Genomic DNA, 57,671 nt, shown 5'->3' with positions numbered 1-57,671 from the left:
GTTGACCAAATCATCTGCAGTAGGGATTTTTTTCCGGAAAGACTGGATTTGCGCTACAGAAGAGGCGCTGATAATTTCAGGTTGTTCAATGCCGTCGTTTTCCGTTAATGCCGAAGGATGTGTTTTTTTTTGTGCCACAGGAATAAATTGTGGAGTAAAAATAAGCAAAAAGTGCCCAATGTTCAAGAAGAAATCAAGATTGTCCCGTTAGATTTTCTCCGGGTTATTTTAGAAAGCTTTTGATTGATGGCAGAAGAGAATACCCAAACATCATAATCGGCTAGCGCATTTGTAATTATCTTTTGTAATTGCTACTTTTACTACACAATTTTAAGACCATGCAAATCACTTCCGAAATACTGCAAAAACTAATAGACATTGCAGGTAAAACCTATGTTTTTACAGATGATGAAACCCGTAACCATTATGGGCATGACGAGACTGAAGATTATATTTTCCCACCGGGAGTTGTGGTAAAACCGGGCTCTGCAGAAGAAATTTCAGCGATCATGGTTTTGGCCAATGAATATAAAATTCCTGTAGTGCCTATTGCTGCCAGGACAGGCCTTAGCGGAGGCGCATTAAGCATCCATCAGGGTATCGGGCTGGCGATGGACCGTTTCAATAAAATCCTCGAAATTGACGAGCAAAACCTTCAGGTTACGACCGAACCGGCTGTAATTACGCAAATATTGCGTGAAACCGTGGCTGAAAAAGGCTTGTTTTATCCGCCGGATCCCAGCAGCCAGGGAAGTTGCTGGATAGGAGGGAATGTTGCCGAAAATGCCGGTGGCGCCCGTGCCGTAAAATATGGCGTTACTAAAGATTACGTGCTGAATTTAGAAGTGGTTTTGCCCAATGGAGATATTATTTGGACCGGAGCCAATACCTTAAAAAACTCAACCGGGTACAACCTGACACAGCTTATGGTTGGAAGCGAAGGAACGCTGGGGATCATCACTAAAATTGTCCTGAAATTGTTGCCGTGCAATTCGCATAATGTATTGATGCTGGTGCCGTTTTACCAGGCAAGTCAAGCCTGCGAAGCGGTTTCGGCGATTTTTAGGGCCGGGATCGTACCAAGTGCCCTTGAATTTATGGAAAGAGATGCTATTGATTGGGCGGTGCGATTTGTAGAAGGCATCAGTGTTACGATACAACCCGAACACCAGGCACACCTTTTGATTGAAGTGGACGGAAATTACCCGGAAGTACTGATGCTCGAAGCGGAAAAAATCATGGGTGTCGTTGAGCAATTCCAAATTGATGAAATCCTTTTTGCCGATACGGATGAACAAAAAAATGCCTTATGGAAAATGCGCCGCGGCGTTGCGGAAGCAGTTAAATCGAATTCCATATATAAAGAAGAAGATACGGTCGTGCCTAGGTATGAACTGCCTAAATTGCTGCAGGGAATAAAAGAAATCGGGAAAAAATATGGCTTTAAATCGGTTTGTTACGGCCATGCCGGCGATGGCAACCTGCATGTGAATATCATTAAATCGGATATGACTGATGCTAATTGGAAAACGGAAGTCCCTAAAGGTATCCGTGAAATCTTCGAACTGACAGTTTCACTCAAAGGGACTTTGTCTGGAGAACACGGGATTGGGTTCGTTCAAAAAAACTATATGGATATTGCTTTCAGCGAAGTCCAGTTGCAGTTAATGAGAAATATAAAAAGGGTTTTCGATCCCAACAATGTATTGAATCCGGGAAAAATATTTCCGGACAGCCTGGATTAGCCAGGTGTAATTGTAGTATAAAAAAGAACCCCGATGTATTGTATATCGGGGTTTGTTTTTAGATCACGCCAGTATCGGTAGCCATGTTCAGGTATCGTTCTTTTATGATTTTGATATGCCGAAGCTCATGCCCGGCAATGTGGTAAGCCAGCGCCCGGACTGTCCTGTTGTTGATGTTCCCGACACTCGTCCCGTCGCGCATGAATGCTTCTTCGGGAAACCCGTTAAACATGGCAATGGTCGCATTGCGGACAGCTTCGTATTCTTCAAATATATTTTCCAGGCTCCTTTGGTCCGCATCAGAATAAAAAGCATAATCATCCTGCTCGAATCCGTTGAGTTCGGTTTTGTCAAAACGAGCATACCGCAAGGCCCTGTAGGCAAAAATCCTTTCATCATCAATAATATGCACCAGGATTTCCTTGATGGACCATTTTCCTTCCGCATAACGATGGTAAAGCATTTCTTCGGGAAGCCCGTAAATGAATTTTTTGATTTTGATGAAATTGTCTTTCATGTGCTGCAATACTAAACCGTCATCTTGTAATAATTCCATATAAATCCTGGAATAGGGTGGGTATTCGCCTTTTTTTGGTTTTGGGATTGTTCTTAATGTTGTCATTTTCTAAAATTTTTCAGACCAGCCTTTGGCCAGTTTTCCTATGGGTAATAATAAGTCAAATAATTCTTTACCGAAAGGCGTAAGAGCGTATCCGTCAAGGGTTCTTTCGATAATATGGGCACTGGTGAGTTCCTTGAGCCGTACGTTTAAGGTTGTTGGGGAAACGGTCTCACATCGGTTTTGAAGTTCCCTAAAGGTACAGCTTCCTTCATTTAGGTTCCAGATGATGCCCATGGCCCAGTTTCTGCCTAATAAATCAAAAAGTGCCATAATGGGCTGGCCGGATTTCGAACCTCTTACGGGTTTTCCAGGAATGGGTAATGCCATGGTTTTATATTTTTGTCAAAGCTACATAAAATGTAGCAACACTACAAATTATGTAGCGTTTTTTATTTTTTATCTCTTTACCGAAGGAAGTAGTATCTTTGCTTAAAACCTGCAATAATGAAAATAAATCCTAAAATTGGCATTGGCCAACTCGTTTTTGGTATGAAACAAAAAGATGTCGTGGCACTTTTCGGCAATCCTGACAAACAATATAAAGACGATGACCAGAATATCATTTATGTATACAACAATCACAAAATGAGGCTGACTTTTTATGATGACGAGGATTTGCGTTTTGGCTATATCATCAGTTCCAATCCTGATCTTGAGTTGTTTTCCGAAAAAATAATAGGGAAATCAGGGAGCGATGTGGAACAGCTTTTGAACAATAAAGGCATCAAATCGATAGAGAAGGAAAGTTTCGATACCGTTGAGAACTACTTCAATGAAAGCAATTGGATGATTTTCCAGGTAGAATACGACCAAGTGATCCGTTTTGAACTGGGTGCGGTTTTTAACGATAAGGATGAATTCGACTGGAAATTCAAAGCATAAAAAAAAGCTCCCAAACGGGAGCTTTTTTATTTATTAGCAAGGCTATATTATTTTTTCGGTGCCGGGTTTGCCGGTGTTTTTGGCGCAGGCATAGCTTCAAGCAATTCCAGTTCGAAAACCAAATTGGCATTCGGAGGGATAATCCCACCAGCGCCTTGAGCTCCATATCCTAAATTGGACGGGATGAACAAGACCGCTTTATCACCCAAAGACATTTTTTCCAATCCTTCCAGGAATCCCGGAATCAATCCGTCTTTTCTTCCCGCCTGGAAAGGGAAAGGCTGGTATCCGTTTTGAGCGGCTCTGTTAGGATCAAATTTCCCATAATCCTTGTTTACATTCTCATAACTTGAGTCAAATAAGTCACCGTTTTCGAAATATCCGGCATAATGAACATAAACGGTTGTACCGGCGGCAGGTTTTTGGCCTGAACCTTTTTGTACAATATTGTATACCAAACCGGATTCTGTTTTTGTACCGGCGTTTTTAACGGTTGCAAAATAAGCAACTTTATCGATTTTGACTTTTGCTGTTTTCGCATCCTGTGCTTTTTTAGCGGCAGCTTCCACCTCAAAATGAGCTTTGAAAACTTTAGCGGCATCAAACTTTTTCGCTTTGGCACCTCTTCTGATGATGGTCACTTTTATGATCTGGTCGTCCTGTGCAATTTTATTCACAACATCCTGGCCCGTTACAACATGCCCGAAAACAGTATGGCGCCCGTTGAGGTAATTTGTTTCTTTATGGGTAATGAAGAACTGGCTTCCGTTGGTTGCAGGTCCTGAATTGGCCATTGCCAAAACACCTTCTTTGTCCATTTTAAGGTCATCCCTGAACTCATCTTTAAATTTGTAACCCGGTCCGCCTGACCCGTTTCCGTCAGGATCTCCTCCCTGAATCATGAAGTTGGCGATAACCCTGTGGAATTTCAATCCGTCATAGAACGGTTTCCCTGCAAATTTCTGGCTCACTAAAGTGTTTTTACCTTCGGCAAGGGATACGAAATTGGCCACGGTTACCGGCGTTTTTTCGTATTCTAATTGTAGTAAAATTTTTCCTTTGCTGGTTTCCATCTCGGCATATAAGCCATCAGGCAGTTTGTCATGCTCGGAATTGCAGGAAAAGAAAAGTGCAAAAAAGCTAAAAAATAAACTTATCATTCGATTCATTGTTAGTTAATAATTAATATTTATGGTTATTCAATTTTAATTTCGTTTTCAGGTTTGAAATCATTCAGGGTCACGGTACACATCAAAGGTTTGTTGGTGCCTATTTTGTTGTTGTCGCCATGGTATCCGAAAGCCATGTGGGAAGGGAAAAGGAAGGTTACTTTTTCACCTTTTTTCATTAATTTGATGCCATCGCTGAGCCCGATCATGATGTTTTGCTTGTCAACCAGGTAACGTTGTGGTTTCAATTCGTTCTGGCTGTAAATGATATTGCCGTTCAGGTCCTTGATTTCATAGTCGAAAAAAGCAACATCTCCCTTGATAGGTTTTGCCGTTTCACTGTCGTTTTTCTTGTGGTAGCAATACCAGTATCCTTTTGTAGAAGAAATATAATCGGCAGCGGTGTCTTTTTTGATGATGGCCTCGATAATGTTTTCCTCGCTTTGGTTGAGTTTTTTATTGCGCTCGACAGATTGTTTCATAAATTCCCCCGAAGCATGTGAAATAGGCCTGCGCGGCTCCTGTTTTGGAGTGCAGCAGGTGGCCAGGTTCATTCCGAGCAATAAGCAGCCCGCTATTTTCAATAATTTCATAATCGTTATTTTTTTACTTCTTTGACAATCCTTTCAAATTCGGCTACGGTTTCCTGTAACGGCCTGACCGATTTTCCTCCGGCCGCATTCACGTGCCCTCCGCCTCCGAAATAATTCCGGGAAAACTGGTTCACGTCAAAACTGCCCTGGGAACGGAAAGATATTTTTACAATGCCTTCGTCCTTATTTTCGATAAAGATAGCAGTTAAATCGATACCATCAATAGTAAGGCCATAATTTACAATTCCTTCCGTATCGCCCTTCTGGTAATTGAAATGGTCCAATTCTTCCTGTGAAAGCGTGATGTAAGATGTTTTGTATTCCGGCATGAGTTTCATGTTCTGCAAAGCACGGCCCAGCAGCTGCAGGCGGTTGTAGGAACTGGTGTCGAACAACTGGTTGTGGATGGCGCTGTTTTCAATCCCGAGATCAATCAGGTCTGCCACCACGCGATGGGTTGTACTGGTTGTTGCCGGGAAACGGAAAGAGCCCGAATCTGTTACGATACCGGTGTAGATACAGGTAGCGATTGTCTTATCGATAAGGCTTTTCAGCCCTAATTGTTGTATGAAATGATACACCATCTCGCAAGTCGAACCGTAGCTGGTATCTGAAAAAGTATATTTGGAAAAACCATCCGGGAATTGGTGATGGTCTATCATGATAAAGGTTTTGTCCAGGGCTTTCAATGTCGGTTCCATAATATCGCCAACACGGTGAAGCGCATTGAAATCGAGAGCAAAAATAAGGTCCGATTCCTGCAATCTCCGGGTACAGTTTTCGGTGTTTTTCTCAAAAACCATTACTTTTCCGGAAGACGGCAGCCAGGCCAGGAAATCAGGGAATTCATTCGGTGAAACCACCACGGCGTCATGTTGCTGCTTGAGCAGGAAATGGTACAAGGCCAGGGTAGAGCCCATTGCGTCGCCGTCCGGATTGCGGTGCGGGATAATGGTTATTTTCTTTGGGGAAGCCAATAGTGCTTTAACGGCTTCAATGTCAAGTGCATTCATCATGATGCGAAAATACAGATTTTAGTTTGAATTATTTTGGTAAAAAAACCTTAAAATGAAACGTATTTTTTTGAATCGGTTTCCCAAAAATTAAATCTTCCATATTTAAAGTATAAAAAAACTAATAAAATATTAAATTTTCGTTATCAAACATAAGAAAAGAAGGGCTGCTATTATAAAGAGTGCATCCGGCCTGAAAAAAAAATCTTCAATCTTTCAAACATTAAGGCTTTTAATTTTTACAGAAATGTCTATTTTTGCACATGCAACACAACGTCCTTATTTTAGATTTCGGGTCTCAATACACACAATTGATTGCCCGCAGAGTTCGCGAATTAAATATCTTCTGCGAAATCTTTCCTTTTGATAAAATCCCTGAAGATTTATCCAGTTACAAAGCCGTTATCCTTGGTGGAAGCCCTTTTTCAGTCCGTTCTGAAGATGCGCTGCACCCGGACCTTACCAACATACGCGGTAAAATGCCTTTATTGGCGGTTTGCTATGGTGCGCAATACCTGGCCCATTTTTCGGGTGGGGAAGTTGCGGCTTCCAACACACGCGAATACGGCCGCGCGAATTTGACTTATATTAAGGAAAACGAAACGTTTTTTGAAGGCGTAAGCCCTAATTCGCAAGTGTGGATGTCCCATAGCGACTCCATCAAAGCCTTGCCGACGAACGGGGTACGCATAGCAAGCACCTACGATGTGGAAAATGCTGCCTATAAGATAGAAGGTGAAACAACTTACGCAATCCAGTTCCATCCGGAAGTGTACCATTCGACTGATGGGAAACAAATGCTGGAGAACTTTTTGGTGAAAATCGCCGAAGTCCCGCAAAATTTCACACCGAATGCTTTTGTGGAGGAGATCGTAGCTGAGATGCAGGAGAAAATCAAAGACGAAAAAGTAGTCCTTGGCCTCTCCGGCGGTGTAGATTCTACAGTAGCGGCGGTTTTGCTCAACAAGGCCATCGGCAAGAATTTATATTGTATTTTCGTGAATAACGGATTGCTTCGTAAGAACGAATTCAACAACGTTTTGGAACAATACAAAGGTATGGGGCTGAACGTAAAAGGAGTTGATGCCTCGGATAGGTTCCTCTCTGAACTGGCTGGTGTTTCCGATCCTGAAACCAAACGCAAAATCATCGGCCGTGTTTTTATCGAAGTTTTTGACGACGAATCGCACCTTATTGAAGATGTGAAATTTTTGGCACAAGGGACGATTTATCCGGATGTTATCGAATCAATTTCGGTAAAAGGCCCTTCGGCAACGATAAAATCACACCATAATGTAGGTGGTTTGCCGGATTATATGAAACTGCAAATCGTAGAACCGCTACGTATGCTTTTTAAAGATGAAGTACGAAGAGTAGGAGCCACTTTAGGGATAGATCCTGAATTGCTGGGCCGACACCCGTTCCCGGGACCTGGTTTGTCGATCCGTATCCTGGGCGATATTACCCCTGAAAAAGTACAGATATTACAAGATGTAGACGCTGTTTTTATCGAAGGGTTGAAATCGCACGGTTTGTATGATAAAGTTTGGCAGGCAGGAGCGATCCTGCTTCCGGTAAACAGTGTAGGGGTTATGGGGGATGAGCGTACCTATGAAAAAGTCGTGGCGCTCCGTGCCGTAGAATCTACAGACGGAATGACTGCTGACTGGGTGCATTTGCCTTATGAATTCCTGATGAAAATTTCCAATGATATCATCAATAAAGTAAAAGGAGTGAACAGGGTTGTGTACGATATCAGCTCAAAACCACCGGCAACAATAGAGTGGGAATAATAGTATACTAAAATGTTAAAAAAGCCGTTACTTATGTTTATATTGTAACGGCTTATTTTTTTTAAGGGAAATAAGCGGGCCGAAAAACAAATCAACCATTGAAACAAAATTACTAACCAACCCCATGAAAAAAATAGTACTCCTACTTTTGGGCGTGTCTAATATTGCGTTTGCCCAGCAAGAAAAATCGTTTAAACATACCGTGCTTCCGGGCGAAACGGTCGCCCAGATTTCCAAAAAATACAATGTTCCCGAGAAAGAAGTCCTGCAATGGAATCCCGGAGCCGAAAAAGGGCTGCAGGAAAATACCGTATTGGTCATTCCGAACCAGCAATCGATTTCTTACCTGCTCAAAAAAGCCGATGTGGATGCGGTAGTGTACACACAGCACCAGGTAACGGCAAAAGAGACTTTGTTTGGGATTGCCAAGCAGCATAATATTTCTGTGGAAGCATTGGAGAAAGCCAATTCGGAAATTCTCCTGAACGGTTTGAAAGAAGGCCAGACGCTTCAGATTCCGGGGCATAATACGGCACAGGCACCTTCTTCCGGCGTGACCGGGAACCTGCATGAAGTACAGCCCAAAGAAACGTTGTTTAGTATTGCCAGGATGTATAATGTTTCGGTTAAGGACCTGGATGAACTCAATGCCGAAAATTTGAAGGAAGGATTGAAGATAGGACAGAAAATCGTTATCCCGAATAAGAAAAAAACCATCAGCGGCGCGGCGCGGATTATCAATTCGGAAACCGTTTTCCATACCGTTTTGCCGAAGGAGACCAAATATTCGATTTCCAAAAAGTATGGCATCAGCATCGAACAGCTGGAAAGGCAAAACCCTGAAATCATTAACGGGCTGATAGAAGGCAATCAATTGGCCATCAATACTTCTGCCGTCAAGGCTAAAAATGAAAATGAAGAGTTGATGATTGCTTTGGCCGAAAAACAGGCCGCCGCCGAGAAAGCCAAAGGGCAGGCTGCCAAAATCGAGGACCTGGAAGACCGCCTCACCGTGCAGAAAGAGCTGAACAAAAAAATGGTTACACTCAATAAGTTGAATATCAACCTGAATGCGATTGATGAAACCAAAACAGGTTCTGTAGAAAAATTACGATTGGTATTGGACGCGAACAAAAAGATACAGGATGTCCTGATCGGCAAGCTGGATTCGTTGGCAACAACCATGGAAAATGACTTGGCAGACCTTAAAAACAAAGAAGTGGAAACGTTGGAGGAATCCAAAAAACTGGAAAAAGAATCCTATCAGAACATTGGTAAAACGAACGAACTGATCCTTCAGCTGAAAAAAGACCTGGCCGAAAACCGTAAGATTTACACCGGAATCATGTCTAAAGTACAACGCATCACTGTCCAGGAAAACCATGAATACAAGAAAAAAGTAAAAGAAAACCTCTCCAGCAATGACCTGGCTTCACTTTCGGCCATTGATAAATTAAGCGAAGGACAACTCGAAAGCGAGAAAAAAAATGAGCAATTGCTGGCTAAAATCGATTTAATCGGGTCGGAAAAAAATAACGAGCTGAAACGTAAAATTTCAAAAGCCACGTTTTATAGTTCTGAAGCCCGGGAATACGATGACAAACTGGCGTTGGTCAAGTTACAGCGTTACCAAAAAAATGCTGCGGCAAATGACAAGGATGTTGCTTCTGTGACGGGAGAAGCTCCAAATGCAGCCGATATCAGGAAAAACCTCAGTGCTAAAACCCTTGACCAGAACAAACTGACTAAAATAGAAGTCCTGCGCAACCTGAACGAGCCTGAAAACGGTTATTATTTGGTGGCCGGCGTTTTCCAGGAAGCAAAAGACCGTGATGCGTTCGCTATACAGCTGACAGACAGTGGCGAAACTAAAACCAGCTTCTTTTACAACGTGAACAATTTGTCGTATTACGTATACACTCAAATAGTGGGTACGGCCGATGAAGCTATTTTTGAATACAACCGGAAAGCAAATAAAGAATTATTTGGGAACCTATTTATTGTACAAGTCCAAAAGGAACAATAACTTTACGCGGTAAAAAATTAAAGGAGAATAAAATGAAATATCTGTTGATAGGATTGGTTTTTTTGGGTCTTAATACTGTCTTTGGCCAAAACCTGATTAAGCATAAAGTGGCTAAAGGGGAAACCATTAACCAAATCTCGAAGAAATATAATGTAAGCCTTCCGGATATCTATAAAATGAACCCTGACGCGCAAAAAGGGATTCAGGAAAATACTCTTTTGCTCATCCCGAACAAACCTGCGGCAACGGTAGCCAAAAAGGAAACGAAAGAAGCGAAAGAAACAAAAACACCCGCTTATGTAAGCCATGAAGTAGCTCCAAAGGAGACATTGTTTGGAATAGCCAAACAGTATAATGTCCCGATGGCTGATATTGAAAAAAATAATGCAGACCTCTTAAAAGACGGTTTGAAGACAGGAATGATCCTAACTATTAAAGGCAAACCTCCGGTGAAGAAAACAGAAGCGGTTGCCGTAAAACCTGTTGTCCAGAATAGTTCCAAAACTCCTGTTTACCACGAAGTGCTGCCTAAAGAAACCAAATACGGGATCGCAAAACAATACGGAATTACGGTAGAACAACTCGAAAAGCAAAACCCTGGAATTACCGGCGAATTGCCTATCGGGCAGAAATTGCTCATCACTGGAAAACAGGCTGTGGCGCAAGTACCAGTTCAGGAAACGGTAAAAAAACCGGAAGAAAATAACACGTATATAGTAAAACCAAAGGAAACATTATACAGCCTTTCCGCTCAATTTGGGATTACGCAGGAAGAACTTATCGCCTTGAACCCGGAACTGAAAAACGGCGTACAGGAAGGCATGACCTTAAAAGTCCCGGCTAAAACTATCGTTTCCCTCCCGAAAAGAGACTACAAGGACTTGACGAAGACCTTTGTAAAACAAGGCAACCGGAAATTGGCGTTATTGCTGCCGTTCAATTTGACAAAGCTGGACCAGGACACTTTAAATTCGACTAAAGCCCGCCTGAAAAAAGACAAATTCCTGAACATGACCCTTGATTTTTATGCCGGTGCTTTAATGGCTATAGATTCGGTTAATAAAATGGGTGTCAATGTAGATGTGACGATCCTGGATTCGGAAGAAACCAAATCTACCTCCAATATCTACAACCTGATCCAGAACAATAACCTGAAAAGCATGGATGCCGTTATCGGGCCATTTTACCAGAACAACGCTGAAAAAACCGCCGAATTGCTAAGCCAATCCAATGTGCCGGTGATTTCACCATTGTCCAAGGATTATGACAAAAAATACCCGAACCTGATCCAGGCGACACCTTCTTCGGACGACATCAAAAATGCCATGTTTGACTTTATGCATGCCGCCGGAGGGAATATCGTGGCTGTGGTCGATCCTAAAAAAATGTCCATCAGGCAGTATATTTCCGAGAACCATAAAGATGTCCAGTTTGCTAATTTCAATGAAAACAGCGCTCTTGATGTCGCCCAGTTGAAGTCACTCCTGGTTAAAGACAAGGTCAATTTCGTTATCATGGAAACCGAACGCACCAACCTGATTTTAAGTACGACCACCGCTTTGCAGAATGCGCTGGGCGAGTACCAGGTCCGTTTGGTGATTTTAGGGGAGAATGAAGCCCTTGATTACGAAGAGATTCAAATGAGCCGCCTGACCAAACTGAAAATGCACTATCCTTCGGTGACCCGGGTCAATGATTCGGAACAGGCTACTGCTTTTGAAACTAGTTTTAAAAAGAAAAACAGGGTTTATCCAAACCAGTTCGCTACACGCGGTTTTGACGTGACTTTCGATGTTTTGATGCGATTGGCACAAGAAAAACCATTGCTGGAAACCTTAAACGATGCCGCAACCGAGCAAGTGGAGAGCAAATTCTATTTTGTCCCTGATGCCAGCGGCGGTTATGCCAACAAAGGTGTTTACATTCTGTATTATGACACTGATTTAACTATAAAAGAAGCAAAATAATGACCTCTAAAGTAACCTATCTTGGCGATTTGAGAACATCGTCTGTCCACATTCAGTCAGGAACCGAAATCCTTTCGGACGCACCAACGGACAATAACGGGAAAGGGGAAGCATTTTCTCCTACCGATGCTGTGGCCAATGCCCTCGGGACCTGTATGATGACCATTATGGCCATTAAGGCAAGGGATTTGAATGTAGATTTAGTCGGTTCTACCATAGAAGTTACTAAAATCATGCAGGCAGAGCCGAGAAAAATAGCCAAAATCCAATTGGTGCTCCATATGGCAACAGCAGCCGATGAGAAAACAAAAACCATCCTGGAAAGGACAGGGATGAATTGCCCTGTTTTATTGAGCTTAAATCCGGATATCGATAAAGAAATTGCTTTTAATTGGAAATAAATATGGAATTCCTGACTTTTCAACGATTTGATAAGAAAGACGATATTCTTTCTTTTAGCGACATCCTGACACAAAATGGTATTGAATCATTTATTGAAGATACCGGAAATTCATTGGATTCCAATTTAGGGAACAGTCAATTTGCCATTGAATATCATTTAAAAATAAAGAAATCTGATTTTGAGAAAGCCAAAACGCTGGCGCAGGAAATTTCCGAAAAACAATTGGAAGAAGTAGACCATGATTATTTTTTATTTGGCTTTTCTAATGAAGAACTGAACGATGTTATCCTTAAAAAGGACGAATGGGGTGATTTTAATTTCGCCTTGGCCTTGAAGATACTCGAAGACAGAGGACAGAGAATTACTCAGGAACAAATAAATGACCTGGAAAAAGAAAGACTGACAGAACTTGCCAAACCTACAGGAATCCAGAAGGAATGGGTGTTGTTTGGTTATGCTTTTGCTTTTTTGGGCGGTGTTTTGGGGGTGTTGACCGGCTGGTATCTCATGACCCTGAAAAAAACACTCCCAAATGGGGAAGTTGTTTACAGTTATTTGCCTTCTGACCGCAAACATGGGAAAAAGATATTTGTCATTGGTGTTGTTTTTTCAATCATCTGGGCTGTCATTTGGATTGTAAAAAAAATAAAATAATTCAATAAACGACAGATAAATTTAGTGCTAAACCTGAATATAGGCAGTTAATTGTTTTTAATTGGAAGTAGTTTCGTTTATTTGCGGAAAATAAAATACTATGTTTAAAAATCCTTTCTCTTTTAAGGGAAGAATCAGGCGTTTAGAGTACGGCCTGAGTTATATCCTATGTTCTGTCATTCAGGTAGGTATTGAAGAAGTTTCCAAATTGGACGAAGGTTATGAATTGTTCAATTTCCTGCTTTTGCCTTTGTTCTGGTTTATTTTTGCCCAAGGAGCCAAACGATGCCATGACCGTGGAAATAATGGCTGGTACCAAATCATCCCCTTTTATATTTTGTATATGATTTTTGCCGAAGGCGAGGAAGGGGAAAACGAATACGGCCTCAATCCAAAAGGCATCGGGAACCGTTCTGAAATCGATGACATCGGAAAACCGGAATACGAATAATTTACCTTCGCACAGTGAATCACCACCAACAGCTTATCAAGCTTGCCCATACCAAAATGCCCTTCGGAAAATACGAAGGGTATTCTCTTATTGACCTGCCCGAATATTACGTGGTCTGGTACCACAACAAAGGTTTTCCGAAAGGACAATTGGGCGAACAACTGCAGCTGGTCTACGAACTCAAGCTCAACGGGCTAGAGGAACTGGTACGCAACATCCGCCGGAATTTCCCAAAGCCGTAAAACGCGGCTACCAGCTTTTATGCAATAGCTAAACTCTCTGCAAAGGCTTATTTCACTTCTGTGAATGTTTATTTTCCTTCTCACGCAGCTCATTTCCTTTCTCACATAGTATATTTCCCTCCTCAGATGGCTTGTTGCACTTTTGGAATTATCGGTTTCCACCTTAAATCAAGTAATCAAATTTAAAGTTTGTTTTGTATCTTCGGGGTGATTTTGGATTTGTAAATAAATGTAAAAGAGAGGGTTAAATCCGATACGTTAATTATTCGTTATTTTCCGAAAATCTCATAATCCAACAATCCAATAATCGAATTATAATTGTATTTTTGCGCGTTTTTAAACAACAACACAACAATAAACACAATACAATGAATCAAACGAAGTATATTTTTGTTACAGGAGGTGTGACTTCTTCTTTAGGAAAAGGGATTATTGCAGCTTCTTTAGCAAAATTATTGCAGGCAAGAGGTTACCGAACGACAATTCAGAAATTCGACCCTTACATCAATGTAGACCCGGGAACGTTAAACCCATACGAACACGGCGAATGTTATGTAACAGATGATGGTGCGGAAACAGATTTGGACCTAGGTCACTATGAGAGATTTTTAAATGTGCCTACCTCACAGGCAAACAACGTAACCACCGGAAGGGTATATCTTTCCGTTATCGAAAAAGAGCGCCGTGGCGAATTTTTAGGGAAAACAGTCCAGGTTGTCCCACACATCACCAACGAAATCAAGGAACGCATGCAGCTGCTTGGCAAAAGTGGCGACTATGATATTGTCATCACCGAAATTGGAGGGACAGTAGGGGATATCGAATCCCTTCCTTATATCGAATCTGTGCGCCAGTTGGTTTGGGAATTGGGAGAAAACAACGGGATTGTCATCCACCTGACTTTAGTGCCTTTCCTGGCTGCTGCAGGCGAATTGAAGACAAAGCCGACACAACACTCGGTAAAAGCACTGATGGAAAGCGGTATCAAAGCCGATATCCTGGTGTGCAGGACCGAATATGAGCTTTCAGAAGATTTGCGTCAAAAATTAGCGCTGTTCTGCAACGTAAAAAGAGAAGCCGTAATACAATCCATCGATGCTTCTACCATTTATGATGTCCCTAACCTGATGCTGGAAGAAGGACTCGATAAAGTGGCCCTGAAAAAACTGGATTTACCGGAAAAGACTTCTCCGGATTTGTCGCAATGGAACGAGTTTTTGCACAAACTTAAAAACCCTAAACACGAAGTGAATATCGGTTTGGTTGGAAAGTATGTAGAATTGCAGGATTCCTATAAATCTATTTTGGAAGCCTTCATCCACGCCGGAGCTGCAAATGAGACAAAAGTGAACGTCATCAGCATCCATTCGGAATATTTGGATGCCAAAACGGCAGAAAGCCAGCTTAAAAACCTTGATGGCATACTAGTTGCTCCAGGATTTGGAGAGCGCGGCATCGAAGGAAAAATAGAAACCGTACGCTATGCAAGGGAAAACAAAGTACCGTTTTTCGGGATTTGTTTGGGGATGCAGATGGCGGTAATCGAATATTCAAGAAATGTTTTGGGCCATTCGGATGCGAATTCTACGGAGATGAACGACAGTACTTCAAATCCTGTAATCAGCATCATGGAAGAGCAGAAAACAATTACAGATAAAGGCGGAACAATGCGTTTGGGTGCCTGGAAATGTGCCTTGAAGGAAAATACCCTGGCTTACAGCATTTACGGCAAAGCCAATATCCTGGAGCGCCACCGCCACCGCTATGAATTTAACGGTGATTACCTGGAAGCCCTTGAAAATGCAGGATTGAAAGCAACAGGAGTAAACCCTGACACTAATTTGGTAGAAATAGTGGAGCTGGAGGACCATCCGTTTTTTATCGGAGTCCAGTACCATCCGGAATACAAAAGTACGGTGGCCAACCCGCATCCTATTTTTGTAAAGTTCGTGGAAGCGGCCGTGCAACATAAGAAATAAAGGCATGATCATGCCATGATATAGGAGTTGAATGTTTTTTGGTAACAAACCAAACATTTTACAGACTAACAGAATGCTTACGCTTAAAGCCTAATGCTTAAAGCAAAATTAAATTTAAATGGAAAAGAAGAAATTAGATCTTAATTCAATTATTGGTTTTACCCTTATTTTCGGTATCATGATGTGGATCATGTATCAAAACCAGCCTACACAAGCTGAAATTGATGCTGAAAAAGCCAAAAAAGAACAAGTTGAAAATGCCAAAAAAGCAGAAACAGCTACTACTCCTGCAGTTGCTGCTGTCGCCACAGATTCGGCGCAATTGGCCAAAATGAAAACAACATTAGGGAATTTTGCCTATTCTGCCACATTGCCATCTGCGAAAGAGGGCTTTACAACCTTGGAGAACGAGGTGTTGACACTGAAAATTGCCAATAAAGGTGGTTATATTGCCGGTGTTACCCTTAAAAACTTCAAAAGGTTCTCTAAAGATTCAGGAAAATTAGTCGAATTGATTAAAGACAATAATTCAAGCTTGAATATCCAGCTTCAAACGCAGGACAACAGGATCTTAAGTACTAAAGATATGTTTTTTGAACCGACTTTATCAAAAGTGGGCAATGACCAGGTACTTTCAATGAAACTCAAAGCAGGAGCCAATGAATTCCTGGAATACAGGTATGTCCTGAAACCGAACGATTACATGCTCGATTTCGATGTGCAGTCACAAGGCTTGAGTAAAACCCTGAACAGTTCCAAACCATTGGATTTGGAGTGGGATTTGAAATCATACCGCAACGAAAAGAGCATTTCTTACGAAAACAGGTATGCTGATATCCGTTACGAATACGAAGACGGTAAAGTCAATAATGTAGGCGCCGGGAAAGACAGCGAGGAAACTCCTGAAAAAGTAAGCTATATTGCTTTTAAGCAGCATTTCTTTTCTTCTATTTTAGTGACAGACAAGCCGTTTGCAACCTCAAAACTGCATTCAAGCAATTTAGTGAGCGACGAAAAAATAGATACCGTTTTTACCAAACAATTCAAGGCAAATGTCCCGTTGGCATTCAGTAACGGCGAGATAAACTACAAAATGAATTGGTACTTCGGGCCTACGGATTATACTACTTTAAAGAAATACGAGAAAAACCTGGATAAGATCATTCCATTAGGTTGGGGTATTTTCGGATGGATCAACAAATACATCTTCAGTCCGTTGTTCAACTTCCTGACTTCTTATATCTCATACGGTATCGCCATTATAATCTTTACGGTTATTATAAAACTGGCCATGTCACCTATTACCTATAAATCGTTCCTGTCCCAGGCGAAAATGAAAGTATTGCGTCCTGAAATTACAGAATTGAATGAGAAATTCTCTAAGGATCCGATGAAAAAACAACAGGAAACGATGAAATTGTACAACAAGGCAGGGGTTAACCCGATGGCGGGCTGTATTCCGGCTTTGATACAAATCCCGTTCATGTATGCTTCGTTCCAGTTTTTCCCTTCTGCTTTCGAATTAAGGCAGAAAAGTTTCCTTTGGGCTGATGATTTGTCTTCTTTTGACCAGATATTCAAATTGCCTTTCAGGATTCCATTGTATGGAGACCACGTGAGTTTGTTCCCGATCCTAGCTGCCATAGCCATCTTTTTCTATATGAGGATGACCACCGGAGACCAGCAAATGGCCGCTCCGCAACAAGACGGTATGCCGGATATGGGCAAAATCATGAAAATGATGATTTATATCTCGCCGATCATGATGTTGATTTTCTTTAACAGTTACGGTTCCGGATTGAGTTTGTATAACTTTATTTCAAACCTGATCACCATCGGGATTATGTTTGTCATTAAAAATTATATTGTAGACAGCAATAAGATACATGCCCAAATTCAGGAAAACAAACTGAAAGAGCCTAAAAAACCAGGAAAGTTCCAGCAAAAACTGCAACAGGCAATGGAACAGGCAGAAGCGCAAAAAGCACAGCAAAAGAAAAAATAAAACAAAAAATCATCCGCAAAAAACGGATGATTTTTTTTAAGAAGATATACCAGAAAATAGCTCAATGTTCTCTTTTGCCTTTTGAAATAAAGCAGCATTTGAAATAAAAAGACTATTTTAGAGTTAATACATTATTCAACCTTATCAATCATAGACATGGCCATTATCAGAATCAAAACCCTATTTTTTTACATTGCACTCTTATCTTTTTCATTAGGATTTTCGCAAACCGAACCCAAAAACGAGGCCGTAAAAACACAGCCGGCCCCTAATGCCTTAGATAGCAAAGGAGAGCGCCACGGGTTGTGGAATGGTTTTTATGAAGATTCCAAATTGCTCCGTTACGAAGGGAAGTTCAATCATGGCAAGGAAGTAGGGCTGTTTACGTACTATGCAAACAGTGACAAGAAAATTGTCATGGCGACTCGGGAATTCGACGGGAAAGGTGGCGCGTACACTGTTTTTTTCGACGAAAAGAAGAATAAGGTAAGTGAAGGGAATATTATCAATAAACTACGCCAGGGTGCCTGGAAATACTACCATAAAGGAACCAAAGCCATTATGTCTGTTGAGAATTATGTAGATGATAAAATCGAAGGGATACGAAAAGTATTTTACACAAACGGCAAATTGGGGGAAGAAATACCTTATAAAAATAATCTTAAAGAAGGCGTAGCCAAAAAATACAACCAGGAAGGAAAGCTTATAGAGGAATCCACATTTGTCAAAGGATTGATGGAAGGGCCTTATAAAGTGTACGATGAAGCTGGGAATATTGTCATTACAGGTGCCTTCAAAAATGACAAGAAAAAAGGAATTTGGCAGTATTTTGAGAAAGGAAAATTGGTTAGGAAAATGAATGCGGATACCATAAATGGTTACGGAAAACCCAGCTTAAAAGTTAAAAAATAGTATATTTATCATTATTTTTAAGAAAATTTTAAAATCATAGTATTTCTTTTACTAAATTAGTAAGAAAAAATCTATGAAAAAATCAATTACTTTTTCCAAAAGTGTCTACTTTGCATTTTTGATGACGACGTTGATGTTTTTTTCCGGATGGTCACAGTCTGATTGCTCAAACGCTGTGATTGTCTGCGGGAATACGCAATCGTTTAATCCAAGCGGCGTTGGTTCAAAACTAGAACAACTGGCTTGCGGTGGAATTGAGCACAATAGTATCTGGGTGGCTTTTCAAGCGAAAGCCAACGGTAAGCTCAACTTTGTGATTCGGCCATTTACTTTAGATGGTTTACCCAGCAATTCGGATTTCGACTGGAGTTTATTTGCTTTAGCAGGTGCTCCGGGAGTGGCAAATTGTGATGCGAAAACACAATTGAGCTGTAATTTTGCGGGAACGGGAACTACTTTCGGAATCCCTGGCGGAACCGGAATGGCAAGCCCAAACTATGCCTCAACACAATTCAACCCGGGAGTGGATGTAGTCAGCGGGAACTGGTATGTAATTATCGTTGACCAGTTTAGTAACACGACACCATTACTGTTCAGTATCCAGTTTACGGATAACCCGGAAAGCCCTAATTTGAATTCCACGCCTGGAATTTTTGATAACAAACCAAACTTTACCATTACTAATTCGTCTGCATGTGCAGGTGCTTTTACTTTTACGAACAGTTCGGTTTCTACTTTTTTACCTAATACTTATTTGTGGAATTTTGGAGACGGATCGACTTCAACAGCAGTAAGCCCAAATCATACATATGTTACTCAAGGTACTTATTATACTACTCTGACCACAACAGACATGAACGGCTGTAAATCGGATATCAGGAAAAAAGTAGTCTTCAATGATTCTCCTCCTTCTGTAAATACGGCGGGAATCCTATTGACGCCATCTTGTTCCGATAGCAACGGAGGGACAATTACTGTTACGGATATCGGTGCCACGACACCCGGTGTAACCGGAGGAACGCCTCCTTATATGTATGAGTTGGTTTCTCCTTCCCCTATGATAAGGGCTTCTCAGTCTTCTAATGTTTTTACGGGGCTACAGCCAGGCGGTTATACGATTAAAGTTACCGATGCCTGTGGCAAGGCAGCTACCAATACAGTAACGGTGACACAGGTTGCTACCAATTCTACCATAGGATTGACTATCCAGAATCTCCAGTCTTCCTGTTCAGGATCTGCTACGGGAACCGGGACTTTTATGATTAACGGTACGGCACCGCCTTATACATTGGCTTTGGTGGCCAGTTCACCTGTTGTTGTGGGGCCTCAGCCTACGGTTTTGAGAGATCCGGCTACGGCAAATTACTATTATACGTTTACCAATTTATTACCGGGGGTATATACGCTCGAAGGAACGGATGCCTGTGGTAAGAAAAGAAGGGCTACTTTTACATTGACCCCAAGTACGGCGCCAACCGCGACAGCAATAGCGAGTGCCTCTTGTGCAGGAACTGCCACCGGAACATTGAATGTGACAGCTACGGCTGCGACCGGTTTGAGTGGTAACGGATCGCCAGGCGTTTTTCAATATGCTTTGATTTCGCCTTCTCCGGTATCCCGTCCATTTCAAAACAGTTCTGTTTTTGAAAACCTGTTCCCGGGAACCTATACAGTAGCTGTAAAAGATGCTTGTGGCAATGTAGGTACATCAACCGTTAGTATTGGGGTTGCGGCCGCTCCGACATTCGGAACCGCTTTTACAACCTTATCATGCCCTAATGGTGCTACGGGATCAATCGAGGCTCAAATCTCTGCAGCAGGTGGAGGTTCTCCTTATACTTTTGAATTGATAGCGCCATCTCCAGTGTTGAGACCGGCACAAACAAGCAATTTATTTGAAAACTTGCCTCCGGGAGCTTATACTGTGCGTCTTACGGATGCCTGTGGTACCCAGGTTACAAGTGCTGTTACGGTAAACGCTGCAACCGCTCCTTCTTTTACAACGACAACAGTTGCCAGTTGTGGAGCTTCAGCCAAAGGAAGTATTACAGTGGCACCGAGTGCTACCAGTATCGGGCCATTCACATTTGAACTGATTAGTCCTGGTGGAGCGATACGGCCTGTGCAAGGAAGTAATGTGGCGAACTCTACCAGTACTGTATTTACAGGATTAAACCAAGGATCTTATACCGTAAGGATGATTGATGCCTGCGGAGTGCCGGTAACGGGAGTTGTTGCGGTAGGCGCACCGGTTGCATTGGCTTTCCCGGCAGGTTCAACAATTGTGGCTTCGTGTTCAGCGGGTTCTACCGGACAAATTACGGTAGCGCAGCCTACTACAGGTTTGGCTCCTTTCATGTATGAAATAACGGCTCCTTCGCCAGTTACGGTAGCACCGCAATCAAGCCGGATTTTCAATAATTTGCCAACAGGCAGTTATACCATAGTCATTACTGATGCCTGTGGGACTCAGGTAACTATCGGTGCTCCTTTGACGTTGCCGTCAACAACTGCTCCGACTTTAACAGTTACCAATACATCCAGTTGTGCTGTAAGCAGTGGTACGATTACCGCTTTGGCTGCAACAGGAAACCAGGGAGGTGTGTATCAATTTTCATTAATAGCGCCTTCTCCGACAATAAGACCTAACCAGCTATCTCCAATTTTTACAGGATTACAAGCTGGAGCCTATACGGTTCAGATCGTAGACCAATGCGGAGCAACAGGTACAGCCACTACTACTATTACGGCTGCAGGAGCTTTTACTCCGGCTGCAGGAGGATCGGTAGTGTCATGTAGTGGTGCTAACTATAATGCACAGATTATTGTAACAAGCCCGCAGAATTTTACACCTGGAGGACCAATACCGGCAGGTAGTGGAGGAGGACCTTATACTTATGCGTTGTACGATGCTGCCAATACGGTACAAATTGTAGCTCCGCAATCAAGCAATGTGTTTTCCATAGTGACTCCTGTGGCAGGAACGCCATCGCATACTGTAAGGGTTACCGATGTTTGTGGAAACGTATCAACAGTTACAGTTACCATCAATAACCCAACAGCTCTTACCAACGCAGTAATAAGTGCTACAACTGCCTCTTGCGCGAGCAGCAATACGGGAGTTATTAAAGTGACTACTGCGGCTACCGGCGGATTGGCACCTTATTCGTATACTTTAATCGATGCTGTTTCGGCAGCAGTTGTAGCAGGCCCGCAAACAGCAACAACCTTCAACGGGGTAGCGGCAAGCGCAACAGGTTATTTTGTACGTGTTACGGATGCTTGCGGCAATACGACAACTTCAGGCGTTGCATTGTTATTCCCTTCTTCAGCAGTGCCTACGGTTACTACGGCAGTTATTGCGTCTTGTGCGGCAGGTTCGACAGGAAAAGTAACGGCCACACCTGGAACAGGGGCAACTTTAGCAGGAGGAACATTTACCTATGCTTTATATAACGCAGCAAATACAGTACTGGTAGCAGGCCCTCAGGCAAGCCCGGTATTCAATAATGTGGCAGCAGCTACTTATACTGTCCGAATCATTGACAAATGCGGTGCTATTGGTACGGCTACGGCTACGGTTACTTCTACTGTGACAGCCCTTACAGCAGCAGGAACAGCTACAGGTTCTTGTACCAGCGGAAGCAATGGTGTTGTGGTAGGATCTTCAACCGGAGGATCATTGCCAATCACTTATACATTGGTAAACCAACCGACTATGACGGTAATTACTGGCCCTCAGGCGAGCACTATTTTTACAGGGCTGGCTGCAGGCACTTATATTGTAAGAGCCATTGATGCTTGTGGTACAAGTGTCGATTCGGCAAATATTACCTTAGGAACTTTAGGAACAGCGCCAACCATAACGACAAGTACTGCATTGGATTGCTCCGGATCAGCTGTTATTGCCGGATTTGGTGGTGGTGGAAACGGCGGGCCATATACCTACGCATTGTGTAACGGTGCCGGTTGTACTACGTTTGGAACGTATTCGGCTTCGAGTACCTTTACAATCAATGCCACTGGTGTGTATAGAATCAGTGTTCAGGACCGATGCGGTAATGCGACAGCTTCTGGGGATCTTACAGTAACTATTCCAATCAAAGGAGTGATTACTGCCGTTACTCCAAACATATTATGTGGTCCAACGACAGTTACCCCGGTATTGTCTAACGTGCCGAATACGCCTTACTACAGTATCGACGGATCAAATTTCGGGCCTACTATTGGTGTGCTGAACCAGGGAACACATACTTTGATCGTGTCAGATTACAACGCAGGTACTTTCGGATGTGCCAGTGATCCTTTTGTATTTACCATCAATTCGATAGCACCAACAGGAGTATCGCCACAATCATTGGCTTCTAACCAAACGGTTGCAGACATTGTAGTGGTTGGTACGGGAATTACCTGGTATGCTTCCGCTTCGGATGCTGCTTCGGCCATAAACCCTCTGCCTAATGGAACAGTCGTTACCAATAACACGACGTATTATGCCACGCAAACTATTGCAGGCTGCCAAAGTACCGCAAGTGTAGCTATTACCGTGCAGACTTTCTTGGGTAATGAAGAATTTGATTTAAATTCCTTAACGTATTATCCAAACCCTGTTGTTGAAAATATCCTGAAAATATCCTACTCAGACAGATTGACAAATGTTGTCATCTATAATATTGTAGGGAAACAAATTTTTACGAAAAAATTAAATTCCAATAAGGAAGAAATCGATATGTCAGGATTGGCTGACGGCGTTTACTTCTTAAAAGTATCTTCAGGAGACGTTTCTAAAATGATAAAAGTCATCAAAGAGTAATCGTTTTATTTAAACTTTTGTTAAAAGCCACCATATTCTGGTGGCTTTTGTTTTTGATTTGAAATTGTAAGAATAAATATTTCTACCTTTGCACCCTTAAACTCAATTTATTATGAAACGTGTTGTTGTGGGTCTTTCAGGAGGTGTTGATTCTAGTGTTGCTGCTTACTTATTAAAGGAACAGGGCTATGAAGTCATTGGCCTTTTTATGAAAAACTGGCACGACGACTCGGTTACGATTTCTAATGAATGCCCTTGGCTGGAAGACAGTAACGATGCCTTATTGGTAGCCCAAAAATTGGGGATTCCGTTTCAAACAGTCGATTTAAGCGAGCAATACAAAGAGAAAATCGTTGACTATATGTTCAGCGAATATGAAAAAGGGCGCACCCCAAACCCGGATGTTTTGTGCAATCGCGAAATCAAGTTCGATGTTTTTATGAAAATAGCGCTTTCGCTTGGCGCGGATTATGTGGCCACCGGGCATTATTGCCGTAAAGGTGAAATAGAAGTAGATGGGAAACCTATGTATCAATTGCTTTCAGGGGTAGATGATAACAAGGACCAATCGTATTTTCTATGCCAGCTCTCACAGGACCAATTGGCGAAATCATTGTTCCCCATCGGAGCATTGACAAAACCGGAAGTACGCGAAATTGCTGCAAAAATGGAATTGATCACTGCCGAGAAAAAAGATTCCCAGGGATTATGTTTCATTGGGAAAGTGCGTTTGCCGGAATTCCTGCAACAACAGCTGCAGCCTAAAGACGGTTTGATTTTTGAGGTAGATGCCGATAATGCTATTTATGATCAAAAAACGGTCAATTTTGATTCAATCGAAGAAAAACTAGCTTTTGAAGCAGCGAACATCCAATATACTCCCGAAGTGGCCAAAGTTGTCGGGAAACACCAGGGTGCCCATTATTTTACCATCGGTCAGCGCAAAGGATTGAATGTTGGCGGTACGAAAGAAGCCTTGTTCATTATTGCCACCGATGTAGCAACCAACACCATTTACACGGGACAGGGACATAGCCATCCGGGATTATTCAAAAAAGCATTGTTTGTCGCTAATGATGAGATCCATTGGATCCGGCCAGACCTGGCGTTGTCCAACGGGCAAAAAATGGAGGTAATGGCACGTATCCGCTACCGTCAGGAATTGCAAAAAGCCACATTGCATCAATTTGAAAACGGAATGTATGTAGCGTTTGATGCTGCCCAGTCTGCCATCACACAAGGACAATTCGTATCCTGGCATATTGGGGATGAGCTTATTGGTTCCGGCGTAATCTCATAAATTTTTCAGTTTTTAATCCGCTTTACGTATCTTTGGAGTATTCCAAATGTACAGGCAATGAAAAGAATACTACTGTTTGTTTTCGGTTTGATTTCGATATCCTCATTTTCCCAGGAAGATGCCTGGATTTTCTTTAATGCAAAACCAAATGCTCAATATTATTACGATAATCCGCTGCAAATGCTTTCACAAAAGGCATTGGACAGAAGGACTGCCCAAAATATCGCATTGGACATCCGCGATGTGCCTTTGCACCAGCCTTATATAGACCAGATTACCGCATCGGCCGGGATTACGGTCCTGGCCAAGTCGAAATGGCTCAATGCTTTGCATATTAAAGGCACACAGGCCAATATAAACGCTTTGACAGTGCTGTCTTTTGTAGATCATGTGCAGTATGCCAATCATTCGTTAAATCCTGGAGGACGGAAATCTGTAACAACAGGAAAAACAAAACCTTCCAATAAATTTTTAGACATCCAGGCCAATTACGATTACGGGACTTCCGCCAATCAGGTTCAAATGCTCAACGCACATATCCTGCACCAGCAAAATTATACCGGCGCAGGGAAAATCATTGCCATTATGGATGCCGGTTTTCCGGGAGTGAATACCACAACACCTTTTCAGCGGCTTCGGGATAACGGGCTGATATTGGGAGGCTATGATTTTGTACACGATTCGCCCGATCCTTATACAGGTTACCAGCACGGGACACAGGTTTTGTCCGATATGGGCGGATATGTCAGCGGGCAATTGGTGGGAACGGCGCCCGATGCCCATTATTATCTATTCATTACCGAAGACGTAAGCAGCGAAAGCCCGTTGGAAGAAAGCAATTGGGTTGAAGCTGCGGAAATGGCCGATAGTTTGGGTGTGGATGTCATTAACACCTCATTGGGCTATTTCACTTATGATAATCCTAATTACAGTTATACATACGATGATATGAACGGGACCACATCATTTGTTTCCCGGGCTGCAGATATTGCTTTCACAAGAGGGATGATCTGCGTTACTTCCGCAGGGAATTCAGGGAGTACGGTTAATCCGCATATTGCTGTTCCTGGAGATGCTGCTTTAAACCTGACGGTAGGCGCTGTAAATGCCGCCGAGGTAAAAGGCGGGTTCAGTTCCATAGGGCCTTCATTTGACGGGCGGATCAAACCCGACCTAATGGCAATGGGCGTTGCAGCTGTTGTGGCAACCCAAACCGGAAGTATAGGGACAAACAACGGCACTTCCTTTGCCAGCCCTATTTTGGCAGGAGCCATCACTTCTTTCTGGTCTGCTTTCCCTACTAAAACCAATGCGGAAATCGTGCGGATCATAAAAGAATCGGCAGATAGGTTTACTGCACCCAATAACAATTACGGCTATGGCATCCCTGATTTCCAGCTAGCCTTGAACAGGGCTTTGTCGGCTCCCAGCTTTACACAGGAAAAATTCAATGTATATCCCAATCCGGCTTCAGATTTTGTAACGGTTACCTGCCCGGGCGAAAGTCTCGGGTCGGAAATTGTCGTGTACAATAGCATTGGGCAAATTATCTTCAGGCAAAATTTAAACGCTTTTATCCAGTACATTCCGGTAAAGAATTGGAGCAGCGGTATTTATCATTATGCTATTGCTTCGGCTGGAAAAAAACAAAACGGAAAAATCATCAAAAACTAATTTAAAACCCGGTCGAAGGGCTATCGGATATCTTTCAATGAATAAAATAACATCTCTTTTCAATATAAAATACCCAATCGTTCAAGGTGGAATGATTTGGAATAGTGGTTACAAGTTAGCAAGTGCGGTAAGCAATGCAGGCGGTTTAGGTTTAATTGGGGCAGGATCGATGTATCCTGATGTGCTGCGTACCCATATTCAGAAATGCAAAAAAGCAACAGACAAACCTTTTGGGGTAAATGTACCGATGTTGTATCCGAACATAGAGGAAATCATGCAGATTATTGTTGAAGAAGGCGTAAAAATCGTATTCACTTCGGCCGGAAACCCCAAAACATGGACTTCGTTCCTAAAAGAAAAAGGCATTACAGTCGTACACGTAGTGAGCAGTTCCAAATTCGCGTTAAAAGCACAGGAAGCAGGTGTTGATGCGGTCGTAGCCGAAGGTTTTGAAGCCGGAGGCCATAACGGAAGGGAAGAAACCACAACCCTGACGCTTATCCCGATGGTAAGGGAGCAAATTTCCATTCCGCTAATCGCTGCCGGAGGTATTGCAACGGGAAGAGGGATGCTGGCCGCGATGGTTTTGGGTGCCGATGGGGTACAGGTGGGTTCAAGATTTGCCGCTTCTACAGAAAGTTCGTCCCATAGCAATTTCAAACAGACTATCGTAGCGCTGGAAGAAGGAGGTACACACTTGACATTGAAGGAACTGGCTCCGGTTCGGCTCATCAAGAATAAATTTTACCATGATGTCCAGGAATTGTATGCCACATGCCCTACAACTGATGAGTTAAAGGCGCTTTTAGGGCGGGCGAGGGCCAAAAGAGGAATGTTTGAAGGGGATTTGGAAGAAGGAGAACTCGAAATAGGCCAAATTGCCGGACTGATCCATGACATCAAACCGGTGGAAAATATTGTCAAGGATATGATTGCCGAATTTGAAGCAGCAACAAATGAAGTGGCTTCCTTGTTGTAAGGAAAGTGTGTCATGACTAAAATAAAAGTCCTTTACAGCCAAGGACTTTTTTTATTACAATTGCAAATGTGTATTTTTGCCTAAATTAAAATAAATGATGAGAAAAATAATTATTCTGCTGGGCGTGATGGTCTCTTTCGCGGGGATTGCACAGGAAAAACGCCCAAAATTAGTAGTGGGTATTGTCGTGGATCAAATGAAAATGGAATACCTGTATCGTTTTTCGGATGATTTTTCCGCCAATGGCTTCAAAAGGTTGATGAACAACGGCTACACATTCCATAACATGCATTACAATTACATGCCTACTTATACCGCTCCGGGCCATGCTTCCGTGTATACGGGAACAACACCAGCCACCCATGGGATTGTTGGTAACGAGTGGTTTAACCGTAGTTTGGGCAAAGAAATGTACTGTACAGACGACGTTTCTGTCACCACAATCGGCGACGGAACGGAAGCAGAGGGGAAAATGTCTCCTAAAAACCTGCTGTCCACAACCATTACCGACGAACTAAGACTGGCTACGAATTTCAAAGGGAAAGTTATCGGGATGAGCCTTAAAGACCGCGGGGCTATTTTGCCTGCGGGGCATTTTGCGAATTGGGCGTTTTGGTACAGCAAGACCGGATCATTCGTTTCCAGTACGTTTTACGGAGCGAAATTACCGGATTGGGTTACGCAATATAACAATGAAAAACATTATATGCCTTATATCGAGAAAGGATGGGATTTGCTCAAACCGATTGCCACCTATAACGAAAGCCTTCCTGATGATAACGTTTATGAAAGCAAAGTCAATGGCGTGAAAGCTGTTTTTCCGTATAATCTAAAAGAAATGCTCGCTAAAGCCGATGCGGGGATTATCCGTTCGTTGCCTTATGGAAATGACCTGTTGGAAGATTTTGCCAAAAAAGCGATCGAAAAAGAAAGTTTAGGAAAGGATGAAATTACTGATTTCCTGACGGTTAGTTTTTCTTCTACCGATTATGTAGGCCACGGTCAAGGGCCACGCTCCATGGAGTTGCAGGACACTTACCTGCGCCTGGACCTTACCATCGCTGATTTTTTAACCTACCTGGATACCAATGTTGGCGCCGGGAATTATTTACTGTTCCTAACCGCAGACCATGCCGGTGCCGAAAATGTGACTTTCCTGAAAGACAACAAGTATAACGTCAAAAATGTTTTGCCTGCCGATATCGTAAAAGGCCTGAAGAAATTCTCTACCGATACTTTCGGAGTAGATTTGGTACTGGATTATGGGAATTACAATTTGTTTTTCAACAAAGAAATCATGAAGGCCAGCGGTTTGGAACTGGCCAAAGTGAAACAAAGTTTTAAAGAATACCTGATGACTCAGGAGCACGTAAAAAGAGTATATACCGAAGAAGAAATCCTGGCCAACACCGGAAATGACTATTATTTGAATTGCATTGCCAAAGGCTATGATGTTACGCAAAACGGGGATATCATCATCCTGGACAAACCGGCTTACATAGAATATGGGCCAACCGGGACTTCGCACGGGACACCTTATAGTTATGACACACATGTGCCTTGCCTTTTTTACGGATGGGAAGTCAAAAAAGGGGAATCCCATGAGAAGAAGGAAATCACGCAAATCGCACCGACCATCGCCCAAAAAATAAAAGTTACTTTCCCTAACGGAACCGAAGGTAAGGTTTTGGAAGAGATTCTAAAATAACATACAATTCAAAAAGCTGCCTTAGTGCAGCTTTTTTTAGGTACATCAGTTAGGGCTCTCATAAGCTTCTCAATATTGGATATGGTGTTGATTTTTTGAATAAATAGTCAGCCGGAAAAAAACGTGTGGCAAAATAATTTCAATTTATTTTTTTGCCACAGAACTTGTGGCAAAACTATTCCGAATATTTTTTTTGCCACAAAACTTGTGGCAAAATTGTTCCGAGTATTTTTTTTGCCACAACTTCTGTTGCAAAATAATTAAAAAAAATAATTTGAAACACAAAGTAACAGGATGAGCAGCAAAATTTTCCAATAAAAAAAGAGCCACAATTTGTGGCTCTTTTGGTTTATTTCCTAACTGTTTAGCGATTAACGCTGGTAAATCAGTTTGAGGGTTTTTACGAAAGTATTGGTCTTCAGTTGTACCAGGTACAATCCGTTGCCTGCGCCCTGCGGCATATCGAACGGAATGCCCGTAGTTCCCGCAACATAGTTTACATCCTGGCTCGCAACCTGCCTGCCGTTGCTGTCATAAATGTTTAGGGTCACTTGAGTCCCGTTCCATTTGGCTGGAACCGCAATGGTCCCTGTAGCTACAGTTAAAGGATTTGGTGTCAGGCGTAAAGTGTTTAACAGCAAATCCGGGTCGTTTGTAGAAAGCGGTGCGCGGTTTACTTCAATAACTTTATTGAATACTTCGGTATCGTCAAGGTTCAGCAAACGCAATCGGTAGTAAATTACATTTTCGGACGTAGGATCGTCATAGTGGTAATTTGTCGGATTGTAAGTCGTGCCTTGGCCAGGCTGCTCATTGATAGGGCTGAATGTCACGTTGTCCAAACTACTTTCCAAAATGAATTTTTTGGATCGGTACTCATGGTGTGTTGCCCAGTTTAGGGTAACCGGACCGGTCGTATTATAAGTAGCATAAAAATCCGTGACTAAAGTTTCCCGCAATGTCGGGTCTTCCTCAACCGTGTATTCGGTTTGGGCCGTTAAAGTTGCGATGGTTGCTTTTAAAAAGCATTGTCCCGGTGTTTCGCCTTTTACGATTTCAAAATCCGGCCTTGTCACGTGATTGTTTTCCAAAGTATACACAATGCCGGCATAATCGTTGATCATTCTTTCGACACCGTCGCTAAACGTCCCTAAAAGCCTGTAATTATGATCTCCTCTTTCGGGTATGGTTACCTTGTTTTCTGCAAATTTCATACTTTGCAGGGTAATCCCGGTTGGCAAAGAAACATTGGCTTCAACCGTATGCTCGCAAGTAAGCCTGCCGTCTTTGAAACCATAAGCGGTTACTGTTGCTTGTCCATACAAATCGGCAGGAACGGTAAAGGCAAAGGTGTTGTTAAATTGAAGGCCTGTAGATTTTCGGATCATGTAATCGCTTTCAGCATCATTTTTATAACTGATCAGGATTAAAATGCGGTCTACGTTTTCCTGGTACACATTAAAAGTAACGTCCGCGCCCGAAGTTAAGGCAGGCGTAAACGAATTAGGATTGATGACAATTTTACTGTTTACAGGATCCAATCGGGTGGTGGACAGTGCAATGCCTTGTAAAAATTTGTATTCTAATTTAGGCGGATTGACTCCCTGCGTTGAAAAAGTACTGGAAGGATTGTTGAATTTTTCCTTGAATTTTTCAAAAATGGAAGCTTGTATTTCAGGGCTTTGTGTTACCCCAACGGAGTTTCCGATATTCCCGGTGTCTACGTGGCACACATTCAAATTACTGAAAGCACTTACGTATTGGCTGGATAATCCGGCTTTCATACTGGCATCCGGTACAATGGCATCACTAGGGCCGTTATAGACATAATTTAAGAAATTCTGGATCCCCGGAGCTGCAACATCTTCAGCAAAATATCGTGTAGCTTCCATTAATAGGTAATATTTACCGAAAATTGGTGGGATTTTGATCACGTCTATGTTGGCATTGCATAAACCGGGATGCATCAGGCAGATGTTAAAATTACCCGCTACAGCATGGATAGGCACTTTTGAATTCTGGAATTTGGCCAGTCCGGCTGCTCCGTTCAATTGAGGGATAAACCAGGTGGAAGCATCCAGGCCTTCAGAATTAGTCAGGTCTTTTTCCACAATAAGGTTTTTAGCTCCGTATTTGTTTTCTTTGTCATGCTTTGAAGCCAGGGCAAAGATATCGCCGATGCGGATAGGCTGGCCATCATTGAAAGCAATATCGGCTAAATCCGATATGCCTGATAAAACAGTACTCGATTCGATAATCGGTTTCAAAACACCTGAATTGAGGATTCTTTTGTCCAATGTCCCGTTGGCTGCCTGAGATCCGGCATGAGGAGTGTCCAGGGTAACTAAAGCATTGATGTTGTTTTTGAATGGGATACCTGCTTTTATTTCTTCAATATAGGCCCTGGTATACAAACCGCCCCTGCTATGTACTACCACATTGACTTTTCCGGCAGATACTTTATTGCCTAAAGCTTTATTAAGCAGGTTGTCAATGTAGGTTGGGATGATGTGTGCGTCTGTGTAAAAATGGTTTTCAGGAGCTTTCGGATTCGTACGCCAGGCTTTTGACGTTTCATAATCGCTATATCCTTTGCTTTTGAAATAGGTTTCGAAATCTGCAATGGAGTTGATATCGGACCAAACCCCATGACCGAATAGAACAGGAGGAAGGCATAACTTTATAGGATGCCTGAAAATAAGCTCATCTGTTTGCTGCGGCGTCTTTTTGAAAACAAAAATATCGTATTCGGTATAATGTTTGTTCGTTACAAAATCTTCCGGTTTGATATATATTGGGTGTTTGTATACAAAATCTACATATTTCAGGTCCTGCAATTGTACGTTGTTGCCATAATCGCTAACCGGTTTTAGTGTAAATTGACCATATTGCTCGATATATTCCGTACTGTTCCTGTCTCCAGGCAATGCATCGGAAGTATATTTCCTAAGTTCTATACGATACAAGCTGTTTGGTGCATAATAACCTCCCGGGTCATTTGTTTTTAACCTGATGACACTTGAGGTGGTTCCGTCAACCGCAAAAGAAGGAATGTCTTCCTGTAAAGGGACATAGGATAAGCTGGTTTTCTTAAGGCTCGCGAAAATTTCGTAATTGTCTTTCCCGTTAAGGGTTTCTTTGTTAGGCTGGTCTTTGTCTTTCACATGGAAGGCAATCGCATCGCCATACGGCAAATAAGCACGCATGATCCCGGAAGTAGTGGCAATCCAGGAATAATATTGTTTTAGCGGGCTTTCAATTGTTCCTGCAACGATGTCATTGGAAACCATATCCGGGTCATGGACACTTCTTCCCAATGGCGATGTATAAGGGTCTTTGGTGTATAATGTATAAGAATAAGGACTGTCCACATAACCTGAACCGTCGTATACAATCAGGCCTTTGTTGGTCCCCATGTATACTCTCCCGAAAGAATCTCCCCATATCGCAGCCCTGTTGAAACGGGTCCCCGGAGGAATAATGGAAGGGTCGGTAATGTTATACCAAATGCCGTTTTTGAATACCGAAAATCCATTTCCTGCAATGGAAGTGGCGGCCCAAACCCCTTTATTGTTGTTGGCATACACCGCATGGAAAACACCTCCCAAATTAAACCTTGCATTTTGCATCGTATGGGTAGACAATAATTGGCCGGTATTGCTGTACTGCAATAACCTTGACGGAAAGTAATTTTCCACATTGTACTGTTTATAAGCCATTACGCTTACCCAAACATTCCCTCTGTCGGCAGAAATCGCATTACAAGTCCTTGACTGCGCCGATTGTGAAGGAGTAGGGTTGTACGTGTAATCAGGATAAGGCAACCCAACGTCCTGTTGACCGTTAAGGTAATCCTCCCAGGTGCTTACGGCGTTAAATTTACCGGTATAATCATCTGCAACCCTTGAAGAGAAAGTTCCCGGAGTCAGGATATAAGAAGAAGGAGTCCCGGTTACCGTTAAATCATGGTAACGATGGGCAATCCATACTTTGTTGTTAGGATCGACAACAACCTGCTGTGCGTTCAGGGTCCCGATACCATCTCTTAGCAAAAAGGTAAATCCCCTGGCGTCCCTGTCCGGTGAAAGATGCTGGACAGCATTGGTAGCAACCTCAATTCGTTCCACACCTCCTTGGGTGTTTGAAGTATTGGTACCTCCATGGCCCACCCATATGTTCCCGGATTTATCAGCGGCCAATGACTGGATCCTCAAGGTGTTTATGGCCGGGGCCGTACCAAGTGCAGTAAGCTGGAATGTGCTGGCAATAGTATCATTTTGATCGAGTTTGAATAAACCTGTTCTGTCGGTTCCTCCCCAAACGGATTTATTCTGATCCACGGCTATCGAAGTGAAATTGGTACCGCTCTGGTACGTTTTAAATCGGGGCGGTGGAGTCTCCTGCCCATGGGAAATCCCATATCCGAGTAGGGTAATCAACAGAAACAGGTACTGTTTCAGTTTAATTTGAGTTGTTCTCATTTGATTGTGGGTTAAATTAGTAAATGTTCATATAATTAATTGTGGTATTTGCTGTTATCTTTTCATGGCAAAATGCGATTTGAATTCTTTCTGTTCCCCATTTTCGATATAAGTGACGGTAAACCAATAATCATCAGCCGGCATTTTGGCTCCGTTAAAAGTACCATCCCATCCTTGTCCTCTTGGGTCTAATTGTTTTAGAAGTTTCGCATACCGGTCAAAAATGTAAATTTTAGCCTCGGGCTGGTCATATACGCCTTCAATCTGCCAATAATCATTATAGCCGTCTCCGTTCGGAGTAAAGAATTTGTCATAATTCAGTACGATCACTTCCAAAACAGTATCATTACAGCCGTTTAAGTCCAAAACACTGATGGTATGGGTTCCTGGAGCTACATCTTCAAATAGAGGGCTTTGCTGGGCCGGGTTGTTATCCAGCTGGTAATTGTAATTCCCTATTCCCGTAGCGGTTACAATGACATTTACTACATCATTAAAGGAATATTCCACTCTTGCGCTGGCCAAGGCTGGCTCGGATTTGATAACGGTCGCTTTGGCCGGTTCCGATTGGCAGCCGGTTGCTATGGCTGTAGCAATGACAAAATAATCACCTGCCGTAACCACTTCAAGCGTGGAACCGGCTTGGCCTGCAATCGGATTTACACCACTAAACCATTCAAAAGTATGCGTAGTGCTGCTTAAATGGCTATCAATGATATACGGACTGATGAGATTGCCGGTTACCTGGTCATAACAAACAGTTCCGCCGTTTGGTGTAGGCTCAGGCAATAGATTCACTTTCAAATCAAAGGAGATTGTAGCGGCGCATTTGTTTACCGTGCCATTATTGGTTACAGTAGCATAAATGGTTTGCGGGTTTTGGGTGGTATCAAAATGATCCGGATTGGCAATTGGAAAATGATTGGTAAAGTCACTCACCGAAGCATAGTACTGGATTGTATAATTTGGCCCAGCCTGGTTTGGCCCTAAAATCCCCGCTGTTAAAGTAGACAGGTTGCATTGCGTCAAGCCATCATTTTCATCATCGGTATCGCAAAATGTCGTATCCGTTACTGGAGGTTGTGTGGCAGTTGTAGCAGGCTCTGCCAGTAGTTTTAAAGGCGATGTGGCCCTGCATCCCGTTGTATTGTTTTTAATGGATGCCCAAATGGTTTTGGTACCGCTGGTGTATGTTTGCGGCAAAGGGTTTGTCCCGTTTTTGGCGTCTGGTTCGGTTTCATGGTAGCTGACCGAAAATTGCACCGGATCTTGTCCTGAAAGCGCCTCATTGTTTTTAGTATCCAGGTAAAATGTTGCCGAAACGGTATTTGGGTTGCTACAGCTGTAATAATCCGAAATGATGCCCGCAACAGGTAACGGATTTACAATAAGCTTTTGCTCTATGACTATGGCACAGGATATTAAATTACTCACTGGGCTGGTTACGACTCTTATCCAAATGCTTCCGGTCATGCTTTCATAATGCGTAGGGGTAGCAATAGGTGCTATCGCATTTTGCGCGTCTGATAAAGAAAGATGGTAGGTAATTACATATGAAGGATTGCCGTTTCGGATATAATTTTCATGGGTTGTCAAATTGAAGAATTCCTTCAGGTCTCCCGAATTGGTATCATCGCACAACACTATTGGCAATGGGTTCATTTTTGGAGTTGGCAACGGAACCACTTCCAGTTTTTGTTCGACCACAATGGCACAATCGGTCAATGTGGTAGCCGTATTTGTAGTAACCCTTACCCAAACGGAATTGGTAGTACTCAAATAATGCGACGGATTGGCAATAGGGTTTGTTCCGTTTTGTGCATTGGCCTGTGAGGTAAAATAAGACAATACATAGTTCGGGTTTCCATTGGAAATAAAGCTCGCGTTCTGGTTCAAATCAAAATATTCCATAAGATCGCCGGTAATGTTGATATCACATTTCTGCAATACCACAGGATTCATATTCGGGACCGGCAACGGTATGACTTTCAACGGCTGTTCAACAACCACCGCACAGTTTGTGATGCTGCTGGCCGGGTTTGTGGTAACCCTGATCCAAATACTTCCGGTTGTACTTGGATAAGCGGTTGGATTTCCAATAGGATTGGTTCCGTTTTGGGCATCGGTCAAAGTGCTATGGTAGGTAACAAGGTCTGTGCTACCATTCAAAATATAACCCTGATGTTGCGTCAGGTTGAATGTTTCGGTCAGATTCCCGGGAGCATTCGTATCGCAAAGCTCTATGGCCGGCGGGTTACTATTAGGGTTCGGGAACGGGATGATATGAAGGGTCAGGGTTGTCACCGAATAACATCCGTTGCTGTCCTGGAAACGGATCCAAAATGTTTTCTGAGGCTGGTTTACAACATAACCGGCACTTGAGACCTGGTCTGAAACCAAAGCCTGGTTTGCCCCGGCTTCCGAATGGTATCCTGTAACGGTATAGGCATTTGGAGCGGCTGACAGTAAATGGAAATAGTCCGGCAAGTGTACCTGTTCGCTATTATTCCTGTCAAAATCACACAGGTTGGCAACAGCCGGAGTAAGTACTATAGGCTGAGGTGTTATAAAATGCAATTGTTTCATAATAGGGCAACCGGTAGCAATATGGGTTATTTTGACGAATATCGGAGTGCTGAAATTCGTAAAAGTAAAAGCATGCGAATTGCCTATGCTGTTATTTCCGGAAGAAGCGTCTGCCGCCGAATGGAAAAACTGCAAACTGATGTCCGAAGGGGCAATTGCCGTCAGTAAATCCAATACGATTTGGTCCAGGTCTACTTCTTCTGTTCCATCGGCATTATTGTCACACAAGGTAATTTGGGCCGGAAGGGCATATTCCTGGTAAAAAGGACGCAAAGTAATCGTAGCCCACGAATCACAGTTGCTGGCAGGCGAAGATAACCGGACATATACAATACTCGGGTTCGGTGCAAGATTCTGGTAAGCTGCAGGGTTTGCGATGCTATTGCCGTTTGCCTGCAAATTCGGGATAGAAGTAAAATAAGAGAACATGACACCTGGTTGAGAAGTCAGCAGGGCTTGGGCTTCGGTCAGGTTGAATATTTCGACACCGTTATTGTCCGGATCACATTCGGTAAGTTCCACAGCATTGCTTATTAGCGGTACTTCCGGTTTGTGTTCCAAAACAACGCTTTTCACTTTGCTGCAATTGTTGCTGTTCGTCCCTTTTACATATACCGTTTTAGGGAATTCATTCAAATTAATAATGAAATTTGCATAATTGGCAATAGGGTTGTTATTGGCATACGCATCTGTATCCGATAAGAAATACTGAAAAACATACGGCGTCGGATCTTCCACCACAGTGCCGTTAAGCGCAGCTAAATTTAAGGTGTAGGCACCATCCAGGTTGTCATCGCAAACATCATAAGTGCTGTTTACAAATTTGGGAAGGTTGTAAATTTGCAATTCGATTCTTTTTACGGTATAACATCCGGTTATATGATCCACAAAACGAACGTACACATACGAGGTCTGGTTGGCATACACATTGTAATTTGCAGGCGTGCCTATTGGGTTTGTCCCTGCATTGGCATCTGCCGGGCTGGTATGGTAGCTGATGGCATAACCGGACGGATTGGCAATCATTCCTTCAGTACCGATCCTTGGGATAAGAGTGGTTAAATTGAATACACCTTGCAATTCGTTGGTCAGTGAAATATCGCACGAAAAAGAAATAGCATCGTACGCTTCAATAACAACATGGCGTTTAAAGGTAATGGTGGCAATGGAAACACATCCGGTCGTATTGCTGATAACCCTTACATATACCGGCGAAGATTCATTGGCTGCGTCAAAAGAAGCAATGGTATAATTTAGTACATTGAAATTATTGAAGGCATTCAAATCCTGTAAGGCATTGTTCAGGATATCATAATATTTGAAAGTATAGTCCGAAGGCGTCCCGACAATCTGGCCCTGGTAAAAATTCAAATTGACGGTTTCGGTCCCGTTTCCTAAATTGTCACAGATAACAGGAGTAATATTGGTTACGACAGGCGCCGGTTTGAAATCGATTTCAACGGGGATTATTTTTGCACAATCGGCATTATTCCCGCTGGTAATCCTCACATATACAACATCTCCGTCATGCAGCGTGTAATTGGCAGGAAGGACAGGGGTTCCTGCATTGGCATCTGCCGAATTCTGGAAATAAGCATAACTGTACAACAGGTAATTGGCCGTGATCTGCGGATTGAAAAAACTCATGTCCGCGATTATTTCGGTATTGTCATTGTCAAAATCACAAACCGTTACTGTAGGATTCGTGTTTAAAGGAAAGGACCTCATTTGCAGCTGAATCGGAACGATGCGCTCGCAACCTGTAACTGTATTCTGCAGGTATAAATAAATAGTTCCGTTAACACCCAAAACATTCGAATCGTACACAAAAAGATCCCAATCGGGTAAAATTTCATACACAGGATCATTGGTTTGGGCTGCGGCCAAATTGTAATACAGTTTTTTAATGATGGGTTCCGTCGGGATTTCATTCACGATAGAAGCAACAATGGCGTTTAAGTTGCCTAAAACAACATGCTGGTCGTTATCGGTGTCGCAAACTTCAATGGTGCCAATGGTATTAACCGAAACGGAATTGAAGAAATCAAAACGTATTTCCTGGATTGTCGGGCAGGTTTTCGGTAAAATTGTAGGGTCTTCCTTGATTGTTGCCCAAACAGTCGTGGTGGCATTGACCGGGTAATTCGTTGTATTGTTCGGAATGCTGTTGGTTCCGTCATAAGCACCGTTTAAAGTGGAATGATAACTCAGCGTAGGATTGGTAAAACCGGTAACGAGGCTAGGGATCAAAGCCGCCAGGTTATAAGGCTCCGTATTGTCCGAATTGATATCGCAGATGCTTTCCTGTATAGGGGTTTTCAACGTAAAAGGCGTCAGGATAAAATTCAGGTCGTAATTGGAATTGCATCCGTAAGAACTTACTTTAACATATACGATGGTACTTGGCGCTATTACATTAATGGAAAGTATAGGGTTGGTCCCTGCCAAATAATCGGCCTGTGTTGCATAGCAGGTAACCGTTTCCCCGGGGTTTTCCTGTTGTATTTCGAGGATGTGGGGAGCCAAAGAAACTGTTTCGGTGCCATCATCATACACATCGCAAATTTCGATGTCCTTGTTTTCATGCTTTACGAATTTTACCGGGACGAATATCCGTTTGATCCCCGGAATGCCATTCGCATCAATATACCGAACCCAAACAGCAGAAAAAGGCGCTACTGGTGTAAAATTTGCTATTTCTGCCGGGGTCAGTTGCACAGCTGCATCTTGTGTCTGAGCACCTAAAAGCGTACTGTAAAACCCTAATGGGGCGGGCACAGGTGTAATCGGGCTCATTGCAGCAGTATATACTAAATTCAAATCATAGGAAGGTATCGGGTCTCCGGCTTCCAGGCAAGCACCAAAGCCACCGTTTCCGCCACCGCCTCCTCCGCCACCGCCTCCTCCGCCACCGCCACCATCGTCATTGCCATCAGCTTCACAAAAGGAAATGACAACAGGTATGATTGTCTGGCAGTAACCGGTATAATTGGCTGTTATATAAATAGTGGTATCTACTGACGGTGATGGTATGGAAATAGTATGGCTGCCCGGATTCCCGATAGGATTGCTGCCGTTTTGCGCATTGGCAAGGCTGGTAAAATACCCTAAGGTCAAATCATTGCTGCTTGCCGGCCCGGTCACTACAGATAACGGAATGGTAGTCAGGTCGTATATTTCGTTTAGGTTGAAGTCGGGATCGTTAATGCAAAATGGAGTTACGGGAGCCAGTTCCAGTTTGGGGCTTATCCGTATTGTGATCAAAGCCACAGACCAGCAGTCGGGGTTGCCCGGATTGGAAACCCTAACGTACACATCATAAAACCCAGGTGTGCTCAAAACCGTAACCACATAGAACGGATTTGTGCCCGCGATGGCATTGGCCTGGTTTTGGTAATAATTGACGGCCATCCAGCTCTGATACCCGGAAATCTGGGATGTCAGGGTTGAAAGTGTTACCGTTTCGGTTCCGTCGTTATTGTTGTCGCATACATAAAGGACCTGGCTGCCGACTTGCGGGGTTTGGTACAGATTTACAGTAAGAGTACCAGTTGCATAGCAATCCCCAATCGTTTCCCTGTAAATGAAGGTTTGGGTAGTGGCAGTCATCAGATAAGCATTCATTCCCGTTAAGGCATTCACATTGGCATCGGCTTCAGCCTGCGTATTGTAAATGGTTTTTACAATGCCGGGTTCCGGGACCAAAAGGCTTTCGACATCTATAATTTCGCTTGGAAACGGATTCGACGCATCACAGAAATTCCCTACTACATTGGGCGCTACAGGATAATCCAGGTCATATTCAACAAGGATCGAACTCTGCAATTGTTGCGGGACACAAGTGGCGTAATTTACTTTTACGGAATATAATGTATTGCCTGTAGGTATTACTTCTATCGGATTGGAAGTGCCTATCAGCGTTCCTGCGGCGTTAAACCACTGTACGGTTGTGGCACTGGTGCCATTGGGTGTAAATGCATACGATTCATCGGTGGCAGACCACACACCTGTATTCCTGTTTGGAGGGGAAAGCCCCATTGTCCCGTCAGAATTGTTTATCCCTATGAGCGAGTTGGCATTGCCATTGGCACTAATATTCCCATTACAGGTAACAGGCTTTGACTTGACATTGATTTCAATAACATTGGTAGTTTCGTGCAGCACGATCTGGAATGTTGATTTCCGGCCGTTAAATCCGGTGCAGTTGAAATGGTTCACTTCATTGTAATTTACCGTAAAAACCCTAAAAGGAGCCGTCCCGGTCGTAAGATAGGTTACCGTTCCGCAGTTTTCTCCGGGAGCACAGCCAAAACCGGCCGGGATGTTCAGCATATCCTGAAATCCTCCGAAAATGGCATTTTTAACCAATGACGGGCTGGGCGTAGTGTTGGTAATCGAAGAAAAAGAACCTTCAGGCAAGCTGCTGTTGTAGCCAAAACGGACGATTCCATTATCTCCCACATTTACGGAATTGTAATTATTATTGTAGAAGCAAAAGGAAAATCCTATGGGAACAGTCGTACTCCAGGTATCATCCCCGGTAAAAACAATTGGTGTCCCATCGGTATAATTGCCATTTTGATGGTATGGCGTTTGTGAAACACTATAATCGGTAGTGGTTTTAAGGTCGGGATAGCTGGCAGTCAGTTCGATTTTTTTGATGGGCCTGAACTGGTAATTGCAGTCAATCGGGATAGTTCCCGTATTATTGTTGTGGTCTGTAATGACAACACTTGGATTGTTTTGTGGGTATAAAGTAAAAGGAAGGGCAAATAAGAAAAATAAGCAAAAGGTTAACTTTATCTTCATAATGTGGTAATGTAAGTATTTTATTCCAAAAAGCAAAAGTACAAATTTACTTTGGTAAAAAAAATCTCACAGAATAATCATAAGGATAAAATAATTGATTCTTAATGGTTTGGTAATTCTTTAAGCTGTTTTTTTTTGAAATACAGCTATAAAAAAGTCAGCAGTGTGGATGTTACAGGAAATAAAAAAACCTACCGCTGTAATAGTACAGGCAGTAGGCTGGTTTAGTGGTTGGTAAGATTTATAATTCGATTTCAACCTGGTTTTTCAGCAGGTCTTCAAAAGTTTCCCTTTCCCTGATAAGATGGGCTTTGCCGTCTTTCCAAAGCACTTCCGCAGGTTTATACCTCGAATTGTAATTGGAAGCCATTGAAAAACAGTAAGCGCCCGCATTCCGGAAAGAAAGCACATCGCCTTCCTTTATTTCTGAAATCCTGCGGTTGGTACCAAAAGTATCCGTTTCGCAGATATAACCCACAACGGTATAAAACCGCTCTTTTCCTTTCGGGTGCGAAATATTTTCTATAAAATGCTCGGAACCATATAACATAGGACGGATCAAATGGTTGAAACCGCTGTCTATCCCTGCAAACACAGTTGAGGTAGTTTGTTTGACGACATTTACCTTGGCCAGGAAATAACCGGCTTCGCTCACCAGGAACTTCCCAGGTTCGAAAGCCAGGGTGAGTTCACGTCCGTATTCTTTTTCAAAAGCCAAGAACCTTTTAGTAAGTTTCCTTCCGAATTCTTCCACATTGGTTTCAATATCCCCTTTTTTGTAAGGTACTTTAAAACCGCTTCCGAAGTCAATGAAATCAAGTGTTTTGAAATGTTTGGCGGTGTCGAACAGGATTTCTGCAGCATACAGGAAAACTTCAATATCAAGGATATCGGAGCCGGTATGCATATGAATACCGTTAATATGCATTTTCGTATTTTCTACAATACGCAGCAAATGAGGTAACTGATGGATCGAAATCCCGAATTTACTGTCAATATGCCCTACAGAGATGTTCGAATTCCCTCCGGCCATCACATGCGGGTTGATACGGATGCAAACCGGAATTTGCGGATGTTTCGTGCCAAATTGCTCTAGTATCGATAAATTATCAATATTGATCTGAACGCCTAAACGCGCTACCGCTTCAATTTCATCCATCGAAACGCCATTAGGGGTGTAAATGATCTTGTCCGGGGTAAAACCGGCATGCAATCCCAACTGTACTTCCTGTATCGAGACAGTATCCAGTCCGGAGCCCATTTGCTTGAGAAGCTTCAAAACCGAAATATTCGACAAGGCTTTTACTGCATAATTAATACGCAGCTTTTCCACCTTGGCAAAAGCATTAGTTAACCGATTGTATTGCGTTTCGATTTTTTCGGCGTCATAAACATACAAAGGACTGCCAAACTCTGATTCAATTGAAAGTAATTGTTGAGATTCCATGGGTATTATTTTATTATGGTGCAAAACTATAGCTAGATTTTGGTTTATGCAAAAAATAAACAAATTATAACAAATTATAACAAAATGTTATATTTATAAAAAATTAAGCGAAATATTTCTGATGGAATATACTACATTTTTACCTTTTACATATTAAAAATCAGTAAATTAGTTGAGATTATCATTAGCAATCAAAACCATAATGGAAACACAGGTATTAATAGTAGGGGCAGGCCCGACTGGCCTTATGGCAGCGAATCAGTTGCAGCGTTTCGGGATAGATTTCATCCTGATAGATTACAAATCAGGACCTACGAAAGAATCAAGGGCTATTGCCGTCACTGCCAGAAGCCTTGAAATATACCAGCAAATGGGTCTTTCCGATACTGTTGTTGCCGATGGGATCATGATGAATTCTTTTAACCTTTTTTCAGATGGAAAAGCCAAAGCCGAAGTCAAAATCGGCGAAATAGGCAAAGGAATGACTGATTTTCCGTATTTATTGGCGTATGAGCAAAGCCAGAATGAAATGTTATTGTATCGGAATTTAAAGGAAAAAGGTGCAGAAGTGCATTGGGAAACTACCTTGGTTACCTTAAAAGAATATCAAAAAAGTATTGTAGCCACTGTTGAAAAAAATAACGAAACCTTCGAAATCAAGGCAGAATACCTCATAGGTTGTGACGGTGCCAAAAGCCCAATCCGGCACCAGTTGGGTTTTAATTTCCATGGCGGGACGTATGAGAACCGGTTTTTTGTTGCCGATGTTATTATGGATTGGCAATTGCCTCATAATAACTTGATTATAGCACCTTCCAATACTAATTTTGTTGGTTTTTTTCCTTTAAAGGGAGAACGTTATTTCCGAGTGTTGGGAAGTTTGCCAAGAGCTTATTTCCATAAGGAAGACATCCGTTTTGAGGATATTGAAAAAGAAGTTATCCAAACGGCCGGCATTCCGATTGTTTTTGAAAAGACAAATTGGTTTTCGGTATACAACCTGCATCACCGGTGTGTCGATAATTTCAATAAGGGAAGGGTTTTTCTGGCCGGAGACAGTGCCCATATCCATAGCCCGGCAGGAGGACAGGGTATGAATACAGGGCTCCAGGATGCCTATAACATTGCCTGGAAACTGGCTTTTGTCCTCAAAAAAACCGCCAAGCCCGATTTGCTGGCTACGTATAATGAAGAACGCCTTCCTTTTGCGAAATGGCTCATGACCTTTACAGATAGGATGTTCAAGCTCATGACGAGCGACAATTGGCTTGTGGCCTGGTTCCGGAAACATATTGCACTTAACCTGATCGCTAAAATCTTTACCTTCGGGAAAATCCGGCCGGTTATTTTCAGGAGGGTGTCCCAAATTTGGTATAGTTATAACGGAAAATCGCTTTCGTATTCAAACAGCCGCCAGGAATTGCTTTTCAAGGCCGGCGACCGCTTGCCGTATATCACTGATTCTCATCAGGAAATTCCTTTTTATGAATTGTTCAAAGAACCTGTTTTCCATCTGCTGTACCTTTCTAATGAGGCATTGGAAGAAGGAATACACCTTGCCGCAGAGGAAACATTTCCGTTTCCGGTAAAAATACTCCGCTATCCGATAACGCCTGCCTGGATCGGGTTAGGTGTCGAAAAACCATTGTTTGTGCTGGTGCGGCCTGATAATTACATCGCTTTTTTGTCGGATTCTTTTTCAGTGACGGAAATGGAAAATTACCTGGCGCCTTTTTTTATCTCCCTAAAAAGTAAGAAATAAAACAGGTTGACAGTACGCTAAATAAAAAATAAAATCAGTTAGAATATTCGTTTGGAATTTATTATTTTTGTGCCACTTTAAAAAGTCAAAAACTTCATTATGGATATACACGAATACCAAGGAAAGGAAATATTAGCCAGTTATGGTGTAAAAGTGCAACGTGGTTATGTTGCAAACAACCCACAGGAAGCGGTTGCTGTAGCAAAACAATTAACAGCGGAAACCGGTACGGGATGGCATGTTATCAAAGCACAGGTTCACGCTGGTGGTCGTGGAAAAGGCGGAGGAGTTAAGCTTGCCAAAAACTTACAGCAAGTGGAGGAATTAGCCGAGCAAATCATTGGAATGCAATTGATCACGCCTCAGACTTCTGCCGAAGGTAAAAAAGTACACAAAGTTTTGGTTGCCGAGGATGTTTACTATCCTGGTGAGAGTGAAACTTCAGAGTTTTATATGTCGGTTTTATTGAATAGAGGTAAAGGACGCAACATGATCATGTATTCTACCGAAGGTGGAATGGATATTGAAGAAGTGGCGGAACACACTCCTCATTTGATCTTTACCGAAGAAATTGACCCATCTGTAGGATTGCAGGGTTTCCAGGCGCGCAGGATCGCTTTCAATTTAGGATTGTCAGGGAATGCGTTCAAGGAAATGGTGCAGTTCGTAGATGCTTTATACAAAGCGTACATCGGTTCTGATGCTTCGATGTTTGAAATCAACCCGGTTTTGAAAACTTCGGACAACAAAATTATCGCTGTGGATGCCAAAGTGAATTTGGACGACAACGCGTTATACAGACACCCGACTTTGGCTGAAATGCGTGATATCCGTGAGGAGAACGCAATTGAGGTAGAAGCAAAAGCGGCAGGATTGAACTACGTGGACCTTGACGGTACGGTAGGTTGTATGGTAAACGGGGCAGGTCTTGCGATGGCTACCATGGATTTGATCAAATATGCAGGTTACGAGCCGGCTAACTTCCTAGACGTAGGTGGTACTGCTGATGCAAAACGTGTGGAGCTGGCTTTCAGGATTATCTTGAAAGATCCAAACGTGAAGGCAATCCTTATCAATATTTTTGGAGGTATCGTTCGTTGCGACCGTGTAGCTCAGGGAGTTGTGGATGCTTATAAAAACATGGGCGATGCCATTAAGGTGCCGATCATTGTTCGTTTGCAGGGAACCAATGCGGAAATTGCCAAAGAATTAATCGATAATTCAGGAATGCCGATTTTATCTGCAGTGCAGTTCCAGGAAGCAGCGGACCAGGTTAAAGCAGCTTTGTCTTAATACGATTTCAATATAATAGGAATAAAAAAATCCCGGGTGAGAGCCCGGGATTTTTTATAGGATATGGTTACGCTTTTTTATTCTTTCCGTTATTGAACTTTACTTTTTCGACTACCTGTACTTTCGGGGCCGGTTTTTTGCTGCCGGGTTTCGGTTTTGAGGCGGGTTTCTTTTTGAAGGCTGCTTTAGGGGCGAGTTCTGTTTTAGGCTTTTCGGAAGGGGCTTTCACGGGGATTTCAGCTTTATTCTTCGCTAAAACTTCGTTCGGTTTCTTAGGGTTTTCCTTCGTTCCCCTTAAATGGATGACCAAGCCGTTGAGGAAATTACGCAACACCTGGTCGCCGCATTCCATAAAATTCTCGTGGTTTTCGTTCCTGAAAAAATTCCCGATTTCGCCTTTGGACATACGGAAGTCTACCAATTCTAAAATTTCAACTATCTGGTCGTCACGAAGCATGAGCGCTACGCGTAGTTTTTTGAATATGTCGTTGTTATTCATGCTTGTTATTATTTTAAGCAAAGATACATAAAATCGGCCGGAGCTTTTTTGATTCCGATTTTAATTTTATTTTAGCCGAAAATATACAACGATGGATTCTTACGAAGAAAAAATAGGCCTGCTTTCTGAAATGATTGCTTTTGCGGTAATTGACGGCGAATTGCATGATAGGGAATACGATTTCCTGTTGCTGGTTTCACAGGAGCTTAATGTGGAGAAAGATACCTTTATGGATTTGTTCAGCAGGCGTAATGAGTTTGTAGTTGTGAAGGATGAGTTCCACAGGATACTTCATTTTTACAGATTGGCGCTATTGATGCATTGCGATGGTGTTTTGCATGAGAGGGAACGTATAGCGATTAATGAAATAGGGATAAACATGGGGCTCAACCCTAGTGCGATGAAACGTATCCTGGCCTTGATGGAATCTTCCCCCAACAAAATGATTGACCCTAAGGTCGTGGTGGGTGCGTTTCAGGAGCAGCATAATTAAAATCCTATACAGAAGGACCGGATAGCGCAACGGCAGTAAGGAAAACTGAAGTTGCAGGCGCTCGTTCAAACAATGCAGGCGCTAGTTCAAACGTTGCAGGTTCTAGTTTGTAAGTTGCAGGTGCTTCATCAAACGTTGCAGGTGCTTGTTCAAACGTTGCAGGTGCTTGTTCAAACGTTGTAGTTGCTTGTTCAAACATTGCGGGTGCTACATATAACGTTGCAGGTCCTCGTTCAAACACTGCAGGTGCTTGTTCAAACGTTGCAGATGCTTGTTCAAACATTGCGGGTGCTACATATAATGTTGCAGTTACTTCATCAAACATTGTAGTTGCTTCAACTTATAAAAAAAGCAGCGGAAAATTTAAATGAATTTGTTTTTTATCGGTTGATTTTGAATGGAATGTGTGCCTTGCTTCAAAATCAGGGCTTCTGTGCGATTATAAGTAAATCTACGGTTTTGGTCCCGTCGGTAGCGGGATAGTCCTGGCGGTGGAAATAGAGGATGTTAAACCCGTTTTTTTCCAGTGACCGGATCAGGTGATCAGCCTTGTGGTAGTAAACATACGCTCTGTATTGGCCATCACTGGAATTTTTGAACCCGGATTTGTTGTCTTGTGTTTCCTCCATGGTACTGATGTATAGGGTACCATTAGGATGTAAGGCTTCAAAAGCATCGGCAAATAATTTCCCGGCAGCTGTTTTGGATAGGTAAGGCAACGCGAAACCACAGATGATACCATCGTATTTTTTGTGTAATGACAGGATGTCCCTGCAATCCATCAATTGGAATCCGGCCGAAGGATTATTGGTTTTGGCCAATTCGATCATATTGGGAGCCAAATCGGTTCCTAGGATTTTAAAACCAGGGCGTTCCTGCAAAACATATTGGGTGATATTGCCCGGCCCGCAAGCGAGTTCGAGGATTTCCGCATTTTGTTTGGCGATAGTGTTGCAGAAAATGTCCAAAGCGTTATGGTATAAATCCACTTCCATAAACCTGTCCTGGTATTCCCGGGCACATGTATTAAAGATATTTACGGCGATTTCGGTTTTGTCCATTGGTTTTGAAAATGAATAGGTTACATCTTATCCTGGTACATCTTGATTTCATCCCTGAATTTAGCGGCTTGCATGAAATCCAGGTCTTTTGCGGCTTTTTCCATGGCTTTGCGAAGATCCCTGATTTTTTTCTCGATTTCCGGTTTGGATAAGTACAGGCTTTCCGGCTCGGAAGCTTTCAGGGCCTGGTTTTCAAAATATTGGGAAGAAACCGAATTTTTGTTCAGGGCATTGCCAAGGCTTTTGTTCAGGGCTTTTGGCTCCAATCCATGTTTTGTGTTGTAATTCATTTGTTTTTCCCTGCGGTAATTGGTTTCATCGATGGTTTTCTGCATGCTTGCCGTTATCTTGTCACCATACATGATGGCTTTCCCGTTTACGTTACGGGCAGCACGGCCCACGGTTTGGGTAAGCGAGCGGTGGCTTCTGAGGAAACCTTCCTTGTCTGCATCTAAAATGGCGACCAAAGATACTTCGGGCAAATCCAGCCCTTCCCTTAAAAGGTTCACACCGATAAGGACATCGAACAGGCCTTTACGAAGGTCCTGCATGATTTCCACACGTTCCAAAGTATCCACATCACTATGGATATAACGGCAACGGATGGAAACCTTGGTTAGATATTTAGTGAGTTCTTCGGCCATACGCTTGGTTAGGGTTGTGACCAAAACACGTTCGTCGGCTTCACAGCGCAATTGGATTTCTTCGATTAGATCGTCAATCTGGTTCAGGCTGGGGCGCACTTCGATAATAGGATCCAGCAAACCTGTAGGACGGATGACCTGTTCTACATAAATACCTTCAGACTTTTGTAATTCATAATCTGCGGGTGTGGCCGAAACATAGACCACCTGGTTTTGCATGCCTTCAAATTCTTCAAACTTCAACGGGCGGTTGTCCATGGCAGCGGGAAGGCGGAAGCCATATTCGACCAGGTTTTCCTTACGGCTCCTGTCGCCGCCATACATGGCATGGACCTGAGAGATGGTTACGTGGCTTTCATCAACAACCATGAGGTAATCGTCCGGGAAATAATCGATCAGGCAGAAAGGCCTTGTCCCCGGCTGGCGGCCGTCAAGGTAACGGGAATAATTTTCGATCCCGGAACAGTAGCCTAATTCGCGGATCATTTCCAAATCGAAATTGGTACGCTCTTCCAAACGTTTGGCTTCGAGGTGTTTTCCTATTTCTTTAAAATAATCGACCTGTTTGACCAAATCCTGCTGGATTTCCCAAATGGCATTTTGCAATACATCTGGAGATGTCACGAACATATTGGCGGGATAGATGGTCAGTTTTTCATATTTTTCCAAAACTTGCGATGTTTTTGCATCGAAAGCTTCGATTTCTTCAATTTCATCCCCAAAAAAATGAATACGGAAGGGTTCGTCACCATAACTTGGGAAAATATCAACGGTATCGCCTTTGATGCGGAAAGTGCCGGGAGTAAATTCGGCTTCTGTACGCGAATACAAACTCTGTACCAGGCGATGCAATAATTTAGTGCGTGAGATGGTCTGGTTTTTTTCAATGGAGACCACATTTTTCTGGAATTCCACAGGGTTTCCAATACCATAGAGACAGGAAACGGAAGCCACAACCAATACATCCCTGCGTCCGGAAAGCAGGGCGGAAGTAGTGCTTAAACGAAGTTTTTCCAGTTCGTCGTTGATGGATAGGTCTTTTTCGATGAAAACACCTGTGACCGGTATGAAAGCTTCCGGCTGGTAATAATCGTAGTAGGAAACGAAATACTGGACAGAGTTGTTGGGGAAAAATTGCTTGAATTCCGAATACAATTGCGCGGCGAGGGTTTTGTTGTGTGCCAAAACCAATGTAGGGCGTTGTATTTCTGCCACGACATTCGCTACGGTAAAGGTTTTCCCTGAACCGGTAACGCCAAGCAGGGTCTGGTATTTTTCGCCATTGAGGATTCCTTGGGCTAATTTTTCAATAGCCTGCGGCTGATCGCCCATAGGCTTATAATCGGAAACGACTTGGAATTTCATTATTGGAAGTTGCTAAAGTTGTGAGCGACTAAGTTACAAAGTAAAATCTGAAATAAAAGTGGCCTTTTTGATTATTTAAGAAAATCAACGATGGTTTTATTGACGGCTTCCGATTGGTCGATACTTAAAAAATGGCCGGCATCTTTGAGGGTTTTGGTTTTGCAATCCGGGAGGTATTTTTGGGCCCGGGTCAGGCTTTCTTCAGCATTGATCACGTCGTGGTCGCCAATAAGCACCAGGACCGGAATGGTTATTTTTTGTAAATCTTCGTCTGAAAAAGGCTGCATCTGTAAAAAACTTGAGCTGGATTTAGCCTGTTTGTTGGCCAGGAAGAACTGGGTTTTGTATACCGGGCTTATTTTTTCGGGATAAAAGGAAAAGGTCTCCAATGTTTTGTCCAGTTTTTTTTTGGATGGGAAAATTTTCAACAGCAAGGCAGAAGAGGCTTTCCCGGCTTTGTCAACTCCTTTAAAGGTCTGTGCGGGGCTCAACAATACGAGTCTGCTGATTTTGCTGTTGGGTTGTATGGCCAGCAATGTCGCCATCCAACCGCCTCTGGAAGCACCAACAATGTCCAGTTTCCGTAACTTGTAATGATCGAAGATTTCGTTGTACCATTGTACGGTTTCTTCTTTTGAAAGTGATTTTTCCCTGGATTGCGATTTTCCTGCTTCGTTCAGGTAATCAATAGCATAGGTCCGATGGTTTTTTGACAACGCCCGGATGTTGGGAAACCACATAGTGGAGGTGGCATCCATCCCGTGGAGCAATACCAGCGGCGGGCCGTCTTTTGGGCCAGCTGTAATGACATGCGCTTTTCCAAAACTTGTCTGGATATCTTCTTCCTGATATGGGACATCCCAAAGCTGCAATGATTTGTTATAGGAATTAATGTAGGCCTTTTTATGTTTCCGGCTTTTGAAAACATAATCCTTTTCCTTAGTGGCAGCACAGCTTACCAGTAAGAAAAGCATGAGGGCTTTTAAGAATAGGTTTTGCATAAATCAGATGCTTGAATTTCAGTTGAAAATTAAAATAAACAAAAGAAATACAGTATCATTATTTCATTCAAATATATCAAAATTCCAATGTTGCGGAACTTAAAACTGCCAGTTTTTGTGCTGTGTTTCCGTTAAGAATGTCCAAGCGACCATACGGCTTGTTTTTTGCCCTTGCGCCATTTCGAACGTCCTGATAGTGACTGCCCCGACTTTATGCAAAGTCCTGTAAATGGCCGCCAAATTTTCTTTTTTGGATACCAAAGTGGTGAACCAAAGCACCTGCTCAGGGTATTTTGCGCTTTCGTAGATCATTTGGGTAAGAAAGCCTATTTCTCCTCTGGGGCACCATAATTCGGCGTTTTGACCGCCAAAATTCAAAACAGGCTTGTCCGTCCGGGTTTGTTTTAGATTGTGGACTTTCCGGGTGGCAGCCTTGTTTGCTTCTGCTGCGGAAGCATGGAAAGGAGGATTGCAAATGGTAAAAGCAAACCGGTCCTGTGGCGTGATGATATTTTTGAAAATAAACCGAGGTTCGGTTTGTCGTTGTAAACTGATGGCAGGGATCAGTTGCGGGTTGCTTTGAATGATTTTTTTACAATTCTGGATTGCTTTTTCATCGATATCAGTACCTACAAAATGCCAGCCATATACGGAGTTTCCTATGATCGGGTAAATGCAATTCGCGCCTGTGCCGATGTCCAGGCCTTCTACACCAGCTCCCTGGGGAATGATTCCGTTGTTGGAATCGGCCAATACATCTGCAAGATAATGGATGTAATCGGCCCGGCCCGGAATAGGAGGGCAAAGAAAATGTTCAGGAATATCCCAGTCCCTGATGTTGTAATGGGAACTTAGCAAGGCCTTATTGAGTGCTTTTACAGCTTCAGGATTACTGAAATTGATGGTCTGGCCGGGATTTCCGTCCGGATACGTATGGGATAGGATGTGATTTTTTAATGCTGGGGAATGGATGGCCAACTGTTCAAAATCGTACCGGGACCGATGCGGGTTCCTGGGATGCAAATTTTGTTTTTCTGTATTTTTTATAGGTTTCATTTCTTCTAATCAAAGCATTCCATCAATAATAAATCACCTTCTTCATGTTCGATAACCACAAGGCCGTCATGGGCAACGTGATTGCTGCTTCCTGTTTTATAGCCAATGGTCAAACCGTCGTTTTGTAACGGGTAAAACAAATTCCGGGTCGTAATCCCGGAAACGTTCCCTATGGGAATCAGAGAGATAGGGGTTTTTGCCGTGTACCATTTTTCAAACCGTTTGGGGAGCAGGAATACTTTGGAATGGTCGTCTAAAATTACGATTTTAAGTTTTTCGCGGTATTGTACAATGCTCGTAATGTTTGTGATGGTGTGGTCTGCACGTTTCCCGGTAGCCCAAACGACATTGGCGGCCTGGTGTCCTTTCTGGATCAGGTAATCAAAGGCTTTTTCCAGATCTGTTTTTTCCTGGTCTGGCGTATGGACGATTTCCATCGGATATTGTTTGGCGGCATAATAAGCGGCATCAAAACCACGGTCGAAATCCCCTAACAGGACATCCACTTTTATACCGAGTTCCAAAACCCTTTCGATGGCTGAATCCAAGACAATGACCAAAGGTGACCATTCTAGCAATTGCCCTAATAATTCTTCGCTGCAGGACGCGCCGTTGGCAATTATTAATGCAGGTTCCTGATCGTCGCGGACTATATGGTGTGAAGACATGTAGGCTGTTGTTGGAATTTTAAAGTTAGTATCTTAAAAAAAAACTGTGGTAAAGATACGCAAACAGGCAGGCATTTGAAAACGATCAAAAAGAATCTTTCCGGCGGGCCGGTGGTGCTTTTGGTAAAGTATCACAAAAAAAATAGGATCAGTTAAATATTCAAAGCTTTGTTGTTTTGTTAAATTATTGATTATTTGTATTTAAAATAATTTATTTTTTGATTATAATATCGTTATTGTTCTTTTAAAGATGTGATTTTAGCAATATGATGATGTTTGTGATAATGGCATGGTATTTCAAAATGACCTTTGGCTTTATTCGAATAATCGGTACATTTGTAGTCTGGATCTTTACCTTTAAATGTATTGTAAAACAAAGACAAAAGTCAAATGAAACACAACGGAATTCGGTTTTATTTTCTAATCCTACTCTTTTTTACAATAGTATTTGCTAATTCTATTGTGGCTCAAACGCCATCGAAACAACAGTCCTTATTTCATGAATTTGAAGAGTTGATCCACTCCAAACCTGACGAAGCCTTAAAAATCGGGATGCATTTGCTGAAAAACAGTTCTTCAGACGAGGAAAAATCAGAAATAAACATGCTGATTGCCGAGATTTACAAAGTTAAGGGAGATTACAGCAACGCCTTGAATTACTTGTACGTGGCAGACAAAGATACTCCGGATTTGTCGGATATGAATGCGGTTAAAATCCTGATTGCCAAATCTGCGATCTTAAGGTCCCTGTACCTTGAAGAAAAATCGGAACGTTATTTTGAAGAGGCAAGGCAAAAAGCGGTATCTATCAAAGAAAAGGACGATCAACGCCTGGCTACTATTTTTTTAACACTTGAGAAAGCAGCGATGTACATCAGTCACCAAAAGTACGAGGCTGCCTTAAAAACGATAGAAAATAAAAGCAAGGAATTCGAGGTTGCCAAAAAAGATTCGCCGGACCTGGACTTGTGGCTCGCCATCAATATGGGGAAAATATACAGCGGGCTGGGCGATTTTGAAAAAAGCAACGGTTATTTCAGTAAAGCCAGGCTTCTTTTGGATAAAGGAAACAAGGAAAATCAATTCGCTGAAATTTTTGTATTGAACGGGCTGGCCGGCGTCAACTTCCACAAGAAAGACCATCAGAAGGCCATTGTGTTGCTTTCCGAATCTTTGAAAATAGCACAAAACCTGGATAATTTATACCTGACTGAAACCATCAGCAAGCAGCTCGCCATTAATTACCTGGCTTTAAACGATAAGGCAAATTACAAATGGTACAATGCCAACTTGTTGAAAATAAGCACTCAGATTGAAAATGCCGAACAGGAATCTGTGAATACGGCTTACAATCTTATCGCCAAAGAGACCGAAAATAATTACCTGGCCAAAAAACAGAATTACCGCATTCAGTTTTACGTTGCCTTGGTGCTGTTTTTCCTGGTCCTGATTGGCTGTACCATGTTCTGGCTTAAATTCCACTGGAAGAAAAAAAGGCTCAAAGAAATTATCAATTACCTTGAAGTAACCCGGAACAACCTGGTCAGCCGTTATACGGAAAAGAAAGAAGCCAGCAAAAAAGTCTTTATTCCGCAGGAAACCGAACAGGCGTTGCTGAACAAACTCAAACGTTTTGAAAATACGACACGTTTTACCAACAATGACATATCGCTTGCGGTACTTTCGGGGCAATTTGAAACCAATACCAAATACCTGTCGGAAATCATAAACAAGCATTACAACGTTAATTTCAATACCTATATCAACAAGCTGCGTATTAATTATATTGTTGAAAAACTGAAATCCGACCCTAATTTTATCAACTATAAGATCAGTTACCTGGCCGAAACCTGCGGATTTTCATCGCACAGCAGTTTTGCCACCGTATTTAAATCGATAACAGGAATAGCGCCTATTACTTTTATTGAACTCCTGAAGAATGAAAAAGAGATTGGTAACCCGGTAAACAATAATCATCATGAGGTTGTACATTAAAATAGTTTTTACCGCTTTGCTAAGCTTTTTGGTGTTTGCCAATGAGGCGTATGGGCAAAATCCCAAAAAACTGGACAGCATCCTCAAGGCCAGTGCTTCGGTCATGTATGAAAATCCGGATAGGGCAATTGCTATCGGAAAAGAAATAGTGGGCAAGGCGGGAAGCAATACCGATGTAAAAATACGGGCGTATAAGCTCATATCTGATGGTTATTCTTCTAAACGGGACTATGAAAAATCACTCGAGTATGTCATCAAGGCCAACCAGCTTTTGCCGCAAACCAGCGATGAATTATTAAAAATCGGGATCATAACCAAAACGGGCATCCAGTACCATCAGCTCAAGATATACGACAAGGCTATCCAGTCCCTTGACCAGGCGGAGGAATTGTGCCTGGAATACCCTGTGCGGGATTCTGTTGCCGTTAATTTAGGGATTACGTATCTTGTAAGAGGGTTTATTTATAAGGAGAAATTAAACTGTGAGATTGCCATTACTTTTTTCGACAAGGGAATAAATGAAATCTTAAAAACCAAAGATCTCCTTGCCAATGCCAGTAAATTAAGCATTGCCAAATACAACAAAGGCAATTGTTACATACTGATGTCCGATACCAAAGCGGCCATTGAAAGTTTCCAGGAATCTGTCGACTATGCTAAAATGGTCAAAGCCAACAGCCTTCAGGCCTTTGCCCAGAAAGGATTGGCACAAGTATATACCCTGGAAGGAAAATACAAGCAAGCCATTGATTTGCTGCAGGAAGCACTTGCCATTTCGAGCAATGTAAACGATTTGGTACTCAACCAGGAAATATACAAAGGGTTATCTGAAAATTCCCTGGCACTCAATCATTGGGACAATTACCAGGAGTACAGGCTGAAATACCTCGAAAACCAATCAAAACTCAAAAACCGGGAAAGGAAATCGGTCAGCGATTCTTTAAAAGAGAAGGAAAATGAGGAAAAATCGAAGCTCGAGGGTGCTGTTTCCAGGTATCTATCCGGCATTGTCATTATCTTTTTTGTGCTGCTGCTGATTGTTGTCTTTTCGGCCCTGTCCATAAGAAGATCGAAGGCTTCTATTGAAAAACTACAGGGTGTAGTTAAAAGCCTACAAAACGAGAATCAGTAAGCAGTCGTTCTTTAAAGCATTGTTTTTAGATGTTAATGTGTTAATTGTTAGTTTATTAAGTTTTTTGAAAGCTTTTTAAAATTCGGCTATTTGTAAAGATATTCTTAAGGATGTAATTGTAAACAGAATTATATTTATCTTTATGTAAGAAACCACGAACAAAACTGACAACTAAAAACAACTTAACATGAAAAGAAAACTACTCCTTATGTTTGTCCTTATCTCATGCTTTGCAAAAGCCCAGGTTGGGATAGGTACTGCCAATCCTCAGGCGACCTTAGATGTTCGGGTTGCCAATCCCGCTTCTCCAACCATCGATGCCGGTATCGCAATTCCACAGGTAAGCGTTTTGCCTTCTTCCGGGAACAGGGCAGGGCAATTGGTTTATCTTACCAGTACCAATCTATATTATTGTTACAATGGAAGTTCCTGGTATGGTTTGGCAACACAGGTATATAATTTTGGTGATGTAAAATACGGATTCCAGGGAGTTGACCATAATGGCTGGATTTTACTGGATGGACGTCTCAAAAGCTCTCTGACTGCCACGCAACAGGCAGCTGCAACCGCTCTCGGCATTGGTGCTAACCTGCCTAATCTTTCCGATAGAGGCATTGTAGGGGCCAGCGGTACGAAAACTTTAAATACAACCGGAGGGAACGCTTCGGTAACAATCAATCAGAACCAGTTGCCAAATGTGACCTTGACCACCAGTACAGATGGGGCTCATACCCACCTGTCCGGTAATCCAACGGCGGTTTTGTTAAATATCCTGGGGCAGTCTTTCTTGGCTTCCGGTTCCAATACAAACAGCACGACAAGTGCGGGTGCACATAGCCATACCACATCTTCGATCAATGGCGGGGTTACCCAGCAAAATTTGTCGGTACAGGATCCTTATCTTGCGTTAAACGGCTTTATTTATTTAGGGCAATAAGCTCACAGCATTGTATCAAACTTTTAAATTTTAAGATATAAAAAGCCGGTTTTATCAAAAGCCGGCTTTTTTTTGGATCAGGAAAAATAAAAACAAAAAGTTATAAATATCACTTTTTGTACAGTATGATTAAAAAGATACTGATTTCAATTTTCCCTGTTATTTTTAGAGTTATTACTACCTGGAAATTCTTTTCCGAAACCACCTGCAATGTGTAAAAAGAAGCGAAATACCTACAAAATTGCTTGATTCGCCTAATTGTGCGTTATTTGGATGTTTTTCAATACAATATATTGATAATCAATTAATTACACTTATTTTTTTGCTTTTAAAATTCAGTAAACTTAAAAGATATGCTTCTTTATACTATAGTATATATACTTATTTTCAACCTCATAAAACACTATTGGGCCACTGCGGACCATCACAAGAAAAGCAGGTAAAAAGAATCGATAGTGTAAGCCGGTTAAGGCTAAATAATAAAATTGGTTACGTTGTTTATTTGTTTTTTTTAATTGTGAAATCCTTCGTGCTGTTACCTGCACGAAGGATTTAAATTACATTTTAAAACCGGTTCCCTTCTGTGAATTGGTGCATGCCCTAAAACCTGATTAAATGAAAAAGAGTTTAGTATTATTTTTAGCATTACTTTTTATCAATTCAATAACGGCACAAAACGAGCCTAACGATTGTGTGAACGCAATTGTGGTATGCGGTAATGGAAATTTCAGTTCAAATGCCAGTGGTATTGGAAATAGCCAGGAAGTTGCCGGATGCGGCGGATTTGAACACAATTCTATTTGGCTTAAGATAAATATAGTACAATCAGGGACTTTAGGTTTCGATTTGATCCCGAATGATACCCACATTTGGGTAGATTATGATTTTTGGGTTTTTGGAGCCAACCAGGGATGTTCCAGTTTGGGAAGTCCTATCCGATGCGCCACGTCAAACCCACAACAACTCAATGCACCCAACAATCATACAGGAATGAGTTTGACCGGTACGGTATCATCAGTTGGCCCCGGGGTTGCTAATCCTGGAAATGGCGACAGCTACGTAAGGTATATCAATGTAACGGCAGGCCAGTTTTACTACATTGTCATAGATAGGCCGGTGGGTGACGGAGGTTTTGAAATTCAATGGACAGGAACTGCCACGGCAAATGGAGGGGCTTTCCCAACACCGCCGACAGCGAATCAGATTCCGGATTTGAAAACCTGCAGCAATACTCCAAATGTGGGGATTTTTGACCTTAATCCGGTGAGAAGCCAGATCAATTCGAATTTGGTAGCCAATACGATTTCCTTTTATACTACTTTCGCCAATGCTATCGACGGAATATCACCGCTACCTAATATTATCTCCAATACTGGAGGGAATCCGCAAAAAATATATGCCAAAGTCGTAAACAATATATCGGGCTGTTATACTATTATAGATTTCAACCTGAGGGTTTATCCTGTACCGAATGCCACTGTTTCTATTTCAGATACACAAGTATGCTCTGGG

Annotated in this window: 40 protein-coding genes (2 of these 40 only partly in view); 24 read left to right on the top strand and 16 right to left on the bottom strand. The window is 42.5% G+C overall.

Going from position 1 to position 57,671, the window contains the following annotated elements:
• Positions 1–138 carry the 5' end (the start) of a methylmalonyl Co-A mutase-associated GTPase MeaB gene (gene meaB / locus E4635_RS04410; protein WP_169630198.1) on the bottom strand. 960 nt of this gene lie to the left of the window's left edge, so the window shows 138 of its 1,098 coding nt (coding positions 1–138); its start codon is at positions 136–138; its stop codon lies off the left edge, out of view.
• Between the two features lie 200 nt (positions 139–338).
• On the opposite strand from meaB, the gene E4635_RS04405 reads away from it, so the two are divergent.
• Complete coding sequence (locus E4635_RS04405) at positions 339–1,745, top strand: FAD-binding oxidoreductase (protein WP_135525409.1); 1,407 nt, start codon at positions 339–341, stop codon at positions 1,743–1,745.
• Between the two features lie 58 nt (positions 1,746–1,803).
• On the opposite strand, the gene E4635_RS04400 is transcribed toward E4635_RS04405, so the two are convergent.
• Together E4635_RS04400 and E4635_RS04395 are read right to left on the bottom strand one after the other, a co-directional pair.
• On the bottom strand, positions 1,804–2,367 hold the full coding sequence (locus E4635_RS04400) for a DinB family protein (protein ID WP_135525408.1): 564 nt from the start codon (positions 2,365–2,367) through the stop codon (positions 1,804–1,806).
• Positions 2,368–2,370: 3 nt separating this feature from the next.
• Positions 2,371–2,694, bottom strand: coding sequence for a winged helix-turn-helix transcriptional regulator (locus E4635_RS04395; protein WP_135525407.1), 324 nt, complete (start codon positions 2,692–2,694; stop codon positions 2,371–2,373).
• 117 nt (positions 2,695–2,811) lie between these two features.
• Between E4635_RS04395 and E4635_RS04390 the strand changes: the two genes are divergently transcribed.
• Positions 2,812–3,249, top strand: coding sequence for a hypothetical protein (locus E4635_RS04390; RefSeq protein ID WP_135525406.1), 438 nt, complete (start codon positions 2,812–2,814; stop codon positions 3,247–3,249).
• Between the two features lie 47 nt (positions 3,250–3,296).
• Here the strand turns inward: E4635_RS04390 and E4635_RS04385 are convergent, their stop codons facing one another.
• The 3 genes from E4635_RS04385 to E4635_RS04375 are packed head-to-tail and all read right to left on the bottom strand — an operon-like array spanning position 3,297 to position 6,027.
• Positions 3,297–4,418, bottom strand: a complete 1,122-nt coding sequence (locus E4635_RS04385; protein ID WP_135525405.1) for a peptidylprolyl isomerase — start codon at positions 4,416–4,418, stop codon at positions 3,297–3,299.
• Between the two features lie 26 nt (positions 4,419–4,444).
• Positions 4,445–5,011 carry a gliding motility-associated peptidyl-prolyl isomerase GldI gene (gene gldI / locus E4635_RS04380; RefSeq protein ID WP_135525404.1) on the bottom strand — a complete coding sequence of 189 codons (567 nt, stop codon included), beginning with the start codon at positions 5,009–5,011 and terminating at the stop codon, positions 4,445–4,447.
• 5 nt (positions 5,012–5,016) lie between these two features.
• Positions 5,017–6,027, bottom strand: a complete 1,011-nt coding sequence (locus E4635_RS04375; RefSeq protein ID WP_169630197.1) for a DHH family phosphoesterase — start codon at positions 6,025–6,027, stop codon at positions 5,017–5,019.
• A gap of 260 nt (positions 6,028–6,287) precedes the next feature.
• Here E4635_RS04375 and guaA point away from each other — a divergent pair, with 260 nt between their 5' ends.
• The 15 genes from guaA (at position 6,288) to pafA (ending at position 28,930) form a co-directional block, all read left to right on the top strand.
• Positions 6,288–7,817 (top strand): glutamine-hydrolyzing GMP synthase, encoded by a 1,530-nt coding sequence (gene guaA, locus E4635_RS04370; RefSeq protein WP_135525403.1) that lies wholly within the window; start codon positions 6,288–6,290, stop codon positions 7,815–7,817.
• Positions 7,818–7,941: 124 nt separating this feature from the next.
• Complete coding sequence (locus E4635_RS04365) at positions 7,942–9,843, top strand: lytic transglycosylase (protein ID WP_135525402.1); 1,902 nt, start codon at positions 7,942–7,944, stop codon at positions 9,841–9,843.
• Between the two features lie 32 nt (positions 9,844–9,875).
• Positions 9,876–11,810 carry a LysM peptidoglycan-binding domain-containing protein gene (locus tag E4635_RS04360; RefSeq protein WP_135525401.1) on the top strand — a complete coding sequence of 645 codons (1,935 nt, stop codon included), beginning with the start codon at positions 9,876–9,878 and terminating at the stop codon, positions 11,808–11,810.
• A complete protein-coding gene (locus E4635_RS04355) occupies positions 11,810–12,211 on the top strand; it encodes an OsmC family protein (protein WP_135525400.1) in 402 nt (133 codons plus the stop codon). The genes E4635_RS04360 and E4635_RS04355 overlap by 1 nt, the downstream gene beginning before the upstream one ends.
• A 2-nt stretch (positions 12,212–12,213) precedes the next feature.
• Positions 12,214–12,867, top strand: a complete 654-nt coding sequence (locus E4635_RS04350) for a hypothetical protein (RefSeq protein ID WP_135525399.1) — start codon at positions 12,214–12,216, stop codon at positions 12,865–12,867.
• A 100-nt stretch (positions 12,868–12,967) separates the two neighbouring features.
• On the top strand, positions 12,968–13,318 hold the full coding sequence (locus tag E4635_RS04345; protein ID WP_135525398.1) for a DUF805 domain-containing protein: 351 nt from the start codon (positions 12,968–12,970) through the stop codon (positions 13,316–13,318).
• A gap of 14 nt (positions 13,319–13,332) precedes the next feature.
• Positions 13,333–13,560, top strand: coding sequence for a DUF3820 family protein (locus tag E4635_RS04340; RefSeq protein WP_262710628.1), 228 nt, complete (start codon positions 13,333–13,335; stop codon positions 13,558–13,560).
• A 368-nt stretch (positions 13,561–13,928) separates the two neighbouring features.
• Positions 13,929–15,539: a CTP synthase gene (locus E4635_RS04335; protein WP_135525397.1), complete on the top strand. Its 1,611-nt coding sequence runs from the start codon at positions 13,929–13,931 to the stop codon at positions 15,537–15,539.
• A gap of 118 nt (positions 15,540–15,657) precedes the next feature.
• A complete protein-coding gene (yidC, locus tag E4635_RS04330; RefSeq protein WP_135525396.1) occupies positions 15,658–17,544 on the top strand; it encodes a membrane protein insertase YidC in 1,887 nt (628 codons plus the stop codon).
• 156 nt (positions 17,545–17,700) lie between these two features.
• Positions 17,701–18,456: a toxin-antitoxin system YwqK family antitoxin gene (locus tag E4635_RS04325; protein ID WP_135525395.1), complete on the top strand. Its 756-nt coding sequence runs from the start codon at positions 17,701–17,703 to the stop codon at positions 18,454–18,456.
• A 73-nt stretch (positions 18,457–18,529) separates the two neighbouring features.
• Entirely contained in the window at positions 18,530–23,269 is a 4,740-nt protein-coding gene (locus tag E4635_RS04320; protein ID WP_135525394.1) for a PKD domain-containing protein, read from the top strand.
• 112 nt (positions 23,270–23,381) lie between these two features.
• Positions 23,382–24,569 (top strand): tRNA 2-thiouridine(34) synthase MnmA, encoded by a 1,188-nt coding sequence (gene mnmA / locus E4635_RS04315; protein WP_135525393.1) that lies wholly within the window; start codon positions 23,382–23,384, stop codon positions 24,567–24,569.
• Positions 24,570–24,626: 57 nt separating this feature from the next.
• Entirely contained in the window at positions 24,627–26,243 is a 1,617-nt protein-coding gene (locus tag E4635_RS04310; protein ID WP_135525392.1) for a S8 family serine peptidase, read from the top strand.
• A gap of 37 nt (positions 26,244–26,280) precedes the next feature.
• Entirely contained in the window at positions 26,281–27,222 is a 942-nt protein-coding gene (locus E4635_RS04305) for an NAD(P)H-dependent flavin oxidoreductase (RefSeq protein ID WP_135525391.1), read from the top strand.
• Positions 27,223–27,319: 97 nt separating this feature from the next.
• Positions 27,320–28,930, top strand: a complete 1,611-nt coding sequence (gene pafA, locus E4635_RS04300; RefSeq protein ID WP_135525596.1) for an alkaline phosphatase PafA — start codon at positions 27,320–27,322, stop codon at positions 28,928–28,930.
• A gap of 371 nt (positions 28,931–29,301) precedes the next feature.
• Here pafA and E4635_RS04295 read toward each other — a convergent pair whose 3' ends face one another.
• The 3 genes from E4635_RS04295 to lysA all read right to left on the bottom strand — a co-directional run bounded on the left by E4635_RS04295 (position 29,302) and on the right by lysA (position 42,253).
• Complete coding sequence (locus E4635_RS04295; protein WP_135525390.1) at positions 29,302–33,411, bottom strand: T9SS type A sorting domain-containing protein; 4,110 nt, start codon at positions 33,409–33,411, stop codon at positions 29,302–29,304.
• A gap of 54 nt (positions 33,412–33,465) precedes the next feature.
• The gene (locus tag E4635_RS04290; protein WP_135525389.1) at positions 33,466–40,806 is read right to left on the bottom strand and encodes a T9SS type B sorting domain-containing protein; all 7,341 of its coding nucleotides are present in this window, start codon (positions 40,804–40,806) and stop codon (positions 33,466–33,468) included.
• Between the two features lie 241 nt (positions 40,807–41,047).
• Entirely contained in the window at positions 41,048–42,253 is a 1,206-nt protein-coding gene (gene lysA / locus E4635_RS04285; protein WP_135525388.1) for a diaminopimelate decarboxylase, read from the bottom strand.
• A gap of 202 nt (positions 42,254–42,455) precedes the next feature.
• Between lysA and E4635_RS04280 the strand changes: the two genes are divergently transcribed.
• Positions 42,456–44,015, top strand: coding sequence for an FAD-dependent monooxygenase (locus tag E4635_RS04280; RefSeq protein ID WP_135525387.1), 1,560 nt, complete (start codon positions 42,456–42,458; stop codon positions 44,013–44,015).
• Between the two features lie 99 nt (positions 44,016–44,114).
• Positions 44,115–45,308: an ADP-forming succinate--CoA ligase subunit beta gene (sucC, locus tag E4635_RS04275; protein WP_135525386.1), complete on the top strand. Its 1,194-nt coding sequence runs from the start codon at positions 44,115–44,117 to the stop codon at positions 45,306–45,308.
• 67 nt (positions 45,309–45,375) lie between these two features.
• Here sucC and E4635_RS04270 read toward each other — a convergent pair whose 3' ends face one another.
• The gene (locus E4635_RS04270) at positions 45,376–45,807 is read right to left on the bottom strand and encodes a DUF1456 family protein (protein ID WP_135525385.1); all 432 of its coding nucleotides are present in this window, start codon (positions 45,805–45,807) and stop codon (positions 45,376–45,378) included.
• A gap of 91 nt (positions 45,808–45,898) precedes the next feature.
• Here E4635_RS04270 and E4635_RS04265 point away from each other — a divergent pair, with 91 nt between their 5' ends.
• Positions 45,899–46,300 carry an excinuclease ABC subunit B gene (locus E4635_RS04265; RefSeq protein WP_135525384.1) on the top strand — a complete coding sequence of 134 codons (402 nt, stop codon included), beginning with the start codon at positions 45,899–45,901 and terminating at the stop codon, positions 46,298–46,300.
• Positions 46,301–46,304: 4 nt separating this feature from the next.
• On the opposite strand, the gene E4635_RS04260 is transcribed toward E4635_RS04265, so the two are convergent.
• The 6 genes from E4635_RS04260 to E4635_RS04235 form a co-directional block, all read right to left on the bottom strand.
• Complete coding sequence (locus tag E4635_RS04260; RefSeq protein ID WP_135525383.1) at positions 46,305–46,625, bottom strand: hypothetical protein; 321 nt, start codon at positions 46,623–46,625, stop codon at positions 46,305–46,307.
• Positions 46,626–46,722: 97 nt separating this feature from the next.
• Positions 46,723–47,361, bottom strand: coding sequence for a class I SAM-dependent DNA methyltransferase (locus tag E4635_RS04255; protein ID WP_135525382.1), 639 nt, complete (start codon positions 47,359–47,361; stop codon positions 46,723–46,725).
• Between the two features lie 20 nt (positions 47,362–47,381).
• Complete coding sequence (gene uvrB / locus E4635_RS04250) at positions 47,382–49,370, bottom strand: excinuclease ABC subunit UvrB (protein ID WP_135525381.1); 1,989 nt, start codon at positions 49,368–49,370, stop codon at positions 47,382–47,384.
• Positions 49,371–49,441: 71 nt separating this feature from the next.
• Entirely contained in the window at positions 49,442–50,371 is a 930-nt protein-coding gene (locus E4635_RS04245) for an alpha/beta fold hydrolase (protein ID WP_135525380.1), read from the bottom strand.
• Between the two features lie 99 nt (positions 50,372–50,470).
• The gene (gene rlmF / locus E4635_RS04240; RefSeq protein WP_135525379.1) at positions 50,471–51,427 is read right to left on the bottom strand and encodes a 23S rRNA (adenine(1618)-N(6))-methyltransferase RlmF; all 957 of its coding nucleotides are present in this window, start codon (positions 51,425–51,427) and stop codon (positions 50,471–50,473) included.
• A gap of 5 nt (positions 51,428–51,432) precedes the next feature.
• Positions 51,433–52,095, bottom strand: a complete 663-nt coding sequence (locus E4635_RS04235; protein ID WP_135525378.1) for a thiamine diphosphokinase — start codon at positions 52,093–52,095, stop codon at positions 51,433–51,435.
• Between the two features lie 390 nt (positions 52,096–52,485).
• Here E4635_RS04235 and E4635_RS04230 point away from each other — a divergent pair, with 390 nt between their 5' ends.
• The 4 genes from E4635_RS04230 to E4635_RS04215 form a co-directional block, all read left to right on the top strand.
• Positions 52,486–54,090: a helix-turn-helix domain-containing protein gene (locus tag E4635_RS04230; protein WP_135525377.1), complete on the top strand. Its 1,605-nt coding sequence runs from the start codon at positions 52,486–52,488 to the stop codon at positions 54,088–54,090.
• Positions 54,074–55,222 carry a tetratricopeptide repeat protein gene (locus E4635_RS04225; protein ID WP_135525376.1) on the top strand — a complete coding sequence of 383 codons (1,149 nt, stop codon included), beginning with the start codon at positions 54,074–54,076 and terminating at the stop codon, positions 55,220–55,222. The genes E4635_RS04230 and E4635_RS04225 overlap by 17 nt, the downstream gene beginning before the upstream one ends.
• Positions 55,223–55,409: 187 nt before the next feature.
• Positions 55,410–56,159, top strand: coding sequence for a hypothetical protein (locus E4635_RS04220; protein WP_135525375.1), 750 nt, complete (start codon positions 55,410–55,412; stop codon positions 56,157–56,159).
• 615 nt (positions 56,160–56,774) lie between these two features.
• Positions 56,775–57,671, top strand: partial view of a T9SS type B sorting domain-containing protein gene (locus E4635_RS04215; protein WP_135525374.1) — the 5' portion only. Its footprint extends 3,396 nt past the window's final position; only the first 897 of its 4,293 coding nucleotides appear in the window; the start codon lies at positions 56,775–56,777; its stop codon lies beyond the right edge, outside the window.

The organism is Flavobacterium humi (genome assembly GCF_004745595.1).
In the GTDB taxonomy this organism is placed as follows: domain Bacteria; phylum Bacteroidota; class Bacteroidia; order Flavobacteriales; family Flavobacteriaceae; genus Flavobacterium; species Flavobacterium humi.
Note: the sequence above shows the minus strand (reverse complement) of the source record. Positions and strands in the feature narration are given on the sequence as shown.

Bases quoted from the DNA above. Each gene is read 5' to 3' on its own strand.
- E4635_RS04405 (WP_135525409.1), top strand. From the start codon at position 339: ATGCAAATCACTTCCGAAATACTGCAAAAACTAATAGACATTGCAGGT.
- E4635_RS04400 (WP_135525408.1), bottom strand. From the start codon at position 2,367: ATGACAACATTAAGAACAATCCCAAAACCAAAAAAAGGCGAATACCCA.
- E4635_RS04395 (WP_135525407.1), bottom strand. From the start codon at position 2,694: ATGGCATTACCCATTCCTGGAAAACCCGTAAGAGGTTCGAAATCCGGC.
- E4635_RS04390 (WP_135525406.1), top strand. From the start codon at position 2,812: ATGAAAATAAATCCTAAAATTGGCATTGGCCAACTCGTTTTTGGTATG.
- E4635_RS04385 (WP_135525405.1), bottom strand. From the start codon at position 4,418: ATGAATCGAATGATAAGTTTATTTTTTAGCTTTTTTGCACTTTTCTTT.
- gldI (WP_135525404.1), bottom strand. From the start codon at position 5,011: ATGAAATTATTGAAAATAGCGGGCTGCTTATTGCTCGGAATGAACCTG.
- E4635_RS04375 (WP_169630197.1), bottom strand. From the start codon at position 6,027: ATGATGAATGCACTTGACATTGAAGCCGTTAAAGCACTATTGGCTTCC.
- guaA (WP_135525403.1), top strand. From the start codon at position 6,288: ATGCAACACAACGTCCTTATTTTAGATTTCGGGTCTCAATACACACAA.
- E4635_RS04365 (WP_135525402.1), top strand. From the start codon at position 7,942: ATGAAAAAAATAGTACTCCTACTTTTGGGCGTGTCTAATATTGCGTTT.
- E4635_RS04360 (WP_135525401.1), top strand. From the start codon at position 9,876: ATGAAATATCTGTTGATAGGATTGGTTTTTTTGGGTCTTAATACTGTC.
- E4635_RS04355 (WP_135525400.1), top strand. From the start codon at position 11,810: ATGACCTCTAAAGTAACCTATCTTGGCGATTTGAGAACATCGTCTGTC.
- E4635_RS04350 (WP_135525399.1), top strand. From the start codon at position 12,214: ATGGAATTCCTGACTTTTCAACGATTTGATAAGAAAGACGATATTCTT.
- E4635_RS04345 (WP_135525398.1), top strand. From the start codon at position 12,968: ATGTTTAAAAATCCTTTCTCTTTTAAGGGAAGAATCAGGCGTTTAGAG.
- E4635_RS04335 (WP_135525397.1), top strand. From the start codon at position 13,929: ATGAATCAAACGAAGTATATTTTTGTTACAGGAGGTGTGACTTCTTCT.
- yidC (WP_135525396.1), top strand. From the start codon at position 15,658: ATGGAAAAGAAGAAATTAGATCTTAATTCAATTATTGGTTTTACCCTT.
- E4635_RS04325 (WP_135525395.1), top strand. From the start codon at position 17,701: ATGGCCATTATCAGAATCAAAACCCTATTTTTTTACATTGCACTCTTA.
- E4635_RS04320 (WP_135525394.1), top strand. From the start codon at position 18,530: ATGAAAAAATCAATTACTTTTTCCAAAAGTGTCTACTTTGCATTTTTG.
- mnmA (WP_135525393.1), top strand. From the start codon at position 23,382: ATGAAACGTGTTGTTGTGGGTCTTTCAGGAGGTGTTGATTCTAGTGTT.
- E4635_RS04310 (WP_135525392.1), top strand. From the start codon at position 24,627: ATGAAAAGAATACTACTGTTTGTTTTCGGTTTGATTTCGATATCCTCA.
- E4635_RS04305 (WP_135525391.1), top strand. From the start codon at position 26,281: ATGAATAAAATAACATCTCTTTTCAATATAAAATACCCAATCGTTCAA.
- pafA (WP_135525596.1), top strand. From the start codon at position 27,320: ATGAGAAAAATAATTATTCTGCTGGGCGTGATGGTCTCTTTCGCGGGG.
- E4635_RS04295 (WP_135525390.1), bottom strand. From the start codon at position 33,411: ATGAGAACAACTCAAATTAAACTGAAACAGTACCTGTTTCTGTTGATT.
- E4635_RS04290 (WP_135525389.1), bottom strand. From the start codon at position 40,806: ATGAAGATAAAGTTAACCTTTTGCTTATTTTTCTTATTTGCCCTTCCT.
- lysA (WP_135525388.1), bottom strand. From the start codon at position 42,253: ATGGAATCTCAACAATTACTTTCAATTGAATCAGAGTTTGGCAGTCCT.
- E4635_RS04280 (WP_135525387.1), top strand. From the start codon at position 42,456: ATGGAAACACAGGTATTAATAGTAGGGGCAGGCCCGACTGGCCTTATG.
- sucC (WP_135525386.1), top strand. From the start codon at position 44,115: ATGGATATACACGAATACCAAGGAAAGGAAATATTAGCCAGTTATGGT.
- E4635_RS04270 (WP_135525385.1), bottom strand. From the start codon at position 45,807: ATGAATAACAACGACATATTCAAAAAACTACGCGTAGCGCTCATGCTT.
- E4635_RS04265 (WP_135525384.1), top strand. From the start codon at position 45,899: ATGGATTCTTACGAAGAAAAAATAGGCCTGCTTTCTGAAATGATTGCT.
- E4635_RS04260 (WP_135525383.1), bottom strand. From the start codon at position 46,625: ATGTTTGATGAAGTAACTGCAACATTATATGTAGCACCCGCAATGTTT.
- E4635_RS04255 (WP_135525382.1), bottom strand. From the start codon at position 47,361: ATGGACAAAACCGAAATCGCCGTAAATATCTTTAATACATGTGCCCGG.
- uvrB (WP_135525381.1), bottom strand. From the start codon at position 49,370: ATGAAATTCCAAGTCGTTTCCGATTATAAGCCTATGGGCGATCAGCCG.
- E4635_RS04245 (WP_135525380.1), bottom strand. From the start codon at position 50,371: ATGCAAAACCTATTCTTAAAAGCCCTCATGCTTTTCTTACTGGTAAGC.
- rlmF (WP_135525379.1), bottom strand. From the start codon at position 51,427: ATGAAACCTATAAAAAATACAGAAAAACAAAATTTGCATCCCAGGAAC.
- E4635_RS04235 (WP_135525378.1), bottom strand. From the start codon at position 52,095: ATGTCTTCACACCATATAGTCCGCGACGATCAGGAACCTGCATTAATA.
- E4635_RS04230 (WP_135525377.1), top strand. From the start codon at position 52,486: ATGAAACACAACGGAATTCGGTTTTATTTTCTAATCCTACTCTTTTTT.
- E4635_RS04225 (WP_135525376.1), top strand. From the start codon at position 54,074: ATGAGGTTGTACATTAAAATAGTTTTTACCGCTTTGCTAAGCTTTTTG.
- E4635_RS04220 (WP_135525375.1), top strand. From the start codon at position 55,410: ATGAAAAGAAAACTACTCCTTATGTTTGTCCTTATCTCATGCTTTGCA.